General features: G+C 68.4%; 49 protein-coding genes and 4 pseudogenes (1 of these 53 cut by a window edge). 40 read left to right on the top strand and 13 right to left on the bottom strand.

What is annotated here, in order from left to right:
* From F1643_RS12475 to F1643_RS12435, 10 genes and pseudogenes are all read left to right on the top strand, one after another.
* Positions 1-1,155 carry the 3' portion of a diguanylate cyclase domain-containing protein gene (locus tag F1643_RS12475; protein ID WP_370540582.1) on the top strand. The gene continues 240 nt to the left of window position 1, outside the view, so 1,155 of the gene's 1,395 nt are visible here — the last part of the coding sequence; the start codon falls outside the window, past its left edge; the stop codon is at positions 1,153-1,155.
* A 274-nt stretch (positions 1,156-1,429) separates the two neighbouring features.
* On the top strand, positions 1,430-2,311 hold the full coding sequence (locus F1643_RS12470) for a formate/nitrite transporter family protein (RefSeq protein ID WP_194913489.1): 882 nt from the start codon (positions 1,430-1,432) through the stop codon (positions 2,309-2,311).
* Between the two features lie 204 nt (positions 2,312-2,515).
* Positions 2,516-3,794, top strand: a pseudogene (eno, locus tag F1643_RS12465) (phosphopyruvate hydratase).
* Between the two features lie 417 nt (positions 3,795-4,211).
* On the top strand, positions 4,212-5,654 hold the full coding sequence (locus F1643_RS12460; RefSeq protein WP_194913488.1) for a bifunctional enoyl-CoA hydratase/phosphate acetyltransferase: 1,443 nt from the start codon (positions 4,212-4,214) through the stop codon (positions 5,652-5,654).
* A 12-nt stretch (positions 5,655-5,666) separates the two neighbouring features.
* A complete protein-coding gene (locus tag F1643_RS12455; protein ID WP_194913487.1) occupies positions 5,667-6,908 on the top strand; it encodes an acetate/propionate family kinase in 1,242 nt (413 codons plus the stop codon).
* A 53-nt stretch (positions 6,909-6,961) separates the two neighbouring features.
* Positions 6,962-7,726, top strand: coding sequence for a DMT family transporter (locus tag F1643_RS12450; RefSeq protein ID WP_255542718.1), 765 nt, complete (start codon positions 6,962-6,964; stop codon positions 7,724-7,726).
* Positions 7,693-7,923: a hypothetical protein gene (locus F1643_RS23100; protein WP_255542717.1), complete on the top strand. Its 231-nt coding sequence runs from the start codon at positions 7,693-7,695 to the stop codon at positions 7,921-7,923. The genes F1643_RS12450 and F1643_RS23100 overlap by 34 nt, the downstream gene beginning before the upstream one ends.
* A gap of 107 nt (positions 7,924-8,030) precedes the next feature.
* Positions 8,031-8,768, top strand: a complete 738-nt coding sequence (gene pgk / locus F1643_RS12445; RefSeq protein ID WP_194913484.1) for a phosphoglycerate kinase — start codon at positions 8,031-8,033, stop codon at positions 8,766-8,768.
* A 118-nt stretch (positions 8,769-8,886) separates the two neighbouring features.
* Positions 8,887-9,909 carry a type I glyceraldehyde-3-phosphate dehydrogenase gene (gene gap, locus F1643_RS12440; protein WP_194913482.1) on the top strand — a complete coding sequence of 341 codons (1,023 nt, stop codon included), beginning with the start codon at positions 8,887-8,889 and terminating at the stop codon, positions 9,907-9,909.
* A 46-nt stretch (positions 9,910-9,955) separates the two neighbouring features.
* A complete protein-coding gene (locus F1643_RS12435) occupies positions 9,956-10,201 on the top strand; it encodes a hypothetical protein (RefSeq protein ID WP_014189010.1) in 246 nt (81 codons plus the stop codon).
* 94 nt (positions 10,202-10,295) lie between these two features.
* On the opposite strand, the gene F1643_RS23095 is transcribed toward F1643_RS12435, so the two are convergent.
* The 4 genes from F1643_RS23095 to F1643_RS23085 all read right to left on the bottom strand — a co-directional run bounded on the left by F1643_RS23095 (position 10,296) and on the right by F1643_RS23085 (position 12,748).
* The gene (locus F1643_RS23095) at positions 10,296-11,153 is read right to left on the bottom strand and encodes a hypothetical protein (protein ID WP_255542715.1); all 858 of its coding nucleotides are present in this window, start codon (positions 11,151-11,153) and stop codon (positions 10,296-10,298) included.
* Entirely contained in the window at positions 11,150-11,842 is a 693-nt protein-coding gene (locus tag F1643_RS23090; RefSeq protein WP_370540578.1) for a caspase domain-containing protein, read from the bottom strand. Before F1643_RS23090 ends, F1643_RS23095 begins: the two co-directional genes overlap by 4 nt.
* Before the next feature lie 201 nt (positions 11,843-12,043).
* Positions 12,044-12,376, bottom strand: coding sequence for a hypothetical protein (locus F1643_RS12425; protein ID WP_255542714.1), 333 nt, complete (start codon positions 12,374-12,376; stop codon positions 12,044-12,046).
* 171 nt (positions 12,377-12,547) lie between these two features.
* On the bottom strand, positions 12,548-12,748 hold the full coding sequence (locus F1643_RS23085) for a hypothetical protein (RefSeq protein ID WP_255542713.1): 201 nt from the start codon (positions 12,746-12,748) through the stop codon (positions 12,548-12,550).
* 284 nt (positions 12,749-13,032) lie between these two features.
* Between F1643_RS23085 and F1643_RS12415 the strand changes: the two genes are divergently transcribed.
* The gene (locus tag F1643_RS12415; protein ID WP_194913481.1) at positions 13,033-13,599 is read left to right on the top strand and encodes a histidine phosphatase family protein; all 567 of its coding nucleotides are present in this window, start codon (positions 13,033-13,035) and stop codon (positions 13,597-13,599) included.
* Between the two features lie 169 nt (positions 13,600-13,768).
* Positions 13,769-14,422, top strand: a complete 654-nt coding sequence (locus F1643_RS12410; protein ID WP_194913479.1) for a DUF6655 family protein — start codon at positions 13,769-13,771, stop codon at positions 14,420-14,422.
* Position 14,423: 1 nt separating this feature from the next.
* On the opposite strand, the gene F1643_RS12405 is transcribed toward F1643_RS12410, so the two are convergent.
* The 4 genes from F1643_RS12405 to F1643_RS12390 are packed head-to-tail and all read right to left on the bottom strand — an operon-like array spanning position 14,424 to position 18,093.
* Positions 14,424-15,182: an ABC transporter ATP-binding protein gene (locus tag F1643_RS12405; protein WP_149224209.1), complete on the bottom strand. Its 759-nt coding sequence runs from the start codon at positions 15,180-15,182 to the stop codon at positions 14,424-14,426.
* Complete coding sequence (locus F1643_RS12400; RefSeq protein WP_194913478.1) at positions 15,179-16,147, bottom strand: iron chelate uptake ABC transporter family permease subunit; 969 nt, start codon at positions 16,145-16,147, stop codon at positions 15,179-15,181. Before F1643_RS12400 ends, F1643_RS12405 begins: the two co-directional genes overlap by 4 nt.
* Positions 16,137-17,096, bottom strand: coding sequence for an ABC transporter permease (locus F1643_RS12395; RefSeq protein WP_194913477.1), 960 nt, complete (start codon positions 17,094-17,096; stop codon positions 16,137-16,139). Before F1643_RS12395 ends, F1643_RS12400 begins: the two co-directional genes overlap by 11 nt.
* A 43-nt stretch (positions 17,097-17,139) precedes the next feature.
* Positions 17,140-18,093, bottom strand: coding sequence for a siderophore ABC transporter substrate-binding protein (locus tag F1643_RS12390; protein WP_194913476.1), 954 nt, complete (start codon positions 18,091-18,093; stop codon positions 17,140-17,142).
* A gap of 267 nt (positions 18,094-18,360) precedes the next feature.
* Between F1643_RS12390 and F1643_RS12385 the strand changes: the two genes are divergently transcribed.
* From F1643_RS12385 to F1643_RS23075, 7 genes and pseudogenes are all read left to right on the top strand, one after another.
* Positions 18,361-18,798, top strand: a complete 438-nt coding sequence (locus F1643_RS12385) for an EamA family transporter (protein WP_194913475.1) — start codon at positions 18,361-18,363, stop codon at positions 18,796-18,798.
* A 180-nt stretch (positions 18,799-18,978) separates the two neighbouring features.
* Positions 18,979-20,406, top strand: coding sequence for a glycosyl transferase family protein (locus tag F1643_RS12380; RefSeq protein WP_255542712.1), 1,428 nt, complete (start codon positions 18,979-18,981; stop codon positions 20,404-20,406).
* Positions 20,407-20,762: 356 nt separating this feature from the next.
* Positions 20,763-23,060 carry a TonB-dependent siderophore receptor gene (locus F1643_RS12375; RefSeq protein ID WP_194913473.1) on the top strand — a complete coding sequence of 766 codons (2,298 nt, stop codon included), beginning with the start codon at positions 20,763-20,765 and terminating at the stop codon, positions 23,058-23,060.
* 121 nt (positions 23,061-23,181) lie between these two features.
* Positions 23,182-23,868: a Fe2+-dependent dioxygenase gene (locus F1643_RS12370; RefSeq protein ID WP_194913472.1), complete on the top strand. Its 687-nt coding sequence runs from the start codon at positions 23,182-23,184 to the stop codon at positions 23,866-23,868.
* 32 nt (positions 23,869-23,900) lie between these two features.
* Positions 23,901-24,548 (top strand): tetratricopeptide repeat protein, encoded by a 648-nt coding sequence (locus F1643_RS12365; protein WP_255542711.1) that lies wholly within the window; start codon positions 23,901-23,903, stop codon positions 24,546-24,548.
* A pseudogene (locus F1643_RS23080) lies at positions 24,545-25,045 on the top strand (alpha-hydroxy-acid oxidizing protein); the annotation flags it as partial. The gene F1643_RS12365 and the pseudogene F1643_RS23080, both read left to right, overlap by 4 nt.
* A gap of 121 nt (positions 25,046-25,166) precedes the next feature.
* Positions 25,167-25,628 carry an alpha-hydroxy-acid oxidizing protein gene (locus F1643_RS23075; protein ID WP_255542710.1) on the top strand — a complete coding sequence of 154 codons (462 nt, stop codon included), beginning with the start codon at positions 25,167-25,169 and terminating at the stop codon, positions 25,626-25,628.
* On the opposite strand, the gene F1643_RS12355 is transcribed toward F1643_RS23075, so the two are convergent.
* Positions 25,613-27,244, bottom strand: a complete 1,632-nt coding sequence (locus tag F1643_RS12355; protein ID WP_255542709.1) for a class I adenylate-forming enzyme family protein — start codon at positions 27,242-27,244, stop codon at positions 25,613-25,615. The two genes, F1643_RS23075 and F1643_RS12355, sit on opposite strands and share 16 nt — an antisense overlap.
* Positions 27,245-27,492: 248 nt before the next feature.
* Between F1643_RS12355 and F1643_RS12350 the strand changes: the two genes are divergently transcribed.
* A complete protein-coding gene (locus F1643_RS12350) occupies positions 27,493-29,295 on the top strand; it encodes an alpha/beta fold hydrolase (protein WP_255542708.1) in 1,803 nt (600 codons plus the stop codon).
* Here F1643_RS12350 and F1643_RS12345 read toward each other — a convergent pair.
* A pseudogene (locus tag F1643_RS12345) lies at positions 29,264-29,983 on the bottom strand (IclR family transcriptional regulator); the annotation flags it as partial. The gene F1643_RS12350 and the pseudogene F1643_RS12345 overlap by 32 nt on opposite strands.
* 369 nt (positions 29,984-30,352) lie before the next feature.
* Between F1643_RS12345 and F1643_RS12340 the strand changes: the two are divergent.
* The 11 genes and pseudogenes from F1643_RS12340 to F1643_RS12290 all read left to right on the top strand — a co-directional run bounded on the left by F1643_RS12340 (position 30,353) and on the right by F1643_RS12290 (position 41,864).
* Entirely contained in the window at positions 30,353-31,243 is an 891-nt protein-coding gene (locus F1643_RS12340) for an MBL fold metallo-hydrolase (protein ID WP_194913470.1), read from the top strand.
* Positions 31,244-31,265: 22 nt separating this feature from the next.
* On the top strand, positions 31,266-32,855 hold the full coding sequence (locus F1643_RS12335) for an FAD-binding oxidoreductase (RefSeq protein WP_194913468.1): 1,590 nt from the start codon (positions 31,266-31,268) through the stop codon (positions 32,853-32,855).
* A gap of 26 nt (positions 32,856-32,881) precedes the next feature.
* On the top strand, positions 32,882-34,138 hold the full coding sequence (locus tag F1643_RS12330) for an aconitase family protein (RefSeq protein WP_194913467.1): 1,257 nt from the start codon (positions 32,882-32,884) through the stop codon (positions 34,136-34,138).
* An 8-nt stretch (positions 34,139-34,146) separates the two neighbouring features.
* A complete protein-coding gene (locus F1643_RS12325) occupies positions 34,147-34,710 on the top strand; it encodes a 3-isopropylmalate dehydratase (protein WP_255542707.1) in 564 nt (187 codons plus the stop codon).
* The gene (locus F1643_RS12320; RefSeq protein ID WP_255542706.1) at positions 34,694-35,554 is read left to right on the top strand and encodes an oxaloacetate decarboxylase; all 861 of its coding nucleotides are present in this window, start codon (positions 34,694-34,696) and stop codon (positions 35,552-35,554) included. The genes F1643_RS12325 and F1643_RS12320 overlap by 17 nt, the downstream gene beginning before the upstream one ends.
* Before the next feature lie 74 nt (positions 35,555-35,628).
* Positions 35,629-36,771: an ABC transporter substrate-binding protein gene (locus F1643_RS12315; protein WP_194913465.1), complete on the top strand. Its 1,143-nt coding sequence runs from the start codon at positions 35,629-35,631 to the stop codon at positions 36,769-36,771.
* A gap of 273 nt (positions 36,772-37,044) precedes the next feature.
* Entirely contained in the window at positions 37,045-37,455 is a 411-nt protein-coding gene (locus F1643_RS12310; RefSeq protein WP_194913464.1) for a hypothetical protein, read from the top strand.
* Positions 37,452-37,814: pseudogene (locus F1643_RS24765) on the top strand (branched-chain amino acid ABC transporter permease); the annotation flags it as partial. The gene F1643_RS12310 and the pseudogene F1643_RS24765, both read left to right, overlap by 4 nt.
* Before the next feature lie 103 nt (positions 37,815-37,917).
* Positions 37,918-39,726 (top strand): ATP-binding cassette domain-containing protein, encoded by a 1,809-nt coding sequence (locus F1643_RS12300; protein ID WP_194913461.1) that lies wholly within the window; start codon positions 37,918-37,920, stop codon positions 39,724-39,726.
* Positions 39,719-40,426 carry an ABC transporter ATP-binding protein gene (locus tag F1643_RS12295; RefSeq protein ID WP_194913459.1) on the top strand — a complete coding sequence of 236 codons (708 nt, stop codon included), beginning with the start codon at positions 39,719-39,721 and terminating at the stop codon, positions 40,424-40,426. Before F1643_RS12300 ends, F1643_RS12295 begins: the two co-directional genes overlap by 8 nt.
* 4 nt (positions 40,427-40,430) lie before the next feature.
* Complete coding sequence (locus F1643_RS12290) at positions 40,431-41,864, top strand: FAD-binding oxidoreductase (protein ID WP_194913458.1); 1,434 nt, start codon at positions 40,431-40,433, stop codon at positions 41,862-41,864.
* A gap of 15 nt (positions 41,865-41,879) precedes the next feature.
* Here F1643_RS12290 and F1643_RS12285 read toward each other — a convergent pair whose 3' ends face one another.
* A complete protein-coding gene (locus F1643_RS12285) occupies positions 41,880-43,874 on the bottom strand; it encodes a BTAD domain-containing putative transcriptional regulator (RefSeq protein WP_194913457.1) in 1,995 nt (664 codons plus the stop codon).
* Positions 43,875-44,113: 239 nt separating this feature from the next.
* Between F1643_RS12285 and F1643_RS12280 the strand changes: the two genes are divergently transcribed.
* Positions 44,114-44,926, top strand: a complete 813-nt coding sequence (locus F1643_RS12280; RefSeq protein WP_194913456.1) for a class I SAM-dependent methyltransferase — start codon at positions 44,114-44,116, stop codon at positions 44,924-44,926.
* A gap of 27 nt (positions 44,927-44,953) precedes the next feature.
* On the opposite strand, the gene F1643_RS12275 is transcribed toward F1643_RS12280, so the two are convergent.
* On the bottom strand, positions 44,954-45,691 hold the full coding sequence (locus F1643_RS12275) for a siderophore-interacting protein (protein WP_255542705.1): 738 nt from the start codon (positions 45,689-45,691) through the stop codon (positions 44,954-44,956).
* Positions 45,692-45,849: 158 nt separating this feature from the next.
* Between F1643_RS12275 and F1643_RS12270 the strand changes: the two genes are divergently transcribed.
* From F1643_RS12270 to F1643_RS23065, 8 genes are all read left to right on the top strand, one after another.
* Positions 45,850-46,716 carry an AraC family transcriptional regulator gene (locus F1643_RS12270; RefSeq protein ID WP_194913454.1) on the top strand — a complete coding sequence of 289 codons (867 nt, stop codon included), beginning with the start codon at positions 45,850-45,852 and terminating at the stop codon, positions 46,714-46,716.
* Between the two features lie 198 nt (positions 46,717-46,914).
* Positions 46,915-49,050, top strand: coding sequence for a TonB-dependent siderophore receptor (locus F1643_RS12265; RefSeq protein WP_194913453.1), 2,136 nt, complete (start codon positions 46,915-46,917; stop codon positions 49,048-49,050).
* A 4-nt stretch (positions 49,051-49,054) separates the two neighbouring features.
* Positions 49,055-49,849 carry an ABC transporter ATP-binding protein gene (locus tag F1643_RS12260; protein WP_194913452.1) on the top strand — a complete coding sequence of 265 codons (795 nt, stop codon included), beginning with the start codon at positions 49,055-49,057 and terminating at the stop codon, positions 49,847-49,849.
* 62 nt (positions 49,850-49,911) lie between these two features.
* On the top strand, positions 49,912-50,742 hold the full coding sequence (locus F1643_RS12255) for an iron-siderophore ABC transporter substrate-binding protein (protein ID WP_255542704.1): 831 nt from the start codon (positions 49,912-49,914) through the stop codon (positions 50,740-50,742).
* Entirely contained in the window at positions 50,735-52,729 is a 1,995-nt protein-coding gene (gene fhuB, locus F1643_RS12250; RefSeq protein WP_194913450.1) for a Fe(3+)-hydroxamate ABC transporter permease FhuB, read from the top strand. Before F1643_RS12255 ends, fhuB begins: the two co-directional genes overlap by 8 nt.
* 54 nt (positions 52,730-52,783) lie before the next feature.
* Positions 52,784-54,460 (top strand): ABC transporter ATP-binding protein, encoded by a 1,677-nt coding sequence (locus tag F1643_RS12245; protein ID WP_194913449.1) that lies wholly within the window; start codon positions 52,784-52,786, stop codon positions 54,458-54,460.
* A gap of 258 nt (positions 54,461-54,718) precedes the next feature.
* Entirely contained in the window at positions 54,719-56,152 is a 1,434-nt protein-coding gene (locus tag F1643_RS12240; protein ID WP_255542703.1) for a BCCT family transporter, read from the top strand.
* Entirely contained in the window at positions 56,143-56,700 is a 558-nt protein-coding gene (locus F1643_RS23065; RefSeq protein WP_255542702.1) for a hypothetical protein, read from the top strand. Before F1643_RS12240 ends, F1643_RS23065 begins: the two co-directional genes overlap by 10 nt.
* A 30-nt stretch (positions 56,701-56,730) precedes the next feature.
* Here the strand turns inward: F1643_RS23065 and F1643_RS12235 are convergent.
* The coding region (locus tag F1643_RS12235; RefSeq protein WP_194913448.1) for a hypothetical protein at positions 56,731-56,917 on the bottom strand (187 nt) is incomplete at its 5' end.

Genomic DNA, 56,917 nt, shown 5'->3' with positions numbered 1-56,917 from the left:
GGCTACCGGCAGGAAGACCTGCCCGGCATGGACGCATGGTTCTCCGCCGCTTACCCCGGCCATGACCGTGAGATCCGCAGCCGCTACGACGCCGCACGGCTGGCGGAAGCCTCGGTCCTGACCGACCTGGAGATCACCTGCAGGAACGGCAACCGGCGCTGGATACGCTTCTTCGCCTATCTGACCCGGGGCGGCGAGGTATGGCTGATGGAGGATGTGACCGATCATCGCGCCACGCTGGAGGCTCTGCACCACGAGCGCGCGGTTCTGCAAAGCCTGATCGATTCGATGCCGGACATCGTCTTCTTCAAGGATCGGGACGGCGTCTACCTCAACTACAATCTTGCGGCCCTGGACTATGTCGGCTGGCGGCCGCTTCCCGACGACCGGTTGCGGGATGCCGATCTGGTCGACGCCGAAACGGCGGAGCGCCGCCGGCAGGGAGATTTGCGCGCCATGGAACAGGGAATGGCGCGCAACGAGGAATGGTTCGTCTACCGCGACGGCCGGCAGCGGCTGATGGAAACCGTCAAGACCGTCTGCCGCGACCGCGAAGGGACCGTCCTTGGCGTCGTCGGCATCTCCCGCGATGTCACCGACCGGCGGGCCATGGAGGAAATGCTTCGGCGCAGCGAGGCGGAAAAGGACCATCTCGCCAACCACGATCCGTTGACCGGCCTGCCGAACCGCCGGCTGTTCTTCGCCCGCACCCAATCCGAACTCGAACGGTCGCGCCGCATCGGCCAGCCGCTGGCCTTGCTGTTCATCGATCTGGACAGCTTCAAGCCGGTGAACGACCGGCTGGGCCACGGTGCGGGCGACCAGGTGCTGCGCGTGACGGCGGATCGGCTGTCGGGATGCCTGCGCGGCTCCGACCTCGTCGCACGGATCGGCGGTGACGAGTTCACCGTGCTGCTGGAGGGAATCGGCTCCCCCGCCGATGCGGAGCGGATCGCCGGCAAGCTGATCCGCGCCCTGTCGGCGGAGATCACGCTCGGCGGCGAGTGCGTGACGGTCGGCGCCAGCATCGGCATCGCGCTGTACCCGCGGGATGCCGACGACGCCCGGTCCCTCGTGAAGGCGGCGGACGACGCGCTCTACCGTGCCAAGCATGCCGGGCGGGGCCGCTATGCCGTCTGCGATCCGCGCCGCTGAACCGCGCGCACCGGCCGCCCTCCAGTCATGATGTAGCAACACTACAGAACCGCAACCGAAGCAAGCATCGGCCATTTTTCCTGGAAAACCCTTGTTTTCCAATCTGCCGCCTGTGCGCCCCCTGCGACGGAATTACCCAGGGGGCGCGCTTGCACGGGCTGCCCCGACAGGAGTATGTAGTAAAGCTACAAGACGGGAGCGGAAGCCGGCAGGGTCCGGAACCACTTCCCGCCGACGGGCCTGCACCGATGCGCGGCAGCGAGGACATCGACCGATGAACATGGACAGCAAGGATGTGGGGGGCTGGAGCCAGCCGACTCCGCAAACTCTCGACGCACTGATGCCCGACGCCATCGCTCTCGCCGCCGAAAACCTCGGCGTCAAGAAGGCACATTACGACACCCCCACCCTGTTCGCGCTGGCCGTACTGGCCGGTGCCTTCATCGCGCTGGGCGGCCTGTTCGCCACCGTCACCATGTCGGGGGCGGAAGGCATGATGCCCTACGGCGTGACCCGGCTGCTGGGCGGGCTGGTCTTCTCCATGGGCCTGATCCTGGTGATCGTCGGCGGCGCGCAGCTGTTCACCGGCGACGCGCTGATGGTGATGGCCTGGGCCAGCGGCCGGCTGCATGCCCGCGAGATGATGCGGGTGTGGACCACGGTGTGGATCGGCAACTTCGTCGGCGCCGCCGGCACGGCGCTGCTGGTCTTCCTGTCGGGGCAATATACCTTCGGGCACGGCGCGGTCGGCGCATCGGCGCTGTATTTCGCGGTGGCCAAAAGCTCGCTGCCGACAAGCCAGGCCTTCTTCCTCGGTATCCTCTGCAACGTGCTGGTCTGCCTCGCCGTCTGGCTGGCGCTCGGCGCGCGCAGCGTCGGCGACAAGATCCTGGCGATCACCTTCCCGGTCGCCGCCTTCGTCGCCGCCGGCTTCGAGCACTGCGTCGCCAATATGTACTTCGTCCCGCTCGGCCTGCTGATCGAATGGGGCGCGCCGGACAGCTTCTGGGCCGACCTCGGCCGCTCCGCTCCCTCCATCCCGGTCGGCCACTATCTGGTCAACCTCGCCGCGGTCACCATCGGCAACTGGATCGGCGGTGCGGTCATGGTGGGTGCGGTCTACTGGTTCATCTACCGCCGCCCCAAGCTGCGCTGAGCAGCGGCGTACGTCCTCTCCTCCTCCCCATTCTCCAATCCGTCATCCCCGCGAAAGCGGGGATCCAGGCCGCCTCGCCGGCTTCCCTCCGCATGCCCTGGAGTCCCGCCTTCCGCGGGAATGACGGTCGAAATCAAAGCGGCCATGTCAAAGCGGCCATCCGCCCTGCCGAACAACCCTTCAAGATACGGGACATCCCTTCCCATGAGCGCCATCACCGAAATCCGCGCCCGCGAAATCCTGGACAGCCGCGGCAACCCCACCGTCGAGGTCGACGTCACCCTCGAAACCGGTGCCTTCGGCCGGGCCGCGGTGCCGTCGGGCGCCTCCACCGGCGCCCATGAGGCGGTCGAACTGCGCGACGGCGACAAGGGCCGCTTCGGCGGCAAGGGCGTGCTGAAGGCCGTTCAGTCGGTCAACGGTGAACTCGCCAAGGCCCTGATCGGCATGGATGCCGCCGACCAGCGCGTGCTCGACATGACCATGATCGAGATCGACGGCACCGAGAACAAGGGCCGGCTCGGCGCCAACGCCATCCTGGGCGTGTCGCTGGCGGTCGCCCGCGCCGCCGCCGAGGATGCCGGCCTGCCGCTCTACCGCTATGTCGGCGGCGCCTTCGCCTCGCTGCTGCCGGTGCCGATGATGAACATCATCAACGGCGGCGCCCATGCCGACAACCCGATCGACATCCAGGAATTCATGATCATGCCGGTGGGCGCCGAAACCGGCGCGGACGCCATCCGCATGGGTTCCGAGATCTTCCAGTCCCTCAAGATGAAGCTGAAGGACGCCGGCCACAACACCAATGTCGGCGACGAGGGCGGCTTCGCCCCCAACATCGGGCTCAACCGACGAGGCGCTGGGCTTCGTCATGAAGGCCATCGAGGCCGCCGGCTACAAGCCGGGTGACGACGTCATGCTGGCGCTCGACGCAGCCTCGACCGAGTTCTTCAAGAACGGCAAGTATGAGCTGGCCGGCGAAGGCAAGTCGCTGTCGCCGGAGCAGATGGTCGCCTACTGGTCCGATCTGGTCGGCCGCTTCCCGATCATCTCGATCGAGGACGGCATGGCGAAGGACGACTGGGAAGGCTGGAAGGCGCTGACCGACGCCATCGGCAACAAGGTGCAGCTGGTCGGCGACGATTTGTTCGTCACCAACCCGAAGCGTCTGGCCCAGGGCATCCGCCAAGGTGTCGCCAACTCGATCCTGGTGAAGGTCAACCAGATCGGCACGTTGTCGGAGACGCTGGAAGCGGTCGACATGGCGCACAAGGCCGGCTACACCGCCGTGCTGTCGCACCGCTCGGGCGAGACCGAGGACAGCACCATCGCCGATCTGGCGGTCGCCACCAACTGCGGCCAGATCAAGACCGGCTCGCTGAGCCGTTCGGACCGTCTGGCCAAGTACAACCAGCTGATCCGCATCGAGGAGCAGCTCGGCGTCGCCGCCCGCTTCGCCGGCCGCGGCATCCTGAAGGCCTGATTTCCAGAGATCCGGAGGCCCCCTGCCCCGCGACCGTCCCGCCCCGCTCTCTCCCGCCCCCGGAGAAGCGACAAGAACCGGAAAGGCCGCGCCCAAAGGGACTTCCAGGACGGGCGGCGAGCGTCATTATCGCTGAGATTGCTCGCCCTTCTGCCCCCTTCCCCCGACTCTCTCCCCGGGGGAAGGGGGGTTCCCCGCCCAGCCGCACCATAGACCTGCGGCATAGTGTCAAGGGCCGGGGTTTCCGTCGGTTCTATGTTGCAATGCACATTTAATATACTAATATATCTATGGTTCCCGCGCGGCGCAGAATGCCGGCACAAGCCGGCAGCGGAACGTTTCCGATTTTCCAGGCGCCGCCCTGTCGAGCCTTAAAACGGGCCGCTCGATCGACCCGGTCAACCGGAGTGTTCAAAAATGCGTGCCAGTGGTGAAGCGTTCGGCAACGGCATCGGCGCCGTGGTCGAGAATGTGACCTTCGACGAGATTCGGATCGGCCAGACGGCCAGCCTTTCCCGCCAGCTGACGCTGATGGATGTGGAGTTGTTCGCGACCGTGTCGGGCAACATCAACCCAGCCCATCTGGACCCGAAATTCGCGGCCGACAGCCGCTTCCAGAAGGTGATCGGCCCGGGCATGTGGTCGGGGTCGCTGATCTCCGGCGTGCTCGGCACCTACCTGCCCGGCGCCGGATCGCTCTATGCCGGCCAGAGCCTGCAGTTCCGCCGCCCGGTCGGCCTCGGCGACATCGTCACCGCCACCGTCACCGTGATCGAGAAGCGCCCGGCCAAGAACGTCGTCGTCTTCGACTGCGTCTGCACCAACCAGGATGGCGAAGTCGTGGTTCTCGGCACCGCCGAGGTGATCGCCCCCACCCAGAAGGTCATCCGCCCGGCGCATGAGTTGCCGCAGATCCAGATGATCCGCCACGACAAGCACGACGCCCTGCTCGGCAAATGCGACGAGCTGCCGCCGGTCGTCACCGCCGTGGCCTATCCCTGCGACGCCAGCTCCCTCCAGGGCGCCGTCGAGGCCGCCCAGGCCGGGCTGATCGACCCGATCCTGGTCGGGCCGGAAGCCCTCATCCGCAAGGTCGCCGCCGCCAACGGGCTCGACATCGCCCGCTACCGCATCGTCGACGCCGCCCACAGCCGCGCCGCCGCGGCGGCCGCCGTGGCGCTGGCCCGCACCGGCGAGGCCGAAGCAGTGATGAAGGGCAGCCTGCACACCGACGAGCTGATGGGCGAGGTGGTGAAGAAGGAGACCGGACTGCGCACGGCCAGCCGGATCAGCCATGTCTTCCTGATGAATGTGCCGACCTACTCCAAGACGCTGCTGATCACCGACGCGGCGATCAACATCTACCCGACGCTGGAGGACAAGGTCCACATCGTCCAGAACGCCATCGACCTCGCCAAGGTGCTGGGCGTCGCCACCCCGCGCGTCGCCATCCTGTCGGCGGTCGAGACGATCAACCCGAAGATCAACACCACGCTGGAAGCCGCCGCGCTCTGCAAGATGGCCGACCGCGGCCAGATCACCGGCGGCATCCTGGACGGCCCGCTGGCCTTCGACAACGCCATCTCCGCCGAGGCCGCCCGCACCAAGGGCATCGTCTCCCCGGTCGCCGGACAGCCGGACATCCTGCTCGCCCCCGACCTGGAAGCCGGCAACATGCTGGTCAAGCAGCTGTCCTTCCTGGCCAACGCCGACCTCGCCGGCATCGTGCTGGGCGCCAAGGTTCCGGTCATCCTCACCAGCCGCGCCGACAACGTGCGGGCACGTCTCGCTTCCTGCGCCGTCGCCTCGCTGGTCGCCGCCGCTCAACGCCAGCCGAAGCTCGCGCTGGCCGCCGAATAGGACGTTATCGTCATGGCTGCATACTCCAAGTCCGGCAGCGACGCCTGCCTCGTCATCAACGCCGGCTCCTCCAGCCTGAAGTTCTGCGTGTTCCAAACGGGAAACAAGGGCGGCGGCAACGCCGCAGAGCTGGAGCCGGTGGTCACCGGCCAGATCTCCGGCATCGGCACCGCCCCCCGCTTCGAGGCGAAGGACGCCGCCCGCCACAAGATCGCCGACCACAGCTGGGCCGCCGGTGAGAATCCGGGCCGTCCGGAGCTTCTCCACCATCTGCTCGACTGGATCGGCGACACGCTGAAGGGCGCCACGCTGGTGGCCGCCGGCCATCGCGTCGTCCATGGCGGCACCCGCTTCTCGGCCCCCGTGCGCGTCACCCCGGCGGTGCTCGACCAGTTGGAGGAGCTGATCCCGCTCGCCCCGCTGCACGAGCCGCACAACATCGCCGCCATGCGGGCGCTGGCGCAGGTCTACCCCTCCCTGCCGCAGGTCGCCTGCTTCGACACCGCCTTCCACCAGACCCAGCCCTGGCAGTCGCAGACCTTCGCCATCCCCCGCGAGCTGACGGCGGAGGGCATCCGCCGCTACGGCTTCCACGGGTTGAGCTACGAGTACATCGCCCACCGCCTGCCGCAGGTGGCGCCGGAGCTGGCGAATGCGCATGTGGTGGTCTGCCATCTCGGCAGCGGCGCCAGCCTGTGCGCCATGCGCGCCGGGCACAGCGTCGACACCACCATGGGCTTCACCGCGCTGGACGGCGTGCCGATGGGCACCCGGCCGGGCGCCATCGACCCCGGCGTGCTGATCTACCTGATGCGCGAGAAGGGCTACGGCGCCGACGAGTTGGAGACGCTGCTCTACCACAAGTCGGGCATGCTGGGCGTGTCGGGCCTTTCCAACGACATGCGCGACCTGGAGAACTCCGATCTTCCGGCGGCGGCCGAGGCGGTGGAGCTGTTCTGTCACAACGTCGCCAAGCAGGTTGCGGCGCTGGCCGGCTCGATGGGCGGGTTGGACGCGGTGGTGTTCACCGCAGGCGTGGGCGAGAACTCCACGCTGGTGCGGGCTCGGGTCGCGGAGAAGCTTGGCTGGCTCGGCGTGTCGATCGACGCGGCGGCCAACCGGGCCAAGGCAACGCGCATCTCCGCCCAGGACAGCCGGGTGCCGGTGTTCATCATCCCGACCGACGAGGAACGGATGATCGCCCGCCACACCCTGGGCGTCATCGCCGCCGAGGCGCTGAGCCGGGCGGCGTAAAGACCCTCTCCCGGGACGGGAGAGGGAAGTCTAGCCGGCGAGGAAACGTCATCATGGAACAGGTCCCCACAAGCTCCACCGCCAGACCGCCGGAGAACATCCGGCTCGGCATCCTGTCGATGCTGCTGGCGATGGTCCTGATGACCGTCATGAACGCGCTGGCCAAGATCCTGGCGGAAAGCTATCCGCTGGGCGAGGTCACCTTCTTCCGCAACCTGTTCGCCCTTCTGCCGGCGGTCGCCATGGTGGTCGCGGCAGGCGGGCGGAGCTGCCTGCACACCACCCATTGGCGCGGGCATCTGTGGCGGGCCGTCATCGGCCTCGCCTCCATGGTCCTGCTGTTCTGGGCCTATCACCTGATGCCGCTCGCCAATGCGGTGGCGATCTCCTACTCCGCCCCGCTGTTCCTGACCGCCCTGTCGGTTCCGCTGCTGGGCGAGAAGGTCGGGGCCTTCCGCTGGGGTGCAGTGGTGGTCGGCTTCGCCGGGGTGCTGATCATGGTGCAGCCCGGTCCCGACATGATCGACCGCGGCGCCATCGTCGCCCTGACCGCCGCCGTCTGCTACGCCCTGGCGATGATCGCCATGCGCCAGCTGGGACGGACGGAAAAGCCGGTGACCACCGTGTTCTACTTCACCGTCATCTCCACTGCGCTGAGCGCGCTCGCCCTGCCCTTCGACTGGATCACGCCGGATGCGCATGCGCTGACCCTGATGGCGGGCATGGGATTGCCGGCGGCGCGGCCCAGTATTTCAGCACGCGGGCCTATTCGCTGGCGCGCGCCGTGGTGGTCGGCCCCTTCAGCTACGCCAGCCTGATCTATGCGACGATCCTCGGCTGGCTGGTCTGGGGCGACGTGCCGGCTGCCCATGTGATGATCGGCGCCGCCATCGTCATCGCCAGCGGCCTGCTGATCCTGTACCGCGAGACCCGCCGTGCCGCGGCTCCGGCTTCGCAGGTGGACTCATGCCCGAAGACGCAAGCCCGAAGCGCCGGACCGGTCCGGACCGCGTGAGCCGAGTCATTGCGGCAAAGTGGCATGCCCCCGCCAGAGGGCGGATTATCCTTGCGCCGGCTACTGATATATTAATATACTTTAGTTCCAAGGAAAGGACAGGCTTCATGGTTACGACCGATTTCCAGGGCAATCCGGCTCCCCGCCTGACCGGCCGGATGCAACTGATCCAGGGTGGACGGAGCACCGGCGCATCGCAGCGGCCGGCTCCCCATGCCCCCGCCGGCCGGGTCTGCGCCATCGTCGGCGGTACCGGGCTGTTGGCCAAGCTGGACCTGCTGGCTCGGCTGATGACGCGGGTCGACGTTTTGGCGCTCGGAGGCGGCATCGCCAACAGCTTCCTGGCGGCGGCCGGCACCGACATGGGGGCCTCGCTGTGCGACCATGACCTCATCGGCGAGGCGCGCAAGCTCCTGGACAAGGCGAGGGCCTGCCGCTGCGAGCTGCTGCTGCCGGTGGACGTGGTGGTGGCGACCGAAGCGCGGGAGGGTGCGGAGGACCGCGTCGTATCCTGTGCCGCCATCGGTCCGGAGGACATGGTCCTCGACATCGGCCCGGCGACCGTCGCACGGCTGACCGCCTGCGTCGAGACCGCCGGAACGGTCGTCTGGACCGGCCCGCTCGGCGTCTATGAGATCGCCCCCTTCGACGGCGGCACCAACGCGCTGGCCTGGTTCATCGCCCGTCGCACCCGCGACGCCGGCCTGCGCTCGGTGGCGGCCGGTGACGACACCATCGCGGCTCTGGCCGCAGCAGGGGTGGACGGCCGCTTCAGCGAGTTGACCACCCGCGATGCCCTGCCGGCCTGGCTGGACATCGCCTCTCCTCGCGCGGTCCCGGCCTGACGGCCGATTCTGCGCCTAAAAATTGCACCCCCGGCGGGCCGAAACCCGCCTTCCCCGGTTAAATCGAGTCTCCGCCCCTACCGGCACGAGACCGCAACGGAACGACTGGAGCACGATCATGGCTGTACGGGTAGCGATCAACGGTTTTGGCCGCATCGGCCGTCTGGTTCTTCGCGCCATCTACGAGAGCGGCCGCAAGGACGTGGAGGTCGTGGCGATCAACGACCTGGCCGATCTGAAGGCCAATGCGCACCTGCTGAAGTACGACAGCGTCCACGGCCGCTTCCCCGGCACCATCGAGACCGCCCAATCTGAAGACGGGAGCGGTGTCCTGATCGTCAACGGCCACTCCATCAAGGTCGTGCAGGAGCGTGACCCGGCCAAGCTGCCGTGGAAGGATCTGGGCGTCCAGATCGCCATGGAATGCTCGGGCATCTTCACCAAGCGCGCCGATGCCGCCAAGCATCTGGAAGCCGGCGCCGAGAAGGTGCTGATCTCCGCTCCGGCCACCGACGAGGACATCACCGTCGTCTACGGCGTCAACCACGACAAGCTGACCGCCGAGCACCGAATCGTCTCCAACGCCTCCTGCACCACCAACTGCCTGGCGCCGGTCGCGCATGTCCTCCACAACCTGGTGGGCATCGAGAAGGGCTTCATGACCACGATCCACTCCTACACGGGTGACCAGCGGATCGTCGACACCAACCACAAGGACCTGCACCGCGCCCGCGCCGCGGCCCTGAACATGATCCCGACCTCCACCGGTGCGGCCAAGGCCGTCGGCAAGGTTCTGCCGGAACTGAAGGGCAAGCTGGACGGCACCGCCATGCGCGTTCCGACCCCGAACGTCTCGGTCGTCGACTTCAAGTTCACCGCCGGCCGCGCCACCTCGGTCGAGGAGATCACCAAGGCGATCAGCGACGCCGCCAACGGCCCGCTGAAGGGCGTGCTGGGCGCCTATGACGAGGAGCTGGTGTCCTCCGACTTCAACCACGACCCGCACAGCTCGACCTTCGCGCTCAAGGAGACGAAAGTCATCGACGGCAATTTCGTGCGCGTCATGGCGTGGTATGATAACGAGTGGGGCTTCTCCAACCGCATGGCCGACACCGCCGTCGCGATGGCGAAGGCCAAGTAAGCCGCGCCGAACGAAAAATACCGACCCAGACCAAAGGAGCCGGACGATGAGCAAGACGATCATGTGGGCCGAAACCGACGCCAAGGGCTTCGAGTCCGAGTGCCTGTTCAACGAGGACAGCCGCCAGTACGAAGTGATGGTCTGCGCATCGGGGCGCCGGCTCTGCCGGTCGGACTCCTTCCCGGCGCAATCCGATCCCATGCAGGGCATGACCGACGAGGACCGCCGGCGCGCCGTGCAATGCGCCGAACGGCTGGTCACCGAGATCGAACACGATCTGGGCGACCGCTGACGGGATTGCATCAGGACCGTAATGCCAAACGGGCCGGTACCCTTCAAGGTGCCGGCCCGTTTCGTTTCCCGAGACCGCTTACGGGGATGCCGGGTCACTCCTCCTCGTCGTCGGCCGTCTCTTCCTCGGGCGGCTCGTCCAGGACGACCTCGTCATTCACGGCGTAGAGCATGCACTCCTCCTTGCGGCCGGCCTGCTCGCATTTCTCCACCGCCGCCGTGCCGGCTTCCTCCTCGCTGTCGCGGTCCCACACCGACGCCCAACGGCCGGTCAGCGTCAGGGCCAGCGCCTTGTGTCCGGGGTTGCGCTGGTAGTTGACCATGCCGACCTTGCGCGTGCGCTCGCTGACGAAGGGAACGCGCGCCGGATCGAAGGGGCCGGAGCCCAGGATCTCCACCGGCATCGGGACGAAGCGCTTGCCGTCCATCACCACGCCGTCGTCGGCGGCATAGAGGGTGCAGGGCTCCTCCGCCCTGTACTGGCAATATTGCAGGGCGCTGCGCCTGACGTCGTCCGCGGTCCGGCTGTTCGACTTGTTGGAGAAGTAGGCGTAGTTCCCCTTGGTCGAAATCGCCAGAGCCTTGGGCGACGGTAGGCCGGGATAGATGGCCAGTGCGGCGCGCGCCTTGGCACTGAGATAGGGGATCGCCTCGACATCGACCGGCCGGGCGGCGGGAGCGGACGGCGCCGGTGCGGGATCCGGCGGAGCGACAAGGGCGGCGACCGAGACCGGCGCCCGCTCCGCCGTGGCGGCAGCATTCGCCGTCCCGCCGAGTTCGGCGATCCGCGCCTCGGCAATCGCCGTGAAGGTGCCCTGCGGGAACTGCTTCAAATAGGCCTCGAACAGCCCGCGGTTGGAGCTGCCCTTGATGCTGTCCCAGAACAGCATTTCCTTGTCGGCTCCCGCCGCGGCACCCGTGGAAGGGGGCGCTTCGGGCGGCGGCTGGGTCACCACCGTCGTCGGCCCAGGAAATAGAAGCGCCCTTCGATGGGGGATGCCGACACCCAAGGCTGTTGGACGCCGCCGGTGTTGCGCTTGACCGTGATGCCGACATCGTTGAAGACGTCGAACACCGTCTCGCCCGGTTTCAGCAGGGCCTTCGACAACGCTTCGGTGTAGGGGCTGTTCGACCCGGTGCCGTCGGCCGCCACCGCGCCCGGCTGCGTTGCATAGGCGATGATCGTGCCGGCCGGCGCCTGCATCTGCGCCAGTCCGGGCGACGCGGCGCGCAGGCCGCGGCCGCCGAAGGGATTGTTGCGGCAGGCGTCCAGGATGACGATGTTCATCCGGCTTTCCGCCAGAGCCATTTCGTCCAGCACCATGGCGATGTCGATCAGCTCATAGCGGACGTCCGACTCCTTCTCCAGATTGGCGGAGACCGGCAGCAGGTAATTGGTGCCGCGCGCCTGCATGCCGTGCCCGGCATAGAAGAACAGCCCGACATCCGCCCCGGCCAGCTTGCCGCCGAAGCTGCGGATCGCCCGCTCGGTCGCCGCCCGGTCCAGATCGATCTGCGGCGCCCCGCCGACCAGTTCGAACCCGGCCGCGCGCAGGGAGTCGGCCATCGCCTTGGCGTCATTCACCGGGTTGGGCAGCGACGGCGCATGCCGATAGGCGCTGTTGCCCAGGATCAGCGCCACTCGCCGCTCCGTTCCCGCCGCCCAGCAGGGCCCGGACACCCAGACGAAGAGGGACAGGGCCAGCGACAGGGCCAGCGCGGGGTGCGTCCCAGGGTGCTCACAGCCATTATCCTTCGGATCGGAAGCGTCGTGGCCACTCTGCCCAGGCAACGCTTGCGCTTGCAAGGCTGGCGATACCCCGAAGGGTCTATGCAGTTCTCCCTAAATGTAGGCGATCAGCCGCCCGGCGGCCAGAACCGCGACCCACAGCAGCAGCGAGGCCGCGCCGGCCACGCGCGCCGCCGGCGGTGGCCGCCCTCCCCCGCCCCAATCGAGGATCCGCCGCCCGGCACCGCGATGGAACAGCGCGATGTTGCCGAGCGCGGCGATCAGAAGCCCCATCTTGACGAGGAAGGCCGGATTGCGGGCCAGCGCGGTCGCCTCGCTGATGAACAGCAGCAGTCCCGTCGGCACCGCCAGGACGAAGCCGACGACCGCCACCGGCAGCAACAGGCGAGACAGCGCTTCGGCCGGCAGGCGGGCGTGCAGGCCCATCAGCCCGCAGATCGAAGGCCGCGATCGCCCCGACCAGCAAGGCCAGCCCCAGGATGTGCAGCACCTCGACCAGCGGGTAGAGCCAGAGCGACCCGCGCAGCGTCTCGCCCAGGCCGGAGGTCTCCAGCGCCACCAGCCAGCCGGGTCCGGTCGGGCCCTGGCTGTGGTCCATCAGCGCAGCTCGACGGTCTTGCCGTCAGCGGTGATGCGCTCCGCCCGCAGTTCCGCCGGTTCGGACTTGTGGGCATAGCCGACGACGGTCACCGTCTGGCCGGGCCTGATCGTCCCGTCCGGCAGGCCGCGCGCGGTCATGCGGCCGGGCGGCGCCAGCACCACATGCCACAGCTTGCCGTCCGATTGCAGGTTCAGCATGGCGTGCGGGTTGCTGAAGGCGAACTGCCTCCACCGTGCCGGTCAGGGTCAGCGTCTTGTCGGAATCATAGCCGCCCCAGCCATGGTGGGCGAGCGCCGGCAGTGCCACCGCCGCGGTAGCGGCAGCGAAGCTTGCGGCAACAAGGATTCGGGATCGGGTGTTGAGCAGGCGGTTGCGGACCATGGTGACGCACTCCCTCTCATCAGGCATCCTCGCCACACATGGGGTGGACCGCCGTCCCGGCAAGTGGGAATGGGGAACCGCACCGCCAACGGAGATGCCGATGCCCGTCCAGCGCCGCCATACCCTGATGGTTCTTTCCGCCGCCGCGCTGCTTGCCGTCCTGGGCAGTGCGCTTCCCGCCGCCGCGGTGGAGACTGCCGGTCTGGTCGTGCTGATGCGCCATGCGGAGGCTCCCGGCACCGGCGACCCGCCCGGCTTCACGCTGGACGACTGCGCGACCCAGCGCAACCTCAGCGACGACGGCCGCGCCCAGGCCAAGCGCATCGGCGAGCGGCTGCGGCAGCTCGGCATCGCCAAAGCCCGCGTGCTGTCCAGCCAGTGGTGCCGCTGCCTGGAGACGGCGCGGCTGCTGGACCTCGGTCCGGTAACGGAGATGTCCGCCCTCAACTCCTTCATCCGTCGGCCGGAAGAGGAAAAGGACAAGATCACCGAACTGCGCCAGTTTCTGGCCGACCTGCCGCGCGACGGCCAGCCGGTCGTGCTGGTGACGCATCAGGTCACTGTCACTGCACTGACCGGCATCTTCCCGGCATCGGGCGAGGCGATCCTGCTGCGGGCGAACGGCACCCCCACCCCCGACCAACTCGACCGACTGCCGACCCGCTGAGGGGTGCTCCGGGCGCATAGCGCCCGACCTGAACATTTGCGCTGTTGACCGGAACGAAGGCCTCGGTCTGGATAGGCCGCCTCAGGTGACACCCTGCCGCACGCAGGGACGCCGGCGGTTGAGGCCAGGGAAAAGGAAAATGTTCTGTAGTCGGACGATTGCATTCCACATGTCCAAGCCAGCGATGGACAGGGCATGGCATCATCTATACAGGAATGCCACCTCTCTAATATTCGCAGCCGCAGGGTTTTGTCTCGCTGGATGCTCCTCCGTACAGGTCACGACACCTGCGCGTTCCGCCACCGAGCAGCTTCTGATCTCCACTGCCGCGGATCAGGCGGCGGAGCGTCTGGCCGGCCGGTTGGCGGTGAAGGGCAGCGTCTATGTCGATGCCAGCGGCGTGGAGGGCTACGACACCAAATACGCCGTCTTCGCCGTCCGCGACGCCCTGCTCCGCCACGGCGCCGCCATGGCACAGACGCGCGACGCCGCCGCCACCGTCGTCGAACTGCGCGTCGGCGCCCTGTCGGTGGACAGCGAGCGCTCGCTCCTGGGCATCCCCAGCATCGACATCCCGATGCCGGTCGGCGGCAGTTCCTCCACCCCGGAGATCTCACTGTTCAAGAAGGAGTTGACGCAGGGCGTCGCCAAGATCGCCGCTACCGCCTATGATAAGAACAGCGGCGAACTGGTCTCCTCCAGCGGGCCGCAATACGGCTTCTCCAACCGGGCGGAGTGGGTGCTGCTGCTGATGCTGAGCTGGGACACCAACGATCTCCTGCCGCCCGACACCCGCCCCGATCCGAAACCCTGGGACAACTGAGTCAACGGAAATACAGCGCAACGCGCTTGCCGTCGATCTCGTGGATGTCGGCCTCCACACCATAAACGTCGCGGATGACGCAGGGGGTGATGATGTCCTCCGGCGGGCCCTGGTGCGCGATGCGGCCGTTGCGCATCGCCACGATCCGGTCCGAATAGCAGGAGGCGAAGTTGATGTCGTGCAGCACCAGGATGATGGTCTTGCGGAACTCGTCGGCGGTGCGGCGGAACAGCTTCATCATCGCCACCGCATGCTTGACGTCCAGGTTGTTCAGCGGCTCGTCCAGCAGGACATAGTCGGTGTCCTGGCACAGCACCATGGCGATGAAGGCGCGCTGGCGCTGCCCGCCCGACAGTTCGTCGAGGAAGCGGTGGGCGACCGCCTCCAGTTCCAGATAGCGGATGACGCGCTCGATATGGCCCCGGTCTTCCACCGTCAGCCGCCCCTTGCTGTGGGGATAGCGGCCGAAGGCGATCAGGTCGCGCACGGTCAGCCGCGCCGTCATCTGGTTGTCCTGCCGCAGGATCGACAGGTGGCGGGCAAGCACGTCGCCGGGCGTCGTCGTGACGTCCATGCCCTCCACCGTCACCGTCCCGGCGGGCACCGGCAGCAGGCGGCTGATCATCGACAGCAGGGTCGATTTTCCGGCCCCGTTCGCCCCGATCAGCGAGATCACGCCGCCGGCCGGCAGCGTGACCGACACGTCGTCGACGACGACGGTTTCGCCATAGGACTTGCTGGCATTCCGGACCTCGATCATCGGGCCGCTCTCCGCACAAGGATGGTCAGGAAGACGATTCCGCCCAGGAACTCGATGACGATGCTGAACGCTCCGTTGAAGCCCAACAGCCGTTCCAGGACGAGCTGGCCGCCCATCAGCACCAGAATGGCGACCAGCGCCGCCACCGGCAGGATCAGCCGGTGGCGGTGCGTGTCGACCAGCAGATAGGCCAGGTTGGCGACCAGCAGGCCGAAGAAGGTGACCGGACCGACGAGCGCGGTGGAGACGGCGACCAGCACCGACACCATCACCAGCACCCGCATCACCTCGCGCCGGTGATCGACGCCCAGGTTGATGGCGGCGTCCCGCCCCAGCGCCAGCACGTCCAGCACGCCGGCCCTGCGCCACACCGCCAGCGACACCGCCAGCACCACCAGCGCCGAAACCGCCAGAAGTTGTCCGTCCACCCGGTTGAAGCTGGCGAACATCCGGTCCTGCACCACCAGGAACTCGTTGGGGTCGATCACCCGGTACAGGAAGCTGGTGAGGCTGCGGAACAGCACGCCGAAAACGATGCCGACCAGCATCAGCAGGTGAAGCCCGCGCAGGCTTCCCGAAAACAGCCAGCGATAGAGCAGCCAGGAAAAGGCAACCATCGCCGCGACCTCGATCCCGAAGCGCAGGCGCGGATCGAAGGCTGCCACCGCGGCGGATCCCAACTGGAACACCAGCACCGTCTGGATCAGCCGGTACAGCGCGTCGAACCCCATGATCGACGGGGTCAGGATGCGGTTGTTGGTGATGGTCTGGAACAGCACGGTGGACATGGCGATGGCCCAGCCGACCAGCACCATCGCCGCCACCTTGGTGCCGCGGAAGGTCAGGATGAAGCTCCAGCTTCCCTTCGCGCCAACGGTCAGGAACAGGACGATGGACGCGGCGGCCAGCCCGCCCAGCCCGGCGATCAGGACGGCCGGAGGCAGCGAACGGCGGTCAGGCGGCATGGCGGTTCTTCCGCAGCAGCAGGTAAAGGAAGATCGCGCTGCCGATGATGCCCATGGTCGTGCCGATCGGGATCTCGTAGGGGCGGATCACCAGCCGGCCGGCGATGTCGCAGGCCAGCACCAGCCCGGCGCCGAACAGCGCCACCCAGGGCAGCGAAAGGCGCATGTTGTCGCCCCGCACCAGGCTGATCAGATTGGGCACGATCAGGCCCAGGAACGGGATCATGCCGCAGGTGGCGATCACCGCCGCCGTCACCAGCGACACGATGACCAGCCCAAGCGACACCACGCGCCGGTGGTTGAGGCCCAGGTTGGTGGTGAAATCCTCCCCCAGCCCGGCGACGGTGAAGCGGTCGGCCGCGGCATAGGCGACGGCGGTCAGCGCGGCGCCGATCCACAGCAGTTCGTACCGCCCGCGCAGCACGCCGGAGAAGTCGCCGGTCTCCCACGCCCGCACCGACTGCAGCATGTCGAAGCGGTAGGCGACGAATTCCGTGGACGCGGTGATGACCGCGCCCAGCATGATGCCGACCAGCGGAACGATCAGCGGCGAGCGCAGCGGCATCCGCCGCAGGATGGCCAGGAACAGCGCGGTTCCGGCCAGCGCGCAGACGCCCGCCACCAGCATCCGGCCCAGCATCGGCGTTTCCGGCGCCAGCAGCGTCACCATCAGCATGCCGAACACCGCCGATTCCGCGGTCCCGGCGGTGGACGGCTCGACGAACTTGTTGCGGGCGAGCATCTGCAGGATCAGGCCCGACACCGCCATGCCGGCACCGGCCAACACCAGGGCAAGCGTGCGCGGGATGCGGCTGACCAGCAGCACCTGCGTCGCCTCGTCCGAGGCTCCGCCCAGCAGAGCGCCGATCGTCACGTCGCTGACGCCGACGAACAGGCTGGCCGCCGCCAGCGCGGTGACGCCGGCGGCAGCCAGGACAAGCCCCCTCATGCCGGCGATCCACCGCCGGCGGCGATAGCGAAGGCGGGCATCGTCACGCCTTTCCCGTCAGGGCCGCCTTGATGTCGTCGGCATCCTGCTGCATTGCGTTCAGCCCGCCGCCGATCAGGTACCAGTTCGCCGCGTTCAGATAGACCACCTGCCCCTTCTGCCATGCGGCGGTCCGGCGCACGATGTCGTTGTCCAGCAGTTGCTTGGCCGACTGGCCTTCCCGGCCGATGGCGGAATCGCGGTCGAGCACGAACAGCCAGTCCGGGTTGGTCTGCAGGATGAACTCGAAGTTGATCGCCTGCCCGTGGTTGGAGGTGTCGAGCTTCTCCGCCGCCGGCACCACGCCATATTCGGTGTGGAGCACGCCGAAGCGCGACCCCGGACCATAGGCGCTGATCTTGCCGCCGGTGGTCAGTATCAGCAGGCCCTTGCCTGCCCCGCCCGCGATCGACTTCACCTCGGCGATCGTCGCGCGCAGCTTGTCGGCACGGGCCTTCACCTCGGCGCTCTTGCCGAAGATGCGGCCCAGGATGTCGGCGTTCTCCAGCGCGCTGTCGAAGAAGCGCTCCGGTTTCACCGTCAGGTCGATGGTGGGGGCGATGGCCGACAGCTCGGCATATTTCGGGGCGGACCGGCCGCCGACGACGATCAGGTCGGGCTGGGCGGCGTTCACAGCCTCGTAGTCCGGTTCGAACAGCGTGCCGATCCTGGCATAGCCGGGGCCGTCATACTTGGCGAGGTAAGCCGGCTTCGACTGGGTCGGCACGCCCGCCACCGGAACGCCCAGCGCATCCAGCGTGTCGAGCGACGCCATGTCGAAGCACAGCACCTTGTTGACCGCCTTGGGCAGCTTCGTCTCGCCCTGGGAATGGCGAATGGTGCCGGCGGCGGCGGTCTGGCCGAAGGCCGCACGCGGCATCAGGAAGGGCGCCAAGCCGGAAACCCCGATCGCCAGACCTGCCGTCAACAAATCCCTGCGGCGCGTCACGATGGTCATCACAACTCCCAAAATTATCCGGAATGCGCCGGACCTGCGGACGCCGATGGGCGCGGGACAGGTCCGGGCGGGCAGGAAGGACCGGTGCGCCCCCGGGGCCGGTCCGATGGCATATGCTAACGACTCTAATTCTCACTTGCAAAAACTTCCGCCTGGGGCGATGCGACGCAGTACGGATGGCGGCCATGCCCGCGCTTGGACCTCCATGCTTCGGGTGCCGCCGGCGCTTTTGCGATCGCCGTGGAAAAGATGAAGGGAATCAAAAGAATGCCCGATGGCCTGTTTCCCTCCTGGATGCTGTCGGCCTTGTTGTCGGCCTGCTTCGCGGCACTGACCGCGATTTTCGCCAAGGTCGGGGTGGAGGGTGTCGGCGCCGACATGGCGACCCTGATTCGTACAGCCGTCATCTTTCTGCTGCTGGTCGTCATCGTCGTCTCGTCGGGCCAGTCGCTGGCGCCATCCGCCGTTTCGGGGAAGACCTGGCTGTTCCTGGTCCTGTCTGGTCTCGCCACCGGAGCGTCCTGGCTCTGCTATTTCCGCGCGCTGAAGCTCGGTCCCGCCTCCCAGGTGGCGCCCGTCGACAAGCTCAGCGTCGTGCTGGTCGCCCTGTTCGGCGTGCTGTTCCTCGGCGAGAAACTGTCGGCGCCGAACTGGCTCGGCGTCGTCCTGATCGCCGCCGGCGTGATCCTGCTGGCCTTCAAGTAGGCACCGCAACGGCTTGCGCTCGTTCGCGAGTGAGTATCATTATCGCTAGGACCCCAGCCTTCAATGGATCGGAGAAAGCACCATATGGGCACCATGAGCGATCGTCCGCCCGCGCCTGCGGACCGGCTCGAATCCCGCCGGGGTTCCAGCCGAGCAAGCGACAAATTGACGCGCGGGCGCATGATCGTGGCGCTGGATGCCCTTCTGTCGAAGCGGAACGTCACGCTGGCGGCCCGGGAACTGGACATGCAGACCCCGGCGCTCAGCCGCCTGCTCGGCCAGATGCGGGAGGAGTTCGGCGATCCGCTGTTCGTCCGCTCCGGCCGCGGCCTCGTCCCCACCCCCTTTGCCGAGGCGCTGCGGCCGAAGGTGCAGGCTCTGGCGGCGGCCATCGACGACCTGTTCCAACCGACCATCGCCAGCCGACAGTCCGAGCCCTTCGATCCGGGCTGGAACGTACCGTCGTCCATTGCGGTCCCGCCGCTGGCGATGCGGCCGGCCAACCTGCTGGACGGCCAGCCCTCCCCGGCGGAGGTGGCCGCCAATCTTGATCGGGTCGGCCAAAGCACCTCCCCCCATGACCGGCTGGCCCGGAACATTGGCGTTCTCGGCATTGCCGGCGGCGGCCATGGCCGCCCGCTGACCATGGAGGAAGCGGAAGAGGCGATGGCCATCGTCCTGGCCGGCGAAGCGGATCCGATCCAGACCGGCGCGCTGTTCGGCATGATGCGCGTGCGCGGTGCGACCGCGCCGGAACTCGCCGGCTTCGTGCGGGCGATGCAGGGTCATGTCGCCGCCCGGTTCGAAGGCCGCTTTGGCAGGACGCACGCCTCCGGACCGGCATCCCGTCTTGAGGCCGACCTCGACTGGCCCTGCTTCACCTCGCCCAACTACCACAACCCGCCCTGGTTCTTTCACGCAGCCAAGCTGGTGGCGCAGGCCGGGCACCGCGTCCTGCTGCACGGCAACACCGGCAGCGGCCCCGCCGCCGGGCGGTACGAGGTGGTGGCCGCCGCGCTCGGGATCCCCGTCTGCTCGACCGCGGACGACATCGGCGCCGCTTTGGCGACGCAGCGGATCGCCTATGTTCCGCTGACGGCGCTTGCTCCCCAGATCCACCGGCTGATCGGCCTGCATCGGCTGACCCAGTTCCGCAACGCAGCCCTGGAGGCGGTCCATCTGCTGAGGCCGGCCGGCGGTCACACCAGCCTGTTGGGCGTGACCAAGCCGTCGCACCGCGAACTGCATCGCGACACCGCGCGCCTGCTGGGCTTGCCCCACATCTCCGTGCTGGGCAGCGTGCGCGACGTCGCCCAATACACGCCCTTCCGCCCGGCAACCATCCATCGCCTGATCGACGGCAAGCCGAACGACCTCGCCCTCCCTTCCCGCATGGCGGAGCCGCCGGCCACGCCCCGGCCGCGCGGCACCAGCCTGGAGTACTGGCAAGGGGTGTGGACCGGTGCGATGCGCGACAGCAGGGCGGAGCGGATCATCGTCGGCACCGCGGCCTTCGCCCTGTTCTCCCTGCCTGGCACCACGGGCGGCGGGTTCGATGAGGCGATGGACAGGGCGGACTATCTGTGGAAGCAACGGCAGTCGCGCTGAACCGCGATGCGGATGCAAATCATTCTTATTAACGGCGTGATATTTCAGCAACACAGCTGATGCTGCCGTCCGCCACCGTCGCGCCCGCACAGTGAATCCGCTGGCGTCGATCGCCTTTAACCTACTGATACATAAAGGAAATACGAGTTTCCGCTGGCAGCGCTCCCTCCTGGCTGGCGGTCGCCTCTCCACCCCTGCTCGGCGCAGAAAAGCTCACCCGCACCCGCTTTGGTAAGTTGGCGATTTTGCAATTTAGAATGATTCTGAATTTCGTCTGTTGTGGGAGGCGGCTATCCCATTGGTAGAAGGCGGTCCAGCGATCGTCCAATCACCTCGGCGCATTTCGGGAGAGCTTGATGCGACAGACCACGTCCCCCACCGGACTGAGACCCCTTCTGGCCGGTGCGGCCGCCACGGCCAGCCTGGCCATGACCTTCGCCATTCCGGCGACGGCCGATGCGCAGACGGCCGGCACGGGAACGGGCTCTCCGGGGACGGGTCCGACGCCGCAGCGCTCGTCCACCGACGCCCTCCAGCTCGATTCGATCAAGGTCGATGCCGTTGCGCCGGAAACCGGCAACGTCAATGCCGCCCCCACCGGCGTGTCCCGCCTGCCGGAAACGGTCAAGGACACGCCGCGCGTCGTCAACGTCGTGCCGCAGGAGATCATCGAGCAGCAGCGCGCCACCTCGCTGGAACAGACCCTGCGCAACGTGCCGGGCATCACCATTTCGACCGGTGAAGGCAACGGCGGCCAGAACGGCGACCAGTTCCGCATCCGCGGCCTGACCGCGCGCGGCGACATCTACAGCGACGGCCTGAAGGATTTCGGCGTCTACACCCATGACGTCTTCAACACCGAAACGGTGCAGGTCTTCAAGGGCCCGTCAGGCAACGGCTTCGGCGTCGGCAACTCCGGCGGCGTGATCAACCAGGGCACCAAGAAGGCGTCGCTGCAGCCGAAGGTCCAGATCGACCAGTCGGTCGGCACCGGCCCGACCTACCGCACCACGGTGGACATCAACCAGCCACTCGGCGACACCGCGGCGCTGCGGGTGAACGGCCTCTACCACACCCAGAACGTCGCCGACCGCGACGAGGTGGAAGCCGACCGCCGCGGCATCGCCGCCGACCTGGGCCTGGGCCTGGGCACGCCGACCACCTGGCACCTGAACTACGCCTTCCTGAAGGGCGAGAAGACGCCCGACATGGGCCAGCCGATGGTGCAGGGCCGCGACGGCATCTTCCGTCCGGCGGGGGAGTTCGGCCTGGACCGGAAAACTTCATACGTCCGCAACCTCGACCGCGACGACACCTCCAACCACATCCTCACCTCGACCTTCGCGCATGAGGTGAACAAGGCGCTGTCGGTCTACAACGACTCCCGCTTCAGCCATTACGAGCGCAATTTCGCCGCCACCAACCCGGCGTCGCTCAGCGGTGCCGCCGCCACCCAGTTCCTGGCCGGCCGCAACCCGGCGCTGACCTATGGCGCCGGAGGCGGCATGGCCTTCAAGCAGCAGGGCTTCGGCGTCCAGAACGTGACCGGCGCCAAGGTGAACGGCGAGCTGTTCGGCCTGCGCCACTCGTTCAACGGCGGCCTGGACGTCAGCTATCAGCGCGACAAGCGCGAATCCGGCAGCTGGGTCAACCGCACCAACACCCAGACAGTCCGCACGCCGACCCACAGCTATGCCGCCAACACCGCCATCCTCTATCCGGCGGCCGGCGGGCGCGAATCCAGCGTGACCAACACCGGGCTGTTCGTCACCGACCGCGTGTGGCTGTTCGACACGCTGTCGGTCCAGGGCGGCCTGCGCTGGGACTATTTCCGCACCAGCTTCAGCGCCGCCGATCCGGCGATCGCCGGCGGTTCCGCTTCCGAGCGCACCTGGAGCCCGTCGGTCAGCCTGATCTATGAACCCACCCCGGATTCGTCGGTCTATGCCTCCTACTCGCGCTCCTACAAGCCGATCGGCACCGACATTGCCGCGGCGGTCACCAACGGCACGGCGGAGACGCCGAACGGCGCCCGCAGCTTCGATCCGGAGCAGACCGACCTCTACGAGATCGGCGGCAAGGCCGACTTCCTGAACGGCCGGCTGGGCGTCAGCGGCGCCATCTTCCAGGCCGAGAAGTCGAACACCTACTCGGTCGATCCCGCCACCGGCACCGTCACCGACGGCTTCTCCGAATCCGGTCTCGGCGTCCGCGTCCGCGGCTTCGAGGCCAGCATCAGCGGCAAGGTGACGGAGCACTGGAACATCTACACCAACTACGCCTACCTGAACGGCAAGGTGACGGAGTCCCGCAGCAACCCGGCGCTGGTCGGCAAGGTGGCTCCCAACGTGCCGAAGCACAATGCCAGCCTGTGGACGACCTACGAGTTCGAAGCCGGCATCCCCGGCAAGTTCACGGTCGGCGGCGGCATGCAGGTGGCGTCGGAATACTGGTCGGACAGCGCCAACACCGCCCGCGTTCCCCATACCTTCTCGGCCGATGCGGTGGTGTCCTACGAATACCGCAACGTTTCCGTGGCCCTGAACGGCTACAACCTGACCGACCATCGCAACTACAGCTCGGCCTTCAACGCCGTCCGCGCGGTCCCGGCCTCCGGCCGCACCGTCATGCTGACGACGGGGCTGACGTTCTGAAAGTTCCCTCTCCCCCGCTCACGCGCAAACTTCGTTTGCGCTGACGCGGCAGGCGGACCATTGGTCCGCCGAAAGCGGGGAGAGAGGGGGAAGCCGCTGCCCATCACAAGGACCTTCTCACGTGCTCCTGCAGATCCCCGACATCCTCACCGCAGACGAAGTCGCGCAGTGTCGGGCGGTGCTGGAAGCCTCGCCCTGGGTCGACGGGCGCGTCACCGCGGGCGATCAGGCCGCCGGCGCCAAGCACAACCTGCAAATCCCCGAGGAAAGCGAGACCGCGCGGGAACTGGGCGTCGTCATCCTGCGCGCGCTCGCCCGCAGCCCGGCCTTCAATTCCGCCGTCCTGCCGCTGCGGGTCCTGCCGCCGATGTTCAACCGCTACGACCGGGCGATGACATACGGCTATCACGTCGACAACAGCATCCGCGCCATCCCCGGCACCGGCGGCATGCGCATGCGGGCCGACGTGTCGACCACCATCTTCCTCAGCGATCCCGAGGATTACGACGGCGGCGAGCTGATCGTCGAGGACACCTACGGCACCAAATCGGTCAAGCTGCCGGCCGGCCACGCCGTGGTCTATCCGTCCAGCAGCCTGCATCAGGTCAGCCCGGTGACGCGGGGCTCGCGCTGGGCCTCTTTCTTCTTCACCCAGTCGATGGTCCGCGACGACGGGCTGCGCGCCATGCTCTACGACCTCGACATGGCGATCATCGAGCTGCGGCAAGAGCTTGGCGACGGCCACCACGCCGTGCTGTCGCTGGTCAACCATTACCACAACCTGCTGCGCCGCTGGGCGGAGGTGTGATGGCGGAGCGTGCGCGGACCGGATCGCCAGGGTTGAGCGTCGCGGACACCCTGCTGGCGCTCGGCCAGTCCTGCCTCGACCGCGGCGAGGGCGAACAGGCCTATGGCTGGTTCCGCAGCGCCGCGCGCGGCGGGGACGCACGCGCCGTCAACATGCTGGGCCGCTGCCATGAGCATGGCTGGGGCGTTCCCGCCGATCCGGTCCAGGCAGCCGCACATTACCGCAAGGCTGCCGCGCTCGGCGACGGCTGGGCGCTGTTCAATCTCGCCGATCTGCATTGCCGCGGCGTCGGTGTTCCCGCCGATGACGTGGCGGCCTACCGCCTCTATGCCGCCGCCGCTGCCAAGGGCATCGCCAAGGCGCTGAACATGCTGGGCCTGCTCCACGAGAGCGGCCGCGCGGTGTCTGCCGACGATGCGGCGGCCCGCGCCCTGTTCAAGGCGGCGGCGGAGGGCGGCGACTGCTGGGGTCGCTTCAACTATGCCCGCATGCTTCTGCTCGACGGCCTGTGCGACGAGGCGCTGCGCTGGTTTCGCCTTGCGCTCGACAGCGGCTTCCCCGACTTCTACCGCAGCATGGCCACGGCACTGGCGCCGCACCCCGACCCGCGGATCCAGGCGCTGGCCGCGCAGGCCGTCGCACTCGCCGACCCCGGCTCCCCGCAGGAAAGCCGCCGATGAGCGTTCCGCCCGACACCGTTTCACTGTTCGATTATGAACGCCACTTCAACGACCGCGTCGATCCGGCCACCCGCGCCTATATCGGCGGGGCCGGGGCGGACGGCATCACCCAGCGCGCCAACCGCGAGGCTTTCGACCGCCTGCGCCTGATGCCGCGCGTGCTGCGCGACCTGTCCAACGCCACCGCCCGCTCGACCCTGTTCGGCGAGACGCTCGATTACCCGATCATCCTGGCGCCGATGGCCTATCACAAGCTGGTCCATCCCGATGGCGAACTGGCGACGGTGGAGGCCGCCGGCCTGACGCGCAGTTGGATGACGGTCAGCACCCAGGCCAGCGTGCGCCTGGACGAGATCTCAGCGCGGGCGACGGCGCCGCTGTGGTTCCAGCTCTACACCCAGCCGCGGCGGGAGGACACGCTGACCCTGATGCGGCGGGCGGAGGATGCCGGGTGCCGGGCGCTGGTCCTGACGGTGGACGCGCCGGTCAACGGCATGCGCAACATGGTACAACGCGCCGGCTTCCGCCTGCCGCCGACCATCGCCCCGGTCAACCTCGGCCGGCCTCGCCCCCGACGGCTTCAGACCGCCCCGGCCCGGCAGCCCGGTGTTCCAGGGCATGCTCCACGCCGCCCCGACCTGGGACACGGTGGCGTGGCTGTGCGGCGAGACGCCCCTGCCCGTCCTGCTCAAGGGCATCCTCAACCCCGACGACGTGGAGCCCGCCATCGCGGCCGGAGCCGGCGGAATCATCGTCTCCAACCATGGCGGCCGGACGCTGGACACGCTGCCCGCCACCATCGACGCGCTGCCGGCGGTCGCCGCCAGGGCCGCCCGCCGCCTGCCGGTGCTGATGGACGGCGGCATCCGCCGCGGCACCGACATTCTGAAGGCGCTGGCACTCGGCGCCGACGCCGTGCTGGTCGGCCAGCCGGTGCTGCACGCGCTGGCCATCGGCGGGCTGGCCGGCGTCGCCCACATGCTGACGCTTCTCCAGACCGAGCTTGAGGTCGCCATGGCGCTGACCGGCCGCGCGACCCTGGTCGAGATCGACCGTTCGGTGATCTACCCGTCCTCGTGAGCAGGGTTTATGTGGCGGAGACCCGGTCGCGCAACACGCGCTTCGTCACCTTGCCGTTGGCATTGCGCGGCAGCGCGTCGCCCAGCAGGGTCACGTAGTCGGGCACCTTGTAGTCGGCGAGATTGGCCCGGCAGAAGTCGCGCCACGTCGTCCTCGGTCAGGCCGCCGGATTTGGAGATGACGAAGACGTGGATCTTCTCGCCCAGCACCGGATCGGGATGGGCGACCACTGCCGCCTCCACCACGTCGGCATGGCGGACCAGCAGGTTTTCGACCTCCACACTATAGATCTTGTGGCCGCCGCGGTTGATGACGTCGTTCTTGCGATCATAGAGCCGCAGATAGCCCTGCCCATCCAGCGCGCCGATATCGCCCGAGCGCCAATAGCCGTCGACGAAGCTGTCGCGGGTGGCATCCTCGCGGTTCCAATAGCCGCGGATGGTCATCGGCCCGCGGATCCACACCTCCCCGCACACCCCCGGCGGGCATTCGCGCCCCTGTTCGTCGACGATCCGCAGGTCGCCGCAGGGCACGCACAGGCCGACCGAATCCAGGCAGGCGCGGGTGTGGCCGATGGGAACCACGCTGATGATGGTGGCGCATTCGGTGGAGCCGTAGGCGTTCAGCAGATGCAGGTCGGGCAGCCGCTCCGCCATCGCCTCCACCGTCGCTTCCGGCATCGGCGCACCGCCGAAGCCGCCGATGCGCCAGGACGACAGATCGTAGCGGCTGAAATCGGCGCGCAGCAGGCAGAGATTGTACATCGCCGGGACCAGCACAGTGGTGGTCATGCGCTCCCGGCTCGCCAGATCCAGGAATCCGGCGACGTCGAAGGCCGGCATCATCACCGTGCAGCCGGCGACGCGGATCATCGCCATCACCACGGCGACCAGCCCGGTGACATGCGAGGCCGGCACAGCCAGCACCGCCCGCTCCCCCTCGCGGTAGTCCCAGCATTCCTCGAAATGCATGGCGGAGTGGATGATGTTCACATGGGCCAGCAAGGCGCCCTTCGGCTTCCCGGTGGTGCCGGAGGTGTAGAGGATGACGGCGGTGTCCTCCTCCCCCTGATCCGCCATCGGGCTTGGAAGGGAGGCGTCGGTTTCCAGCAGATCCTCGAACGGCCGGCAGCCCTCCACCGCGCCGCCGGCCGACAGCCGCAGGGCCAGCGACGGCACCTCCTCGGCGGTGGGCATGCGGTCGGCGAGGGCGGCGTCATGGACGAGGATGGAGGCGCCGCAATCGTTCAGGATCCCGGCGATGCCCGGCCGCTGTTCGCGCGCGCTGATCGGCACCGCAACGATACCGGCACGGGCCGCCGCCAGCAGCGCGATCAGGAACTCCGCCCGGTTGCTCAGCACCAGGGCCATGCGCTCGCCCGGCTTGGCACCTCTTGCCATCAGCCCAGCGACGGCGCGCGTCACCAGCGCGTCCAGCCGGGCATAGCTGTAGCGCCGCTCGCCATCCACCATCGCCTCGCCATCGGGCCGGCGGGACACGGCATCGCGGAACATGGCGTCGACGGTCGCCGGACGCTCGCTGTAGCATGGTACGAGACGCGTGCCGAAAAGCAGCTCGCGCCGTTTGGGAACGCCCGTTCCTTCCGGCCAGGCCATGCCCGTCCTCCCTGACGATTTCGTTGAATTCCATGAACGGGCCGGCGCCGCAGCCGCGGAACTCCGCGCATGAGCCGGCGCCGCCCTTGTCGATCTAGGTTCGACTATGTCATTCTATGAAATGAGTGTCAAACAGCGGCACAGTCCGTGGCGGCAACAATATGGCCGCGACCGGCGCAGCGGCACTCGGCACCCCCTTCGTACAAAGAAATGCAGGCATTCGCCGCCTGCCGACCGGGAGGACATCCATGTCGACACCTCATTACGTGACCATCAAACAGGGCCAGCTGCGCGTCTGGCGCAGCGGGTCCGGCCCCGACCTGCTGGTGCTGCCCGGCCTGATCGCCGCCGCCCGCACCCGCGCCGACCGGTTGGCCCGCGACCTGCCGGGCTGGACCGTCACCGCGGTCGATCTGCCGGGAACCGGCGGGTCGAGCGGCATGTGGGCGGAGGACACCACCGGCTTGGCGCGCGTCATCGCGGAGGCCGCTGGCGCGCTGGGCCTTCCCCCCTGCCCGCTGCTCTCCTTCGACCTTTCGGCGCCGCTGGCCGTCGCGCTGCAGGACGGCGGGACAAGTTGGCGTCCCGACACCGTCCTGCTCGCCGATGCGGCAGCGGCGGAAGGCTGGACGCAACGCCGCCTGACCCCCGCCCCGCTGGCCCCGCGCGACGACGGCACCCACCTGGCCGTGCTGTGGGCGCATCTGCGCGATGCCCATGTTCTGGAGCCGCGCGACGCCCGGCATCCGGCCGCACAAGGCGCTCCCCTGCCCGCTCCCGACACCCTGGACGCGATGCTGCGCATCGCCGCAGCGGCGCCGCACCGCTATGAGGCGCTGTGGAGCCTGTGCCTGGACGCGATGCCGAACGTCACCGACAAAGCCGGCATCGTCCGTGTCGAAGACCTCGGCGCAACCGCCAAAGCCCTGGCATCCATGGCGTCCGGCCGGCCCGATGCCCGACCGCTGCCGCCGACGCAGCCGGTCTCCGATCCGCTGCGGGTCTGGCACGACTATGCCGACACGCCGCAGGGCCGCGTCCATCTGCGCCGGGCCGGCCGCGGCCGGCCGCTGCTGGCGCTGCAATCGGCGCCCGGATCCTCGGCGCCGCTGCTGCCGCTGCTGCACGGTCTGGCTCCGGGATGGGAGGTCATCGCTCCCGACTATCTCGGCAACGGCGAGTCCGACAAGCCCGACCGCACGGTCGATATCGGCATGCTGGCAGAGGATGCGCTGGCGGTCGCCGACGCGCTCGGCCTCGACAGCTTCGATCTGTGGGGCACCCACACGGGCGCGCTGGTGGCGCTGGAACTGACGGTTCGCCATCCCGACCGCGTCGGCCGCGCGGTGCTGGAGGCGCCGGTGCTGATTCCACCCGACTTCAGCGCCGACATCCTGACCCATTACTTCCCTCCGCTGGTCGCCGACCGCTGGGGCCTGCACCTGCTCCAGGCCTGGAACATGCGGCGCGACATGTTCCTGTTCTGGCCGTGGTACAGGCAGGAGCGTGCCGCCGCCCGCGCCATCGGCGTCCCCGACGCGGCGGTGCTGCATGACTGGACCATGGGCCTGCTGGCGAGCGGCGCGCATTACGACCGCTCCTACCGCGCCGCCTTCCACTACGACACCCGCGCCCGGCTGCCGCGCCTGACCCGGCCGGCGCTGATCTGCGCCGGGCCTGCCGACATGCTGGTGGAAGGGTTGGCGGAGGCGAAGCAGCTGGCGCCGGCAGGAACGGAGGTCACGCCGACCCCGGCCACCGTCTGGTATCCCGGCCAGGCGGCGGACGCCGTGGAGGCGACCATCGCTTGCTACGCCGCCTTCCTGCGCGGCGACAGCGCCGCTGATTTCGCACCGCGTGGCATAGAGCGACACAACGCCCCCCGCCGCCATCATCCCCCGAGCACCGATTGGCACGGGCGGCGCGGTGCAGCGGCGGGGCCGACAGCGAATAGAGGTTGGACGAGATCTCCCGCACCGCGCCGCGCATGTCGTCCAGGAAATTGGGCTGGCCGTTGCGGACGATGTGGGGGGTCAGTCCGGTCAGGCTGACCGCCGCGATCAGCCGTCCGTCCGGGTCGAACAGCGGCATGGCGATGGCCGCCAGCCCCTCGATCACGTCGTCGACCGCCATCGACCAGCCGCGGTCCCGCACCTCCTCCAGTTCCTTCGCCAGCTGGCGGGGGTCGGTGGTGGTGTGGGGGGTGAGGCGGGTGGTCCCGCGCGCCAGCACGCGCTCCACCTCCGCCTCCGGCAGATAGGCCAGCAGCACGCGCGGCGCGGCGCCGCAATTCATCGGCAATTGCCCGCCGACGATCCACCAGCGCACCTCCACCGACCGGTCGCTGTGGAACTGGTCCAGGCACACCGCCGATCCGTCATGGTAGACCGACAGGAATACGGTGCTGCCGGTGGTTTTCGCCAGCCGCGACAGGATGGTGGAGGCGATCTGGCGCAGGTCGCGGCGCTCCGGTACCGCCCCCGCCAGCTTGAGGATCTCCAGCCCCAGGCTGTATTTCTGGCTCTGCGCGTCGAAGGCGGCGAAGCCGTCCTGCACCAGCGTCAGCAGGATGCGCCGCGCCGTCCCCTTGTCGAGCTTCGCAGCGGTCGCGACCTCGGTCAGGGTCAGCGTCGGCCCTTCCTGATAGAAGCTGCGCAGCACGGCCAGAGCGCGCGACACGGCGCGAACGCTGAGGCCGTTCTTTTCCGCGCCCTGGTTGTCGTCCTGTTCGGTGTCCATACGTTCAAGCCCCTTATGGATGTCGCGTGCCCCGATGCCAGGCGGAAGCCCCGGTGTCCGGCACAGCCGGTGGATGGCGGCGCAGTCGCGCTGATCCCGTCACAGGTGCAGTGCGCCGGTAGCATTGAGGGCGCCCGCGCAGTTGCGCAACCCCTTTCCACCATCCCTGACGCAGTCCATCGTTCGTGTCAAACAGTGAAACCATTTTTGCCTGTTGACACAGTCGAGCGCAAATGGTTTCCTTTGCCAACAAACAGAACAAGCGCGCCGCCATCGCCCCGGCAGATGGCCGGCGCCTCATGTTCCGGCCTGCCGCAGTCTCCCCGCCTTCCGAGACCGGCCGCCGGCACCCTGCACGAGGGGAGGACAATGCAAACCATCGCCCTGGGTGCGTTCACGGTCACGCGGATCGAGGAAATGCTGACGCCGGGTTTCGACCCCGGTTTCCTGTTTCCGGCCTATGACGAGGCGATCCTGACCCGGAACCCCGATCTGGCCGAACCGAACTTCCTCGACCCGGCATCAAAGCGCCTGATGTCGAGCATGCACAGCTGGCTGATCCGCACCGACCGCCATGTGATCCTGGTCGATACCGGCTGCGGCAACCACAAGGAACGCCACACGCCGGGCTTCGAGCGCTTCCACATGCTGGACAAGCCCTATCTGCGCCACCTCGCCGACGCCGGCGTGCGGCCGGAGGACGTGACGCTGGTCATCAACACCCACCTGCACATCGACCATGTCGGCTGGAACACCCAGCTGGTCGACGGGCGCTGGGTCCCGACCTTCCCCAATGCCCGCTACATCTACGGCGCGCAGGAGTTCAAGCACTGGCGCAGCCCGGACGGCGGTCTGGTCGGCATGCCCGGCAACGGCCCGGTGATGGAGGACAGCGTCATGCCGGTGTGGGAAGCCGGACAGGTCGACCTGATCGAGGACGGCGACCGCATCCTCGACGGCCTGTCGGTGGAGCTGGCTCCCGGCCACACCGCGGGGCAGATGTTCGTCCGTCTGGAGTCCGACCGCCACGCCGCCTACTTCACCGGCGACTGCCTGCACCAGCCGATGCAGGTGTGCCGTCCGGACTGGAACAGCCGCTTCTGCGAGGACCAGGGGCAGGCCGTGGCGACCCGCCGCCGGCTGCTGGACCATGCCGCCGACCGCAACGCCCTGGTGTTCCCCGCCCATTTCGGCGCTCCCCACACCGGTTATGTGCGCCGGACGGCCGAGGATTTCCGCTTCGAGCCGCTCGCGGCCTGACCTTACCCAAGAGGGACATTCCATGAGCATCGCCGCCCTCGAAGGCACGGCCACCCTGCTTGACGCCCTGCGCGCCGCACTTGGCGCCGACGGCCTGCTGGATGACGAGAAGAGCCGCGACTTCTACGCCAACGACGTGTTCTGGCAGCCGGGCATTCCGCCGCTCGCCATCGCCCTGCCGCGCGACCGCGATCAAGTCGCCGCCGCCATCCGCGCCGCGCATGACGCCAGCGTCGCCGTCGTGCCACGCGGCGGCGGCATGTCCTACACCAAGGGCTATCTGCCGAAGCGGCCGGATTCGGTCGTCATCGACAGCCGCCGGCTGAACCGCATCGTCGAACTCAACACCGACAGCCTCTATGTGACGGTGGAGACCGGCTGCACCTGGGCCGCGCTGAACGAGGCGCTGGAGGGTACCGGCCTGCGCACCGGCTATTGGGGGCCGCTGTCGGGCATCAACGCCACCATCGGCGGCGCCCTGTCGCAGAACAGCGCCTTCTTCGGCTCCGCCCTGCACGGCACCGTGGCGGAAAGCGTGCTGGGCGTCACCGTGGTGCTGGCCGACGGGCGCGTCGTCACCACCGGATCGGGCGGGCGTGTCGACACCAAGCCCTTCACCCGCTCCGGCGGTCCCGACCTGACCGGCCTGTTCCTGGGCGACAACGGCGCCATGGGCTTCAAAGTGGCGGCGACGCTGCGGCTGCACCGCCGGCCCGAACACAGCGACTTCCTGTCCTTCGGCTTCGCCACCATGCAGGCGATGGCCGCCGCCCAGGTGGAGATGGCGCGGGCGCGCTGCGTGTCGGAAGGCTTCGGCATCGACCGCACCAAGGTCGAGCATTCGGCCAGCGTCAACAAGCTGTCGGACGGGCTGAAGACGCTGGGCAACGTGGCGAAGGCCGGCAAGTCGCTGTTCCAGGGGGCCAAGGAGGCGCTGAGCGTCGCCACCGCCGGCACCGCCTTCCTCAAGGACCACAACTTCACCCTCCATCTGGTGGTGGAAGGGCGCAGCGAAACCCAGCTGCGCGAGGCGATGCAGACGGTGCGCGAGATCGGCGCCCGCCACGGCAAGGAGATCGAGAACAGCGTGCCGAAGGTCATGCGCTCCAAGCCCTTCGGGCCAGTGCGCGGCATGCTGGGTCGCGAGGGCCAGCGCTGGGTGCCGATCCACGCCATCTTCCCGCTGGGCGACGCCGACAAGGCGGTCGCCGCCAACGACGCCTTCTTCGCGGAGAAGCGCGGCTTCATGGAGCAGCACGGCATCATCTATTCGGTGATGACGATGACGGTCGGCAACGACTTCTTCCTGGAGCCGGCCTTCTACTGGACCGACGAGATCACGCCGCTGCATGCCGCCAGCCTGGGCGAGGAGGTGGTGAAGCCCTGGCGCGACCGCCCGGCCAACCCGGCGGCGCGCAACGCGGTGGCGGAACTGCGCCGGGCGACGCAGGAGCTGTACTGCAGCCTGGGCGGCGTCAGCTGGCAGGTCGCCCGCGACTATCCGTTCCGCGAGATCATGACCCCCGAAACCTGGTCGCTGCTGGAGGGCGTCAAGCGCGCCGTCGATCCGCAGGGGCTGATGAATCCCGGCTCCCTCGGCCTCGATAGCTGACGGACGGGAGCGGAGAGATCCACGCCATGGGCTACACCATCACCGAGAAGATCCTGGCACGCGCGGCGGGGCTGCCCGCGGTGCGCGCCGGACAGGACATCAAGGCGAAGCCGGACTTCGTGCTGGCCTACGACTTCCCCGGCTACACCGACGTCTATTTCAAGACGATGAAGGAGGATTTCGGCATCGAGCGGGTGGTCGAGCCGGAACGCTTCGGCATCTTCATCGACCACATGGTGCCGACCGCCACCGCCAAGGAGGAAGAGCTTCACATCAACACGCGCAACTGGTGCGCGGAGAACGATGTGCCGCTGTTCGAACGCCACGGCATCGGCCATCAGGTGGCGGCCGAGGTCGGCTATGCGACGCCCGGCGCCTTCGTCGTCCATTTCGACGGCCATGTCAGCCAGCTCGGCACCTTCGGCACGCTCGCCATCGGCCTGCGCCGCAACGTGATGGAGGCCTTCGTCAGCGACACCGTGTCGATCCGCGTACCGGACACCGTGCGGGTGAACCTGCGCGGGTCGTTGCGGCCCGGCGTGATGGCGCGCGACGTCTTCCACCATCTGGTGCGCCGGCTGGGACCGAGTTCCTGCCGCTTCCAGGTGCTGGAACTCGGCGGGCCGTCGGTGGCGGCGATGTCGACGGAGGGGCTGCAGACCATCACCGGGCTCGCCATGTTCACCGGCGCGCTGACCGCCATCGTCAATCCCGACCCGGTGCGACTGGACTACGCCCTGCCCCGTGCGCGCAAGAAGCTGGAACCGGTGTCGAGCGACCCGGACGCGCGCTATTCCGCCGTCCACGACATCGACCTGTCGGACCTGGAGCCCATCGTCGTCGTGCCCCCGACCCCGGCCGACACCCGCGACCTGACCGAGTTCCTGGGGCTGGAGATCAATGCCGGCTATCTCGGATCCTGTGCATCGGGCCGGCTGGAGGATCTGCGGGCGGCGGCCAAGGTTCTGGAGGGCCGCCGGGTCAAGACCGGCGTGTCGCTGCACATCGTGCCGACCAGCCAGGAACTGATGGCGGCGGCGGCGCGCGAGGGGCTGGTGTCCACGCTGGTGGAGGCCGGAGCCTTCGTTTCCTCCCCCAGCTGCGATTACTGCTTCGGCCGCATCGCGACGATGACGGCGGGCCAGCGCGCGGTGTCCACCGGCACGCTGAACGTCCGCGGCCGGATGGGCAGCCCGGATTCGGAAATCTACCTGTGCAACGCCGCGGTGGTCGCCGCCTCCGCCATCGAAGGCCGGATCGCCGATCCGCGCCCGTATCTGTGAGGCCGAGGATGAGTGAAACCGCACTCCCCATGCCGGCGATGAAGGGCCGCGTCGCCTTCATCTTCGACGAGGTGAATTTCGACGTCGACCAGATCGTCGGGGTCAAGAACATCAAGATCACCGACGTGGCCGAGCTGGCGCAGCTCGCCATGCAGAGCTACGACCCGGACTTCGCCAAATCGGTGCGGCCGGGCGACCTGCTGGTGGGCGCCGACAACTTCGGCTACGGCCACCCGCATTACCCGCCGATGAAGGCGATGCGCCATCTCGGCATCACCGGTGTGATCGCGGAGTCCTTCTCTCCCGGCTATTGGCGCGGCGAGGTCAGCATGGGCTTCCCGCAGGTCAGCTGCCCCGGAATCCTCGGCTTCGTCCGGCGCTGGGACGAGATCGAGGTGGACTGGGCGGCGGGCGTGGTCCGCAACCACAGCCAAGGCACTGAAATTCCCTATGAGCCGCTGCCGCAGGCGGATGCCGAGATGATCGAGGCCGGCGGCCTCGTCCCCTTCCTGAAGCGGCAGGCGGCCCAGCAACGCGAACAAAAGGACCATGCCCATGTCTCGGGGATCTGAATTCCGCAACCGCGTGCTGGCGCAGAAGACCGTCTGGTCGGCTGGCGCCTATGACGCCCTGTCCGCCCGCTTCATCGAGGCCGCCGGTTTCGACGCGCTGATGACCTCGGGCTTCGGCGTCTCCGCCTCCTTCCTCGGCCAGCCGGACGCCGAGCTCTACACCATGTCGGAAAACCTGACGGTGGTCCGCAACGTGGTGTCGGCGGTCAATGTCCCGGTCATCGCCGACATCGACACCGGTTACGGCAACGCCATCAACGTGATGCGCACGATCCGCGAGTTCGAGGCGTCGGGCGTCTCGGCCGTCATCATGGAGGATCAGGTGGCGCCCAAGCGCTGCCCGATCTGCGTCGGCGGGGTCGAAGTGATCCCGATGGACGAGGGCGTCGCCAAGATCCAGGCGGCGGTCGAGGCCCGGCGCGATCCCAACATGCTGATCATCGCCCGCACCGACGTGGTCGATCCGGCCGCCGCCATGGAGCGCGGACGCGCTTATGTCGCGGCCGGCGCCGACATGATCCAGCCGATCAGCAAGTGCTTCAAGGACATCGGCGGCTTGCGCGCCATGCGCGAGGCCGTCGGCGTGCCGCTGTCGCTGCAGCTTCTCGGCTGGCTGGAAAAGCTGTCGGCCGACGAGGTGGAGGAGGTGGCCGGCATGGCGACCTACGCGCTGGTGCCGCTGATGACCGTCGCCTCGGCGCTGAAGGAGAATCTGGCGGCGCTGGCGGAACGCCGCTCCACCAGCGGCCTGCCGCGCCCGGTCACCGACCATAACAGCTTCATCGACTTCATCGGCTTCCCGCAGATCGAGGAACTGCAGAAGCGCTACCTGAAAACCGCCTGACCATCCTTTGCCGGCGGACCACCCCGCCGGGTCCAAGGGCCAACCAAAAGACGACCATTCCACGGAGGAACCCCATGTTCGGTAGGCGCACTCTCCTGGCCGCCGCGGCGGCCCTGGCCCTGGCCATCCCCGTCGCCGGCACCACCGGCGCTCACGCGCAGCAGCCCCCGGTCCGCATCGCCCTGATCGGCCCGATGAGCGGCACCGGCGCCTTCGAAGGTCAGCTCGGCCTGGAAGGCGCGCAGGCGATGGCGGCGGTCATCAACGCCAACGGCGGCGTGGCCGGCGGCCGCAAGCTGGAACTGCTGACCTACGACGACAAGGGCTCCCCCGAGGACGGCGTCAGCGCCGCCAAGCGGGCGATGGAGCAGGACAACGTCGATATGATCATCGGCGGCTGGTTCAGCGCCGTCGCCCTGTCGATGAAGGAAGTGACGCGCGACAAGATCATCACCGTCATGACCAGCTCGCAGCACCCGAAGGTGACGGAGGAAGGGCACAAGTACCTGTTCCGCCTGAACGCCACCTCGGCCATGATGTCGGAGTTCTATTCCAAGGCGATCTGCGAGCGCATCAAGCCCAAGTCCATCGCCTTCATGAACGTCAACGACGACTGGGGCCGTCTGGAGCTGGACAACTACACCAAGCTGCTGACCGGCTGCGGCATCGAGGTGAAGGGCCACGAGTTCTACAACCGCACCGACACGGACTTCACCACCGCCCTGACCAAGCTGAAGTCGCTGAACGCCGACGCGATCTACGTCGCGGCGATCAACACTTCGCAGGGCGCCACCATCTACCGGCAGATCAAGCAGACCGGCTACCGCGGCAAGGTCATCGCGTCCGCCGGCAACATGAACCCGAAGCTGGTCGAGCTGTCCGGCAATGCGCTGGAGCAGGTCTATTCCGCCTCGCCCTTCACCGAGGACGCCGCCGCCCCGTCGCTGAAGCCGTGGCTGGAGCAGTACCGCAAATCCTACAAGAACGAGCCGTCCTTCATCGCCGCGCTCGGCGCCCAGGCGGTCCAGACCCTGGCCTTCGGCATCGACGCCGCCGGCGGCGACCCGCGCGCCTACGACAAGATCGCAGCGGCCCTGAAGTCGCAGGCCGTCCCGACCGTGATGGGCGAACTGCGCTTCTCCGACAAGGGCCAGGCGAGCCAGGCGATCCATCTGGTGCAGGTCCAGAAGAAGCAGATCGTCAGCGTCCGGGACTGAGCGGCTGTGATGGACGCCCTCTCCCCGGACGCTGCGTGATCTGCATATCTCCAGGCCTCGTCAAGCCTCTGGGACCACAGGAACCTTGCGTCATCCCCGCGAAGGCGGGGATCCAGGAAACTCCGCGGTTCAGCCGCTGAGTCCGCTGGATTCCCGCCTTCGCGGGAATGACGGCCGAAGAAGTCCTTCGGTCCCGGTAGCCACGCGAACCTCAGAGATGCGCATCACCTGGGGAGAGGGCCCCCCGGAAAGCCCCCGACAGGAAGATTCGATATGGATTTCACCGTCTTCGCCCAGCAGATCGCGAACGGCCTGGTCAACGGGATGGCCTATGTGCTCATCGCCACCGGGCTGACGCTGGTCTTCGGGGTGCTGCGCATCGTGAATTTCGCCCATGGCGAGTTCTACATGCTCGGCGCCTACATCACCTATTTCATCGGCACCCTGCTCGGGCTCGACTATATCGCGGCGGCGGCGATCTCGGCGGTGGTGGTGGCGGGGCTCGGCATCGCCGCCAACAGGCTGATCTTCTGGCCGCTGCGCCGCGACCATGAATTCACCATCCTGCTGTCCAGCCTGGGCCTCGCCCTGCTGATCGCCAACGGCGGCGAGTTGCTGTTCGGCGCCGATCCGAAATATGTCGAGAGCCCTTCGCCGACGAGATCCTGGACATCGGCACGGTGACGCTGACCCAGCAGCGCGTGCTGGTCTTCGCCGCCGCGGTGGTGGCGCTCATCGCGGTCTATCTGTTCATCCGCTATTCGCGCTTCGGCAAGATGATGCGGGCGACGGCGCAGAATCCGAACGGGGCGGCGCTGACCGGCATCAACATCAAGCTGGTCCACGCCTACACCTTCGCGCTGGCCTGCGGGCTGGCGGCGCTGTCGGGCGCCCTGGTCGGTCCCACCGTGATGATCTTCCCGACCATCGGCAACTGGGCGGTGCTGAAGGGCTTCATCGTCGTCATCATGGGCGGTCTGGGCAGCGTCACCGGCGCCCTGTTCGCCGGCCTGCTGCTGGGCGTCATCGAATCGCTGGGCGGCGGCTACATCTCCCTCGGCTTCATGGAGGCGATCGGCTACGCGATGATCATCGCGGTCCTGCTGTGGCGCCCCAACGGCCTGTCAGCACGGCGCGGGGTCTGCGATGAACACCACCACTCACTCCCTGGCGCATCCCCTGGCCATCGGCGGCGGCATCGCGGCCCTGGCCGTCCTGCCCTTCCTGTCCGGCAACGCCTATCTGGAACATCTGCTGGTGCTGTGGATGCTGTACGCGCTGCTGGCGCTCAGCCTCAACATCGTCATCGGCTATCTGGGCGAGCTCACCTTCGGCCATGCCGCCTTCGTCGGCGTCGGCGCCTACACCTCCGCCATCCTCTCGACGCAGTTCGGCCTGCCGCCGCTGCTCGGGCTGCCGCTGGCCGGTCTGGTGGCGGCTTCGTTCGGTCTGGTGATCGGCTATGCCGCCCTGCGGGTGGTCGGGCCGCAGTTCGCCATCCTGACCCTGGGCTTCGGCGCCATCCTGTTCACCATCACCAACCATTGGGTCGACCTGACGCGCGGTCCGATGGGCATCACCGACATCCCGCCGATGGCAATCGGCCCGTTGGCCTTCGACAGCGCGCGCCCGACCTATTATCTCGTGCTGGCCCTGGTGCTGGCGACGGCATGGCTCTGCCACGCGCTGGTCACCAGCCGCACCGGCCGCGCCTTCCTGGCGGTGCGGGAGAACGCGCCGCTCGCCGCCTCGCTCGGCATCAACGTCTTCCACACCAAGCTGCTGGGCTTCGTCGCCGCCACGGCCATCGCCGGCATCGGCGGCGCCATCTACGCCCACTACATCCGCGTCATCACCCCCGACATCATGGGCGTCCACAATGTGGCGGCGCTCATCATCGTCGTGATCATCGGCGGGCGCGGCACCATCCTGGGGCCGATCCTGGGGGCGCTGGTCTATATCGGCCCTGTTGGAATCGCTCCGCGTCGCCGGTCCGCTGCGCATGGTCATCTTCGCGGCCCTGCTTACCGGCACCGTCGTCTTCCTGCCGGGCGGCCTGGTCAGCCTGTGGCAGCGCTGGCGCAACAGCCACAAGTCGGAGAACACCCAGCCGGCCACCCCCACCGGTTTGCCTCCCACCGGTTTGCCGAGCGCCGAAGGAGGTGCGAAATGAACCCCGCGGCTCAAGAAATCCTCTCCGTCAGCAACCTGACCCGCATCTTCGGCGGCCTGACCGCGGTGCGCGACGTTTCGATGACGGTGCAGGCCGGCGAAGTGGTCGGGCTGATCGGGCCGAACGGTGCCGGCAAGACGACGCTGTTCAACATGCTTGGCGGCTCGCTGCCGCCGTCGTCGGGCAGCGTCCGCTTCGACGGCACCGACTGCACCGGTGCGCCGTCGCACGTCATGGGCCAGCGCGGCGTGTCGCGGACCTTCCAGATCACCAGCCTGTTCCCCAGCCTGACCGCGCTCGACAACGTGCGCAGCGCCGCCTACCGCACCACGCGGGCAGGCTGGGGCGCCGCGATCCTGCGCAACGCCGCCTATCGCCGGGAAGAGGCGGAGTTGCGGCGCAAGGCGATGGAGATCCTGGCCTTCTGCGATCTCGACCATCGCACCGACACGTTGGCTGACTCCATGTCCTACGGCGAGCAGCGCCGGCTGGAGATCGCCATCGCGCTGGCCGCGGAGCCGCGCCTGCTGCTGCTGGACGAGCCCGCCGCCGGCATGAATCCGGAGGAAGGCCAGCGGTTGGTGGAGATGATCCGCCGCATCCGCGCCCGCGGCGTCACCGTGCTGCTGGTGGAGCACCACATGCGCGTGGTCGCCAGCGTCTGCGACCGGCTGGTGGTGCTGGACCATGGGGTGAAGATCGCCGAGGGGCCGCCGGCCAAGGTCCTGAACGACCCTGAAGTGATCCGCGTGTATCTGGGACGGGAGCCGGTCGATGCTTAAGGTCGAAGGTCTGAAGGTCAGCTACGGCCACCGCGAGGCGGTCCACAACGTCTCCCTGACCGTCGAGGAAGGGGAGTTGGTCACGCTGGTCGGCTCCAACGGTGCCGGCAAGACGACGACGCTGAAGGCGATCTCCGCCCTGCTTAGGCCGAGCGGCGGAACCATCACCTTCGACGGCGAGCGGATCGACCGCATGGCGCCGCACCAGGTGATCGAGCGCGGGCTGGTCCATGTGCCGGAAGGCCGCCAGCTTTTCCCCGACATGACGGTGTTGGAGCATCTGGAACTGGGCGCCCTGCGCGGCCGGCCCGGCAGCATGGGCTTCGCCGAGCGGCTGCGCTGGGTCTACGAGCTGTTCCCCATCCTGGCGGAACGCCGCACCCAGCGCGCCGGCACCATGAGCGGCGGCCAGCAGCAACTCGTCGCCTTCGGGCGCGGCCTGATGGCCAATCCGAGATGCCTGATGCTTGACGAGCCGACGCTGGGTCTGGCGCCGATCATCGTCGATACGCTGGCCGACACGATCAAAAGCCTGCACAAGTCCGGCATCACCGTCCTGCTGGTGGAACAGCGGGTCGATCTGGCCCTGCGTCTGGCCGACCGCGCCTATGTGCTGGAGACCGGCCGGGTGGTGATGGAGGATGCGGCGCAGACCCTGCTGGCCGACCCGCGCATCAAGACCGCCTATCTGGGGCTGTGAGGGCATGGCGGGGAGCGATGTGCTCGACCGGGCGCGCGCCATCGTCGGGCCGGCGCATGTGCTGTCGGACCCGGCCGACACCGCGCCCTTCCTGGCGGACTGGCGCGGCCGTTACCGGGGGGAGGCACTGGGAATCGTCCGCCCGGCCGATGCGGCGCAGGTGGCGGCCCTCGTCCGGCTCTGCGCCGACACCGGCACGCCGCTGGTTCCGCAGGGCGGCAACACCGGCGTCGTCGGCGGCGCCATTCCCGATGCTTCCGGCCGCAGCCTCGTGCTCTGCCTGTCGCGCCTCAACCGCATCCGCGCGGTCGATCCCATCGGCGACAGCCTGACGGTGGAGGCCGGCTGCACGCTGGCCGCCGTCCAGGCCGCCGCCGAACAGGCCGACCGGCTGTTCCCGATGAGTCTAGGCAGCGAGGGCACCTGCCAGATCGGCGGCACCATCGCCACCAATGCCGGCGGCACCGCCGTCCTGCGTTACGGCCCGATGCGCGACCTCGTGCTCGGGCTGGAGGTGGTGCTGCCCGACGGCACCCTATGGAACGGCCTGCGCGCGCTGCGCAAGGACAACACCGGTTATGCCCTGAAGCATCTGTTCATCGGCGCGGAAGGGACGCTGGGCGTCGTCACCGCCGCGACGCTGAAGCTGTTCCCGCGCCCACGCAGCACCGCTACCGCCTTCCTCGCCCTGCCCTCGTTGGAGGCCGCTCTGCGGGTGTTCGCGCGGCTGCGCGGCACGCTGGGCGACCGGGTGACCACCGCGGAAATCCTGTCGGACTCGCAGCTCGCCGCCGTGCTGGCCCATGTGCCGGGCACCGTCCGTCCGCTCGCCACGGCCATGCCCTGGTATCTGCTGGCAGAGGTCACCGACCCGATGGCCGGCCTGGACCTCGCCGCCGCGTTGGAGGACCTGCTGGGCGAAGGGCTGGAGGACGGCAGCGTCGCCGACGCGACCGTAGCCCGCAGCCATGCCCAGGCCGATGCCCTGTGGAAGCTGCGCCACAGCGTGTCGGAAGCCAACCGCAAGAGCGGCTTCGTCATCGGCCACGACACGGCGGTGCCGGTCGCCCGCATCCCCGATTTCGTCGCCCGCGCCACCGCCGCCGTCGAGGCGCTGCAGCCGGATGCCCGCGTGGTGGCGGTCGGGCATATCGGCGACGGCAACATCCATCTGGTCGTCATCCTGCCGGACAGCGCGAGGACGGAAGGCCTCCCGCTGGAGGCCACCGCCCGTGCGGTCAGCGCCGCCGTTCACCGCGTAGCGATCGACCTCGACGGCACCATCAGCGCCGAGCATGGCATCGGCCAGAGCGTGCGCGACGCGCTCGCCGCCTTCAAGGGACCGGCGGAGATGGCGCTGATGCGCGGCATCAAGCGGCTGTTCGACCCGCAGGGCATCATGAATCCCGGCAAGGTCGTCGCCACCGACGAGCCGTGATCAGCACGGCGACGATCAGGATTGAAGACCGATGCTCGGCCCGACGCGCCGGATGAGGTCGGCCACGGAAGGCGTCAGCGTGTGGAAGGCGGCGAGGAAGTCGTCGCACCGGTAGGACGGCGCCGTCTCCTTGATCCGCCGGGCATATCCTCCGGCCTCCTCCCGCCGGTCCGCCAAGGCATTGGAAAAGGCGGCGATGGCCTGGATGTGGACATGGGCGTTCGGCCGCCGCGCCGCCCGGTCGCCCCACAGCGCCGCCTGGGCATGCTCCTTCAGATTGAGGCAGGCGAGCGCCCGCGCGCCGAGCATGCCGAACAGCAGCGGATCGAACGGACTCAGCCGCTGCGCGACGTCGGCGGCACCCAGCGCGGCCCGCGCATCGCCACCCTGCGCCTGGACGAAGGCGAGGGAATAATGGCCGAGCGCGAAGTTGGGGTTCAGGCCGACCGCAAGGCTCAGTTCCTCCACCGCATCGTCCTGCCTCCCCAGCAGCCACAGCGCGCGGCCCAGGGCCAGATGGCTCGTCGGATCGCGCTCGTCCAGATCGACGCTCTGCTCGGCGAAGCGATAAGCGTGTTCCGCCTCGATGCCGCGCTGTCCGGTGCGATGCAGAAAGGCGTCCTGGAAATGGGTGAAGGACAGGCCGGCATGCAGCCGGGCGCTCGCCGGGTCGGTTCGAAGCGCCTGTTGGAAAAGGCCGCGCGCCGTCTCGTTGTCGTCGCGCGTGAAGCGGTACATGTGCCACAGGCCGCGATGATAGGCGCTCCAGCCATGCAGCGAGGACGGCGGAACCGCCAGGGCGCGGCGCATCTCGGCCGCTTCGATCTCGTCGTCGAGAGCGGCGGCGATGCGGGAGGCAAGCTCGTCCTGCACGTCGAACACGTCGTCCAGGCGCCGGTCGTAGAGGTCGCTCCACATCACGGCACCGGTTTCCGCCTCCACCAGTTCGACGGTCAGGCGAAGCCGGTGCCCATCGGTGCGGATCCCCCCGCTGGCCAGGTAACGCACGCCGAGCGCCCTGCCGACCGTGCACGGGTCGATCTGGGTTCCGCGAAAGCGGAAGGAAGACCCGCGAGCGATGACGAACAGCGAGCGCAGCCTCGAAAGCCGCACCAGCACGTCGGCGGCCACCCCGTCGGCGAAGCCGCCGCCTTCGGACGGTCCGCCGATGGTGCCGAAGGGCAGAACCGCCAGCGACGGCCGGTCCGGCAGCACCGGCCGGCTTGACCGGGAGGGGTCAGGCAGCAGTCCGGCAGGCCGCTCCGCCATGGTTGCAGCTGGGTGGCGGTCGCGGATGCCGTGCAGCAGTTCGACCGTCTCCTCCTCCGGGTCGGCATCGAGGCAACGGCGCACCGCCTCGGCACAGATCCGGTACTGCTGAACGGCATCCGACCGCCGGCCGTTGCGTGCATGCAGCCGCATCAGCGCGCGGTGCGCCTCCTCGCAGGCGGGGTCGAGCGCCAGCCAGCGCTCCGCCGTGGACGCGACGCCGTCCCAGTCCCCCTCCGCCTCGCAGGATGCCGTCAGGCGCGCGAAGATCCCGGCCGCCAAGCGGGCGAAGCGGGCGCGTTCGCCGGCCAGCCAGTCATCGAACCCTTGCCTGCAGGTCTCCGCATCGGACAGCAGCGGGCCGGCGCACAGGGCCGCGGCGGCGCGCAGGCTCCCGGCCGTGCCATCCCGTGCCAGCCGCTCCACCATCACGCCGTCGACACACTCGGGCGGCAGGGCCAGCGACACCTCGTTCCTGTCCGTGCGGATCAAATCAAGGCCCGCCTGCCCGCCGAGGTGCCGCAGCTCCATCAGGCACTGGCGCAGGCTGTGCAACGCCCGCCGCTCCTCGCAGTCCTCCCACAGCAGGGCGGCCAGCCGTTCGCGAGAGACCGGTCGCGGAGCGGTCAGCGCGACATAGGCAAGCAGTAGCTGCGCATTCCGCCCGCGCAGAGGGAGGGCACGCCCACCGGCATCGGCGAGCGAGAAGCCGCCCAGCAGCCTAAGCGTCGGCCCGGCCATGCCGCACCAAAACGGAAATTGCCTACCACCCCGATCATAGCAGGCGGGACGAATCCTGTCAGACACGCGTCGGCCCAGGGGGCTACCCCTGAAGGACGGGTCGCCATTTTGACGATCGGTTGACGCGAGGGCTGACGATCGGACGACGCCCGGCTGACGTACCCCCGCCATCCTCGCGGCCGAAGCCCGCCGTCACCGGGCGCAATCGCAATCCGCAATCGCACTTCAAGGAGAATGACATGGACGACCTGATCGCCACCGCTCCCGCCATTCAGCCGCACAACGAGCGGGCCGCCGCCGTGTGGAGTTCGGGCGGCCGGGATTACGAGGAGATCATCCGCGGCGTCTATGACGGCATCGACGCAGCCGTCGCCGGGCTCGCGCCCCAGCCGGGCGAACGCATCCTCGACGTCGCGACCGGCACCGGCATCACGGCGCGCGCCTGTGCCCGGCGCGGCGCGCAGGTCACCGGCATCGACATCGCCGCCGGATTGCTGGACGCCGCACGCTCGCTGTCCGACGGGCTTTCCGTCGACTACCGGCTGGGCGATGCCGAGGCGCTGCCCTTCGCCGACGCCAGCTTCGACGCGGTGGTGTCGACCTTCGGCGTCATGTTCGCCGCCAAGCCGGAAGCGGCGGCACAGGAACTCGCCCGCGTCTGCCGGCCCGGCGGCCGGCTGGCCCTGACCACCTGGACGCCGGACGGCGCCATCGCCGAGATGTTCGCACTGATGCGCCCCTACATGGCGGCGCCTCCAGCAGTGTCTCCCTTCGCCTGGGGCCGCCCCGAACGGCTGGAGGAGTTGCTGGGCGGCGCCTTCGACCTGACGGTCACGACCCTGACCAGCCACTACGTCGAAACCGGCGGCGAGGCGGCCTGGAACACTTTCGTGACCGGCTACGGCCCGACGCGCACCCTGGCCGCCAGCCTGGACGAGGAACGACGCTCCGCTCTGAAGCGGGACTTCGTCGCTTTCCACGAGCGCTTCCGCGAGGGCGGCGGCATCCACGTTCCGCGCACCTTCCAGCTCACGCTCGGCCGGCGGCGGTAACCCCTTCCAACTCAGGACAGGGCGGCTTCAGCCATAATGCTCGAAGCCGCCCTGGGCGACGCTCGCCTTCCAATAGGCGACGACCGAACAGGCGTCCGCCGGAAGGCGGAGGGTCTGGCGAACATGGCCGCGGATGCGCCGGGCGGTGCCATGCTCCGTCCCGCTCCACACCGCGAGCCCCTGCATTCCGGCCGTTGCCGCCGCCATCACCGCCTCCGGCAGGGGCGAGACGCCCGGCGTGGAGTGTCGGTCCCGGTGGAACCATGTGACGGAGGTGGCGGCCGGCGATGCCAGCTCCTGCTCTTCGCCCTCCCCCGGCACCTCGACGAACACCTCGGCCGAGGCATCGGCCGGCAGGTTTTCCAGCAGATGGGCGATGGCCGGTAGCGCCGCATGGTCGCCGGCCACCACATAGCGGCCTGCCGGCTTCATCGCGATCCCGCCCGATACCGAGATTCCCACCCTTTCCCCCGGCTTTGCGCGGGCAGCCCAGCCAGACGCCACGCCGGCGCCGTGAAGCACGAAATTCACCTCCAGCGTCCCGGCGGCGGCATCCAAGCGCCGTACCGAGTAGATGCGCAGCGGAGAACCGCCGCCGTCGCCCGCCGGAACCATGAGCCCGACATGTGGGGCCAGCACGCCGGGCTTCAGCGTGAACCCCTCCAGCGCCGGACCGCCGAGGACGATGCGGCGCATGCGCGGCGTCAGGGTGGAGACGGCCACCACCTCCACCCACCGAAGATCACAGGGATACTTGCTGCTCAAGACAGGCCACTCCGCACCGGCACCGATGGTGGCGCATGCTAAATAAGAATGCGACTTGTTCGCAATAGCGCTTTGCCCTATAGGAGGTGATTGTCACGAAGGGCGCCGGAACCGCGCGATTTGCGGCCAGAAAGTCGATCGATGCCGTTCATCCGAGAATGCAGAGCCATACCGAAGGAATCACCATTCTCGGCGACCTGCAATGGCGCGCCTGGAACGGGATGATCGCCGACATCTGGACGGTGGCCTGCGAGCAGAATGCCGGCGGCGAATATGTGTCGGAGGCCCCGCGTCTCGTCGTGGTGCTCGACCAGCTCGGCGACGGCGCCCTCCATGTCATGGACTCCCCCGACCGCGGCAAGTCCCACCGGCTGAGCCGGCGCCAGCCCATGAGCTTCGTTCCGGCCGGCCTCAAGGTCTGGTCCCGCACCGAGAGCATCCGCCGCCTGACCCATCTGGACCTGCATTTCGACATGTCCGTTCTGGAAGGCCGCTTCATGGACGGGCCGGACCTCCGCGAGATGGACCGGCCGCGGCTGAACTTCTCCGACGAGCGGCTGTTCTCGCTGGCCCGACTGATCGCGGCTGAATGCCGGACGTCGGGAGCCCTGCACGACCTTTACGGCGAAAGCCTGATGGCCGCCCTGTTCATCGGCCTCGTTCAGACCGAACCGGCGGCCGACCGCAAGCGCGGCCAACTGCCGCCGCGCCAGTTGAGGCGCGTGATCGACTTCATCGAGGAACATTGCAGCCGGCCGATCCGCCTGCAGGAACTGGCCGAACTCACCGGCCTGTCGCCCGCCCATTTCTGTTCCGCCTTCAAGGCATCGACCGGCGTGCCGCCGCACAAATGGCAGATGCGGGCACGGGTCGAGCGTGCCAAGTCGCTGCTGACCACCTCCGACGTGACGCTGGCGGCTGCGGCGGCGATGGCCGGATTCTCCGATCAGGCGCATCTGACGCGCGTCTTCCGCCAGATCGTGGGCGCCACGCCCGCCGCCTGGCTGCGCGACCAGTCCGCCTGAGCCGATGCCGACGCCGATGCACGACGAATGTCGAAAGATCGTCCAACCCATCCAAAGACGGTTCAATCCGGGCCTTCATGCATATGCTAATCATTCGCAACAACAGCTCCACCTTCGGACAGGATGGTCCGGTGGCGCTTCGCGGGTGGTGCATACAGTCCGAGGCCGATTGCGATGGTTCACTTTTCGATCAAGCGAATGACCCGTTTCCTCTTGAACGGCACGGCGCTCGCCGCCCTGCTGATGCCGGCCCTGTCGCAAGCTCAGGCGCAGGACGCAAGCACGCCCGCCATCCTCGGTCCGGTGACCGTCGAAGGCAGCAGGGCCGTCGATACGGCGACCAGCCCGGTCAACGGCTATGTCCCGGCCCGGTCGGCCACCGGTTCCAAGACCGACACGCCGCTGGAGGAAATCCCGCAGTCGGTGTCGGTGATCGGCCGCGAGGAGATGGACGACCGCGGCGCCCAGAAGGTGGACGAGGCGCTGCGCTATACCCCCGGCGTCTTCAGCCAGCCTTTCGGCCGTGACAGCGACACCGACTGGGTCTTCATCCGCGGCTTCCAGGCGACGCAGTCCGGCGTCTACCAGGACGGGCTGCAGCTCTACGCCTACGGCTTCGGCGGCCAGTTCGTCGACAGCTACAATCTGGAGCGGATCGAGGTCCTGCGCGGCGCCTCCTCCGTGCTCTACGGCGGCAGCAACCCCGGCGGCCTGCTGAACTACGTCACCAAGCGTCCGGGCGGCACGCCGGTGCGCTCGGTCGAGGCCGGCATCGACCAGCATGGCACCGCCCTTCTCGGGCTGGATGTCGGCGGCGCGCTCGATCCGACCTTGAGCTACCGGCTGACCGGCCGCATCGCCGGCGGCGACACCTACACCGATTTTGCCGACGGCTTCCGCGGCACCGTTTCGCCCAGCTTCAAATGGTCGCCGAACGACGCCAACAGCCTGACGGTGCTGGCCAACTACACCGACATCGACGAGACGCACAACGGCGGCGCCTTCCTGCCCTATGTCGGCACTGTGGTCGACGCACCCTTCGGCCGGATCGACCGCAAGGCCAACTTCACCGAGCCCGGCATCGACACCTACCGCCGCCGTCAGGCCTCGATCGGCTACGAGTTCGAACACCGCTTCGACAACGATCTGATCTTCCGCCAGAACGCGCGCTACAACCACAGCAAGGTCCACGAGGTCACGGTCTATCCCTTCGGCTACGGCGGCTTCTCGGCCACGCCGACCGATCCCGACAACCTGCTGTCGCGCATCAATTTCGAGCACACGACCCAGGTCAACAGCGTCCTGATCGACAACCAGCTTGAAGGCAAGCTGCGCACCGGCCCGGTCGAGCACACGGCGCTGGTCGGCATCGATTACAAGTATTTCGCCATGGATCAGGTGCAGGCGTCCGGCTCGGCCACGACGATCAGCGCCACCAGCCCGGTCTACGGCGCGCCCCAGGGCCAGCGCTTCGCCTACATCGACCAGGAGCTGACGATGCGTCAGCTCGGCGTCTACCTGCAGGACCAGATGCGCTTCGGCCAGGGCTTCCTGGTGACGCTGAGCGGCCGCTACGACATCGCCTCGACCGATGCGGACGGAACGCCCGCCTATGACGGCAAGACCGGCAAGTTCAGCGGCCGCGCCGGTCTGGCCTATGAGTTCGCCAACGGCCTGACCCCCTATGTCAGCGCCTCCACCTTCTTCAACCCGGTGCTGGGCTCCTCGGCCGCGGTCGGCGTCTTCAAGCCGGAAAGCGGCCGCCAGTACGAGGTCGGCGTCAAGTACCGCCCGGCCTGGATGGACGCGATCTTCACCGCCGCCCTGTTCGACCTGACCCGCACCAACGTGGTGACCGGCGCCTTCAACGCCGAGACCCAACTGGGCGAGGTCAATTCCCGCGGCGTCGAGCTGGAGGCCAAGGCAAACATCACCCCCGGCCTGAAGGCGACCGCCTCCTTCACCGCACTCGACCTCGACATCAAGAAGGACGCCAACCCGGCCCTGATCGGCAAGACGCCCTACATCGTGCCGCAGGTCCAGGGCTCCGCCTTCCTCGACTACACCTTCCGTGAAAGCGTGCTGAACGGGGTGTCGGTCGGCGGCGGCGTGCGCTATGTCGGGTCGTCCTGGGCCGACAACGAGAACACGCTGAAGGTCCCGGCCGCAACCGTCTTCGACGCGCGGATCGGCTACAAGCGCGACAACTGGGGCGCCAACCTGTCGGTCACCAACCTGTTCGACAAGGACTACGTCGCCAGCTGCCAGACCCAGTATTCCTGCGGCTATGCGGAGGGGCGGACCGCCCTGCTGACCCTCAACATGACTTGGTAGCCCGATGCCCGGCCCGGACAAGCCCCCTGCCCTCTACGAACTCGACGCCGTCGGATTTTCGGCGGCCGGCCGGCCGATCCTGTCGGACCTGTCGCTTCGATTGGAGCAGGGGCGCATCTACGGGCTGGTCGGCCCCAACGGCTCCGGCAAGAGCACGCTGATCCGCATGCTCGCCCGCCAGCAGCCGCCGGAGGCCGGCCGCATCCGCTGCCTCGGCACCGAGATCGCCCGGATCGGCGAGCGCGACTTCGCCCGCACCGTCGCCTACATGCCGCAGTTCACCCCGCCGGCGGAGGGCATGACGGTGCGCGAGCTGGTGGCGCTCGGCCGCTTCCCCTGGCACGGCGCGCTCGGCCGCTTCGGGGCGGAGGACGCCGCCAAGGTGGCGGAGGCGATTGCCGAGACCAACCTCGACGCCTTCGCCGACCGGCTGGTGGACAGCCTGTCCGGCGGCGAGCGGCAGCGCGTGTGGCTCGCCATGATGCTGGCGCAGGACACGCGCTGCCTGCTGCTGGACGAACCGACCTCGGCGCTCGACATCGCCAGTCAGGTCGAGATGCTCGGGCTGGTGCGCCGGCTGAGCCGCGCCCGCGGTATCGGAGCGGTCATCGTTCTGCACGACATCAACATGGCCGCCCGCGTCTGCGACGAGATCCTGGCGATGCGCGGCGGGGCGCTGATCGCCCAGGGAACGCCGGACGCCATCATGACCGGCGAGACGCTGGGCGCGATCTACCGCCTCGCCATGGGGATCGTCCCGCATCCCGTCACCGGCGACCCCATCGGCTACGTCCTGTGATGGCTGTGGCAAGGACGATATCGCGGCGCCGCGCGCTGGGCCTCGCCGCCGGGCTTGCACTGATGCCCCACCTCGCCTGGGCGGCAGTGCCGCAACGGGTGGCCGTCATCGACTGGGCGCTGCTGGAAACGGTGCTGGCGCTGGGGGTGGTCCCGGTCGCCGCCACCGAACTGCTGCAATTCCGCAAGACCGTCGTCGAGCCCGCGGTGCCGGAGTCCGTCGCCGACATCGGTCTGCGCGGCACGCCGAACTACGAGGCGCTGAACCTCGCGGAACCCGACCTGATCCTCACCTCCAACTATTACGAAGGCCAGCGCGCCAGCCTGGAGCGGGTGGCGGAAACCGTGTCGCTGTCGATCTACACGCCGGGCGTACCGCCCTACCCGGCCGCCGCCGATGCCGCCCTCGCCCTCGGCCGGCTGCTCGGCCGGGTGGCGCAGGCGCAGGCCGTCGTCACCGATACGGAGGCGGAGATCGCCCGCCTGCGCGAGACCTTGAGCGGCATCGGCCGGCGGCCGGTGCTGGCGATCAATTTCGGCGATGCCCGCCATTTCCGCGCCTTCGGCACCGACAGCATGTTCGGCGACGTGCTGCGCCGGCTGGGGGTGGAGAACGGCTGGGCGGCACAGTCCAGCTACAGCGCCACCGCGCCGGTGGGCATCGAGGCGCTGGCCCGCTTCCCCGACGCCGCGGTCGTCGTCGTGCCGCCGGTTCCCGCCGATGCGGTGCGGACGCTGGCCGACAGCGCCCTGTGGCAGGCCCTGCCGATGGTGCGGGAAAGCCGCGTGGCGGTGATCGAGCCGGTCAACCATTTCGGCGGTCTCCCCGCCGCCCTGCGCTTTGCCCGCCTTGCCACCGCAGCCCTTTTGCGAGGCAAAGACGGCCATGGCTGAGCGCGCGCCGATGAACCGCATCCTCCTGTGGGGCGGGCTGGCCGTCCTCGCCGCCTGCCTGTCGACGATCCAGGTCGCCGGGCATCTCGCCGCGCCGGCCCCCGTCGGCGCGACGCCGAGCGGCGCCGACTGGCTCGACGCGATCATCCTCCATCACAGCGTCCTGCCGCGCATCGCGGTCTCGCTGGTCGCCGGGGCGGCGCTGGGATTGTCGGGGCTTCTGCTCCAGCGCGTGCTGCGCAACCCGCTGGCCGAGCCCTCGACGCTCGGCGTGTCGGCCGGCGCGCAGCTCGCCATGACGGTGGGGCTGCTCTACGCGCCGGCGCTGATGGAACAGGCGCGCGAGGGCGTGGCGCTGGCCGGCGGCCTGACCGTGGTCGGGCTGATCCTCGCCATGACATGGCGGCGCGGTCTGGAGCCGGTAGCCGTCATCCTGGCCGGCATGATGGTCGCACTGACCGCCACCATGGCCAGCGCCGCGCTGATCCTCGCCAACGGCGACTATCTGTTTTCGATCTTCATCTGGGGCGGCGGCGCACTGGCGCAACAAAGCTGGGACCCAACCTTGACCATCGCGCTGCGCCTATTGCTGGGCATCGCCGCCGCCCTGCTGCTGATGCGCCCGCTGGCGATCCTCGGCCTGGACGATGCCAGCGCCCGCAGCCTGGGCGTCGCCCTCAACGCGACGCGCTTCGCCGTCATCGGCGTCGCGGTCTGGCTTGCCGCCAGCGTGACGGCGGAGGTCGGCGTGATCGGCTTCGTCGGACTGGCCGCCCCCGCCCTGGCGCATCTCAGCGGCGCGCGGACCCAGACGCAGAAGCTGATCGCAGCCCCTTTGATCGGCGCGGTCCTGCTCTGGGTCACCGACGGGCTGGTGCAGTTGCTGGCCGGCGCCAATGGGGAGCGGGTGCCGACCGGCGCCGCCACCGCCCTGCTGGGCGGCCCGCTGCTGCTGTGGCTGCTGCCGCGCCTGCGCATGTTCGAATGGCCGTCGCTGAACAACCGGCCCGCCCCGTCGCGCCGCAGCCCCCGTCCCCGTCTGCTGATCGGCCTGTTCGCCCTGCTGAGCCTCGTCGCCGTCGCCCTCGCGCTGACCGTCGGCTATGGCCCGGACGGCTGGTCGCTCGCCACCGGCTCCCTGCTCGACCGGCTGTTGGCATGGCGCGGGCCGCGCGTGGCGGTAGCGGCGGCGGCGGGTGCCATGCTGGCGGCGGCCGGAATGCTGTTGCAGCGAATCACAGCCAACCCGCTGGCCAGCCCGGAAATCCTCGGCGTCGGCACCGGCTCGGGCGTCGGGCTGACCGCCGCGCTGTTCCTGGTCGCCGCCCCCGGCATCGGCCTGCAGATCGCGGCTTCCGCGGCGGGAGCGGTGCTGGTGCTTGCCGCCATGCTGGCGCTGTCACTGCGCGCCGGCTTCGGACCGGAACGGCTGCTGCTGGCCGGCATCGCCATGAGTGCGCTGTGCAGCGCCGTCCTGACCGCCGTCATCGCCACCGGCACCCCCCAGGCCTTCACCTTGCTGCGCTGGCTGAGCGGGTCGACCAACGACGCCGGCCCGGCCGACGCCTGGTTCTGCGCCGGTGCCGCCGTCCTGCTGCTGGCGGCCCTGCCGCTGGCCTCGCGCTGGCTGGAGATCCTGCCGCTCGGCGACGTCACCGCCCGCTCGGTCGGCCTGCCGGTGCGGCGCTGCCGCATCCTGCTCGTGCTGTTCGCCGGCCTGCTCACCGCGGCGGCGGCGCTCTTCGTCGGACCCTTGAGCTTCGTCGGCCTGATCGCCCCGCACCTCGCCCGCCTTGCCGGCCTCGGCCGCGCGCTGGAGCAGGGCATCGGCGCCGTCCTGATCGGCGCCGGCCTGATGGTGGTGTCGGATTGGCTGGCGCGGACGGTCGCCTTCCCCTATCAACTGCCGCTGGGATTGTTCGCCGCGCTGCTTGCCGGCCCCTACCTGATCCGGTTGCTCAGCCGGGCCAGCCCCTGCGCCGGCTAACCCGCTCTGTTCCCCCGTGCCTACTCCCTTGTCAGTTCAGGAATGAGAAGAGCCATGCTCCGCCGCTTCCTCGCCTACTACCGTCCCTACAAGGGCCTGCTGATCCTCGACATTTCCTGCGCGATCCTGTCGGGGCTGCTGGAGTTGGGCTTTCCGATGGCGGTGCGCGCCTTCGTGGACAAGCTTCTGCCCACCCAGGACTGGCCGCTGATCGTCGCCGCGACGGCGCTGCTGCTGGCGGTCTACATGGCGAATGGCGGGTTGATGGCCATCGTGACCTATTGGGGCCACAAGCTGGGCGTCAACATCGAGACGGAGATGCGCCGGAAGAGCTTCGACCATCTGCAGAAGCTCTCCTTCAGCTTCTACGACAACAACAAGACCGGCCACCTCGTCGGCCGCGTCACCCGCGACCTGGACGAGATCGGCGAGGTGGCGCACCACGGCCCCGAAGACCTGCTGATCGCGGTGATGACCTTCGTCGGCGCCTTCGCCCTGATGGCGGTGGTGCACCTCCCGCTGGCGTTGATCACCGCCGCCATCGTGCCGGTCATCGCGTGGCTGACCAGCCGCTACGGCGGACGCATGACCAAGAACTGGCAGTCGCTCTATTCCCGCGTCGGCGACTTCAACGTCCGCATCGAGGAGAATGTCGGCGGCATGCGCGTCGTCCAGGCCTTCACCAACGAGGACCACGAGCGCAAGCTGTTCGCCGAGGACAACGACCGCTATCGCAAGACCAAGCTCGACGCCTACAAGATCATGGCGGCGTCGACGACGCTGAGCTACATGAGCATGCGGCTGATCCTGATCGTCGTCATGCTGACCGGCGCCCATTTCGTCCTGGTGGGAGAACTGACCCAGGGCGGATTCTTCGCCTTCCTGCTGCTGGTCAACACCTTCTTCCGCCCGATCGAGAAGATCAACGCGGTCATCGAAACCTACCCGCGCGGCATCGCCGGCTTCCGCCGCTACACCGCCCTGCTCGACACCCAGCCCGACATCGAGGATGCCCCCAACGCCGTCCCGGCGCCGCCGCTGAAGGGCGACATCCGCTTCACCGACGTGTCCTTCGGCTATGACGCCGCCCGCCCGGTCCTGAAGGGCGTCGACCTCGGCATCAAGGCCGGATCCACCGTCGCCTTCATCGGCCCGTCTGGCGCCGGCAAGACGACGATCTGCTCGCTTCTGCCGCGCTTCTACGAGATCACCGGCGGCACCATCACCATCGACGGCCTCGACATCCGCAGCATGACGCTGGCCTCGCTGCGCCGGCAGATCGGCATCGTCCAGCAGGACGTCTTCCTGTTCGGCGGCACGATCCGCGAGAACATCGCCTATGGCCGGCTGGGCGCGTCGGACGCCGAGATCACCGAGGCGGCGCGCCGCGCTCATCTCGACGGGCTGATCGCCTCGCTGCCCGACGGTCTCGACACCGTCATCGGCGAGCGCGGCGTGAAGCTGTCGGGCGGCCAGAAGCAGCGCCTGACCATCGCCCGCATGTTCCTCAAGAACCCGCCGATCCTGATCCTGGACGAGGCGACCTCGGCGCTGGACACCCGGACGGAGCGGGAAATCCAGAAATCCCTGATGGAGCTGGCGGAAGGGCGGACGACGCTGATCATCGCCCACCGGCTGGCGACCATCCGCAATGCCGACGAGGTCTATGTCGTCGGTGCCGAAGGCGGGATCCAGCGCATCACCCACGAGGAACTGGCCGCCCACGGCTGACCCCGGCGGGCAGCGGTTCGGCGGACGCCTCGCCGGACCGCCCTGCCCCGAATGCTCACGTGGCACAGAGGCCGCGGAACAAGCCTCAATCATCGGCCTCACCAAACCCGATGGCTGGACAAATCTCCATGTGATCCAGCCACAGATCCGTGCATCCGATCCATACTGATGCTCTCGGCATTATCCCAACGCAGCCCTTTATCCCTGCATGGAAGTCTTCGTACCATCCGCCTGATCTAGCGAGGACGATGGGTTTTCATGCAACAGATAAACAAGACCGTTTCCTTCACAGCCGGCGGCCTGATTCTACTGTTCGTTGCTCTGGCTGCGTTGTTTACCGAGCCGTTCGGCTCCCGCGTGTCGGAGATGCAGGCATTTGTCGTCGGCAACTTCGGCTGGTTCTACGTGCTTGTCGTCGCGGGTTTCCTGCTGTTCATCCTGTGGCTCTTCTTCAGCCCTTACGGCTCGATCAAGCTGGGTCACGACGATGACGAGCCGGAGTTCAGCTACCCGTCCTGGTTCGCGATGCTGTTCAGCGCCGGCATGGGCATCGGGCTGCTGTTCTACGGCGTCGCCGAGCCGATGCTGCACTTCTCCAATCCGCGCGTGGGCGAGGCGGGAACTCCCGACGCCGCGCGCGAGGCGATGAACCTGGCGTTCCTGCACTGGGGCCTGCACGCCTGGGCGATCTACATCGTCGTCGGGCTTTCCCTCGGCTACTTCGCCTACCGCCACGATCTTCCCCTCACCGTCCGTTCGGCGCTCTATCCGCTGCTGGGCGACCGCATCCGCGGCTGGCCCGGCCATGTCGTCGACATCATCGCCATCTTCGGCACGCTCTTCGGCATTGCGACTTCGCTGGGTCTCGGCGTCATGCAGATCAATGCCGGTTTCGCCTATCTCGGCCTGCTGGACGTGGGTCTGTCGCAGCAGATCGTGCTGATCGCCGTCATCACGGTGGTGGCCACGGTCTCCGCCGCCAGCGGCGTCGGGCGGGGAATCCGCCGTTTGAGCGAACTGAACATGCTGGCGGGCGTGCTGCTTCTGACCTTCGTCTTCCTTTTGGGTCCGACGGTGTTCCTGCTGTCGACGCTGGTGGAGAGCATCGGCCGCTACCTGTGGACGCTGCCCTACACCAGCTTCCGCACCCTGCCCTATGCCGGGGCGGAGTGGCAGGCCAGTTGGACGATGTTCTATTGGGGCTGGTGGATCTCCTGGGCGCCCTTCGTCGGCATGTTCATCGCCCGCGTGTCGCGCGGCCGCACCATCCGCGAATTCATCGGCGGCGTGCTGTTCGCGCCGGTCGCCCTGACCATGCTGTGGTTCATCGTGTTCGGCGAGACGGCGATCCACATGGAGATGTTCGAAGGCGGCGGCATGGCCGCGGCGGTGGCCGACAGCGTGCCGACCGCGCTGTTCGTCATGCTGGACCGGCTGCCGCTCAGCACCATCACCTCCGCCATCGCCACGCTGATGGTCGTCACCTTCTTCGTCACCTCCGCCGATTCCGGCGCGATGGTCATCGACATCATCGGCTCCGGCGGCGATCAGGATCCGCCGATCGTCACGCGCATCTTCTGGGCCCTTCTGTCGGGAGTGGTGGCGGCGGTGCTCCTGCTGGTCGCGGGCTCCAGGCCCTGCAGACCGCGGCGGTCACCACGGCGCTGCCCTTCGCGTTCGTCATGTTGTTGATGTGCGTCGGCCTCGTCGTCAGCCTGCAGAGCGAGCGGAAGGTCGATCCCGGCAGGCGCACCACCCGCGCCGCGGCAAGCGCGACCGCTCCAGCTGCGGAAACGGCCGGCGACGGCGACTGGCGGCAAGGGCTTTCCGCGATGCTGGGCCGCCGGAGCGGACAGTCGGCGGTTCCGCCGGGCGCCGGGGCCGCGCGGCGGAACGTGGCGCGATTCATCGCCGACGACGTGGTGCCGGCCCTGCGCGACATCGCGGAGGAACTGGAACGAAACGGCCGCGTCGTGGAAATCGACACCAGTTCCTTCACTGCCGGCATCGCCGTGCTGAGGGACGGCCAGGAGGAGTTCTCCTACGCGATCCGCGCGCGCGCCTATCATCCCATGAGCTTCGCCTTCTCGGGCATCGAGAAGGATGACGAGCCCTGGCAGACGCGGGCCGAAGTCATCCTGCGCGGCGGCCTGCACAAGCAGCTTCCGCAGGAACGGATGAACCGCAGCGCCATCCGCCATGACTTCATCCGCGAATACGGCAAATGGATGGGCTGGTGAGATGACGATGCCGTCGTCCCGCGAACTCCGTCACGACCATTTCCGGCAGATCTTCCTCAGCGAGCGGTCGCGCCGGGAATCGATCCGGAGCAGCATCGGGACGCCGGTATCGGCGATATCCTTCGCGGTCTTCGCCTGGGAAACCTGGCGGTGCGCTTCGACGCCTCCCGGCTGAACGAGCCCATCGCCGTGGCCATCGCCGCGCTGACCGCGGTCA

Origin of the sequence: Azospirillum sp. INR13 (assembly GCF_015390205.1) — a bacterium.
In the GTDB taxonomy this organism is placed as follows: Bacteria; Pseudomonadota; Alphaproteobacteria; order Azospirillales; family Azospirillaceae; genus Azospirillum.
The sequence above is the reverse complement of the archived record's forward strand: the minus strand, read 5'-3'. Positions and strand labels throughout refer to the sequence as shown.

What these genes read in the sequence shown, in the direction of transcription:
- F1643_RS12470 (WP_194913489.1), top strand. Translation starts at nt 1,430, where the DNA reads ATGAACATGGACAGCAAGGATGTGGGGGGCTGGAGCCAGCCGACTCCG.
- F1643_RS12460 (WP_194913488.1), top strand. Translation starts at nt 4,212, where the DNA reads ATGCGTGCCAGTGGTGAAGCGTTCGGCAACGGCATCGGCGCCGTGGTC.
- F1643_RS12455 (WP_194913487.1), top strand. Translation starts at nt 5,667, where the DNA reads ATGGCTGCATACTCCAAGTCCGGCAGCGACGCCTGCCTCGTCATCAAC.
- F1643_RS12450 (WP_255542718.1), top strand. Translation starts at nt 6,962, where the DNA reads ATGGAACAGGTCCCCACAAGCTCCACCGCCAGACCGCCGGAGAACATC.
- pgk (WP_194913484.1), top strand. Translation starts at nt 8,031, where the DNA reads ATGGTTACGACCGATTTCCAGGGCAATCCGGCTCCCCGCCTGACCGGC.
- gap (WP_194913482.1), top strand. Translation starts at nt 8,887, where the DNA reads ATGGCTGTACGGGTAGCGATCAACGGTTTTGGCCGCATCGGCCGTCTG.
- F1643_RS12435 (WP_014189010.1), top strand. Translation starts at nt 9,956, where the DNA reads ATGAGCAAGACGATCATGTGGGCCGAAACCGACGCCAAGGGCTTCGAG.
- F1643_RS12425 (WP_255542714.1), bottom strand. Translation starts at nt 12,376, where the DNA reads ATGGGCCTGCACGCCCGCCTGCCGGCCGAAGCGCTGTCTCGCCTGTTG.
- F1643_RS23085 (WP_255542713.1), bottom strand. Translation starts at nt 12,748, where the DNA reads ATGCTGAACCTGCAATCGGACGGCAAGCTGTGGCATGTGGTGCTGGCG.
- F1643_RS12415 (WP_194913481.1), top strand. Translation starts at nt 13,033, where the DNA reads ATGCCCGTCCAGCGCCGCCATACCCTGATGGTTCTTTCCGCCGCCGCG.
- F1643_RS12410 (WP_194913479.1), top strand. Translation starts at nt 13,769, where the DNA reads ATGTCCAAGCCAGCGATGGACAGGGCATGGCATCATCTATACAGGAAT.
- F1643_RS12405 (WP_149224209.1), bottom strand. Translation starts at nt 15,182, where the DNA reads ATGATCGAGGTCCGGAATGCCAGCAAGTCCTATGGCGAAACCGTCGTC.
- F1643_RS12400 (WP_194913478.1), bottom strand. Translation starts at nt 16,147, where the DNA reads ATGCCGCCTGACCGCCGTTCGCTGCCTCCGGCCGTCCTGATCGCCGGG.
- F1643_RS12395 (WP_194913477.1), bottom strand. Translation starts at nt 17,096, where the DNA reads ATGAGGGGGCTTGTCCTGGCTGCCGCCGGCGTCACCGCGCTGGCGGCG.
- F1643_RS12390 (WP_194913476.1), bottom strand. Translation starts at nt 18,093, where the DNA reads ATGACCATCGTGACGCGCCGCAGGGATTTGTTGACGGCAGGTCTGGCG.
- F1643_RS12385 (WP_194913475.1), top strand. Translation starts at nt 18,361, where the DNA reads ATGCCCGATGGCCTGTTTCCCTCCTGGATGCTGTCGGCCTTGTTGTCG.
- F1643_RS12380 (WP_255542712.1), top strand. Translation starts at nt 18,979, where the DNA reads ATGATCGTGGCGCTGGATGCCCTTCTGTCGAAGCGGAACGTCACGCTG.
- F1643_RS12375 (WP_194913473.1), top strand. Translation starts at nt 20,763, where the DNA reads ATGCGACAGACCACGTCCCCCACCGGACTGAGACCCCTTCTGGCCGGT.
- F1643_RS23075 (WP_255542710.1), top strand. Translation starts at nt 25,167, where the DNA reads ATGCTCCACGCCGCCCCGACCTGGGACACGGTGGCGTGGCTGTGCGGC.
- F1643_RS12355 (WP_255542709.1), bottom strand. Translation starts at nt 27,244, where the DNA reads ATGGCCTGGCCGGAAGGAACGGGCGTTCCCAAACGGCGCGAGCTGCTT.
- F1643_RS12350 (WP_255542708.1), top strand. Translation starts at nt 27,493, where the DNA reads ATGTCGACACCTCATTACGTGACCATCAAACAGGGCCAGCTGCGCGTC.
- F1643_RS12340 (WP_194913470.1), top strand. Translation starts at nt 30,353, where the DNA reads ATGCAAACCATCGCCCTGGGTGCGTTCACGGTCACGCGGATCGAGGAA.
- F1643_RS12335 (WP_194913468.1), top strand. Translation starts at nt 31,266, where the DNA reads ATGAGCATCGCCGCCCTCGAAGGCACGGCCACCCTGCTTGACGCCCTG.
- F1643_RS12330 (WP_194913467.1), top strand. Translation starts at nt 32,882, where the DNA reads ATGGGCTACACCATCACCGAGAAGATCCTGGCACGCGCGGCGGGGCTG.
- F1643_RS12325 (WP_255542707.1), top strand. Translation starts at nt 34,147, where the DNA reads ATGAGTGAAACCGCACTCCCCATGCCGGCGATGAAGGGCCGCGTCGCC.
- F1643_RS12320 (WP_255542706.1), top strand. Translation starts at nt 34,694, where the DNA reads ATGTCTCGGGGATCTGAATTCCGCAACCGCGTGCTGGCGCAGAAGACC.
- F1643_RS12315 (WP_194913465.1), top strand. Translation starts at nt 35,629, where the DNA reads ATGTTCGGTAGGCGCACTCTCCTGGCCGCCGCGGCGGCCCTGGCCCTG.
- F1643_RS12310 (WP_194913464.1), top strand. Translation starts at nt 37,045, where the DNA reads ATGGATTTCACCGTCTTCGCCCAGCAGATCGCGAACGGCCTGGTCAAC.
- F1643_RS12300 (WP_194913461.1), top strand. Translation starts at nt 37,918, where the DNA reads ATGAACACCACCACTCACTCCCTGGCGCATCCCCTGGCCATCGGCGGC.
- F1643_RS12295 (WP_194913459.1), top strand. Translation starts at nt 39,719, where the DNA reads ATGCTTAAGGTCGAAGGTCTGAAGGTCAGCTACGGCCACCGCGAGGCG.
- F1643_RS12290 (WP_194913458.1), top strand. Translation starts at nt 40,431, where the DNA reads ATGGCGGGGAGCGATGTGCTCGACCGGGCGCGCGCCATCGTCGGGCCG.
- F1643_RS12285 (WP_194913457.1), bottom strand. Translation starts at nt 43,874, where the DNA reads ATGGCCGGGCCGACGCTTAGGCTGCTGGGCGGCTTCTCGCTCGCCGAT.
- F1643_RS12280 (WP_194913456.1), top strand. Translation starts at nt 44,114, where the DNA reads ATGGACGACCTGATCGCCACCGCTCCCGCCATTCAGCCGCACAACGAG.
- F1643_RS12270 (WP_194913454.1), top strand. Translation starts at nt 45,850, where the DNA reads ATGCAGAGCCATACCGAAGGAATCACCATTCTCGGCGACCTGCAATGG.
- F1643_RS12265 (WP_194913453.1), top strand. Translation starts at nt 46,915, where the DNA reads ATGACCCGTTTCCTCTTGAACGGCACGGCGCTCGCCGCCCTGCTGATG.
- F1643_RS12260 (WP_194913452.1), top strand. Translation starts at nt 49,055, where the DNA reads ATGCCCGGCCCGGACAAGCCCCCTGCCCTCTACGAACTCGACGCCGTC.
- F1643_RS12255 (WP_255542704.1), top strand. Translation starts at nt 49,912, where the DNA reads ATGCCCCACCTCGCCTGGGCGGCAGTGCCGCAACGGGTGGCCGTCATC.
- fhuB (WP_194913450.1), top strand. Translation starts at nt 50,735, where the DNA reads ATGGCTGAGCGCGCGCCGATGAACCGCATCCTCCTGTGGGGCGGGCTG.
- F1643_RS12245 (WP_194913449.1), top strand. Translation starts at nt 52,784, where the DNA reads ATGCTCCGCCGCTTCCTCGCCTACTACCGTCCCTACAAGGGCCTGCTG.
- F1643_RS12240 (WP_255542703.1), top strand. Translation starts at nt 54,719, where the DNA reads ATGCAACAGATAAACAAGACCGTTTCCTTCACAGCCGGCGGCCTGATT.
- F1643_RS23065 (WP_255542702.1), top strand. Translation starts at nt 56,143, where the DNA reads ATGTTGTTGATGTGCGTCGGCCTCGTCGTCAGCCTGCAGAGCGAGCGG.